General features: G+C 73.7%; 47 protein-coding genes (2 of these 47 running past the window's edge). 31 read left to right on the top strand and 16 right to left on the bottom strand.

Translation table 11 applies throughout. From position 1 onward, the window contains the following. The 4 genes from NX801_RS17210 to NX801_RS17190 all read left to right on the top strand — a co-directional run. Positions 1 to 2,674 carry the 3' portion of a DEAD/DEAH box helicase gene (locus NX801_RS17210; RefSeq protein WP_258788616.1) on the top strand. Its footprint begins 275 nt before the window's first position, so 2,674 of the gene's 2,949 nt are visible here — the last part of the coding sequence; its start codon lies off the left edge, out of view; its stop codon occupies positions 2,672 to 2,674. A gap of 622 nt (positions 2,675 to 3,296) precedes the next feature. After that, a complete protein-coding gene (locus NX801_RS17205) occupies positions 3,297 to 4,619 on the top strand; it encodes an SWIM zinc finger family protein (protein WP_258788615.1) in 1,323 nt (440 codons plus the stop codon). Between the two features lie 228 nt (positions 4,620 to 4,847). Next, positions 4,848 to 5,600 carry a chaplin gene (locus NX801_RS30785; RefSeq protein ID WP_309505853.1) on the top strand — a complete coding sequence of 251 codons (753 nt, stop codon included), beginning with the start codon at positions 4,848 to 4,850 and terminating at the stop codon, positions 5,598 to 5,600. Positions 5,601 to 5,730: 130 nt separating this feature from the next. Beyond that, the gene (locus tag NX801_RS17190; RefSeq protein WP_258788614.1) at positions 5,731 to 6,363 is read left to right on the top strand and encodes a nucleoside/nucleotide kinase family protein; all 633 of its coding nucleotides are present in this window, start codon (positions 5,731 to 5,733) and stop codon (positions 6,361 to 6,363) included. A gap of 437 nt (positions 6,364 to 6,800) precedes the next feature. On the opposite strand, the gene NX801_RS17185 is transcribed toward NX801_RS17190, so the two are convergent. Then, positions 6,801 to 7,691 (bottom strand): carbohydrate kinase family protein, encoded by an 891-nt coding sequence (locus NX801_RS17185; protein WP_258788613.1) that lies wholly within the window; start codon positions 7,689 to 7,691, stop codon positions 6,801 to 6,803. Further along, complete coding sequence (locus NX801_RS17180) at positions 7,688 to 8,596, bottom strand: pseudouridine-5'-phosphate glycosidase (RefSeq protein ID WP_258788612.1); 909 nt, start codon at positions 8,594 to 8,596, stop codon at positions 7,688 to 7,690. The genes NX801_RS17185 and NX801_RS17180 overlap by 4 nt, the downstream gene beginning before the upstream one ends. A 63-nt stretch (positions 8,597 to 8,659) precedes the next feature. Between NX801_RS17180 and NX801_RS17175 the strand changes: the two genes are divergently transcribed. Next, the gene (locus tag NX801_RS17175; protein ID WP_258788611.1) at positions 8,660 to 9,016 is read left to right on the top strand and encodes a cupin domain-containing protein; all 357 of its coding nucleotides are present in this window, start codon (positions 8,660 to 8,662) and stop codon (positions 9,014 to 9,016) included. A 66-nt stretch (positions 9,017 to 9,082) separates the two neighbouring features. Here NX801_RS17175 and NX801_RS17170 read toward each other — a convergent pair whose 3' ends face one another. Then, the gene (locus NX801_RS17170) at positions 9,083 to 9,625 is read right to left on the bottom strand and encodes a methylated-DNA--[protein]-cysteine S-methyltransferase (RefSeq protein ID WP_258788610.1); all 543 of its coding nucleotides are present in this window, start codon (positions 9,623 to 9,625) and stop codon (positions 9,083 to 9,085) included. A gap of 409 nt (positions 9,626 to 10,034) precedes the next feature. On the opposite strand from NX801_RS17170, the gene NX801_RS17165 reads away from it, so the two are divergent. From NX801_RS17165 to NX801_RS17145, 5 genes are all read left to right on the top strand, one after another. Beyond that, the gene (locus NX801_RS17165; RefSeq protein ID WP_258788609.1) at positions 10,035 to 10,853 is read left to right on the top strand and encodes an MHYT domain-containing protein; all 819 of its coding nucleotides are present in this window, start codon (positions 10,035 to 10,037) and stop codon (positions 10,851 to 10,853) included. A 99-nt stretch (positions 10,854 to 10,952) separates the two neighbouring features. Further along, positions 10,953 to 13,115, top strand: coding sequence for an excinuclease ABC subunit UvrB (uvrB, locus tag NX801_RS17160; protein WP_258788608.1), 2,163 nt, complete (start codon positions 10,953 to 10,955; stop codon positions 13,113 to 13,115). Between the two features lie 159 nt (positions 13,116 to 13,274). Beyond that, a complete protein-coding gene (locus NX801_RS17155) occupies positions 13,275 to 13,853 on the top strand; it encodes a TerD family protein (protein WP_258788607.1) in 579 nt (192 codons plus the stop codon). Between the two features lie 381 nt (positions 13,854 to 14,234). Further along, complete coding sequence (locus NX801_RS17150) at positions 14,235 to 16,214, top strand: TerD family protein (RefSeq protein ID WP_258788606.1); 1,980 nt, start codon at positions 14,235 to 14,237, stop codon at positions 16,212 to 16,214. Positions 16,215 to 16,460: 246 nt separating this feature from the next. Then, complete coding sequence (locus tag NX801_RS17145) at positions 16,461 to 17,498, top strand: TerC family protein (protein WP_258788605.1); 1,038 nt, start codon at positions 16,461 to 16,463, stop codon at positions 17,496 to 17,498. A gap of 197 nt (positions 17,499 to 17,695) precedes the next feature. Here the strand turns inward: NX801_RS17145 and NX801_RS17140 are convergent, their stop codons facing one another. Together NX801_RS17140 and NX801_RS17135 are read right to left on the bottom strand one after the other, a co-directional pair. Then, positions 17,696 to 18,352 (bottom strand): MBL fold metallo-hydrolase, encoded by a 657-nt coding sequence (locus NX801_RS17140; protein WP_258788604.1) that lies wholly within the window; start codon positions 18,350 to 18,352, stop codon positions 17,696 to 17,698. Between the two features lie 9 nt (positions 18,353 to 18,361). Further along, positions 18,362 to 19,060: a maleylpyruvate isomerase family mycothiol-dependent enzyme gene (locus tag NX801_RS17135; RefSeq protein WP_258788603.1), complete on the bottom strand. Its 699-nt coding sequence runs from the start codon at positions 19,058 to 19,060 to the stop codon at positions 18,362 to 18,364. A 321-nt stretch (positions 19,061 to 19,381) separates the two neighbouring features. On the opposite strand from NX801_RS17135, the gene uvrA reads away from it, so the two are divergent. Then, complete coding sequence (uvrA, locus tag NX801_RS17130; protein ID WP_258788602.1) at positions 19,382 to 22,384, top strand: excinuclease ABC subunit UvrA; 3,003 nt, start codon at positions 19,382 to 19,384, stop codon at positions 22,382 to 22,384. 301 nt (positions 22,385 to 22,685) lie between these two features. Beyond that, on the top strand, positions 22,686 to 23,114 hold the full coding sequence (locus NX801_RS17125) for a Rieske (2Fe-2S) protein (protein ID WP_258788601.1): 429 nt from the start codon (positions 22,686 to 22,688) through the stop codon (positions 23,112 to 23,114). Positions 23,115 to 23,276: 162 nt separating this feature from the next. On the opposite strand, the gene NX801_RS17120 is transcribed toward NX801_RS17125, so the two are convergent. After that, positions 23,277 to 24,302 (bottom strand): hypothetical protein, encoded by a 1,026-nt coding sequence (locus NX801_RS17120; RefSeq protein ID WP_258788600.1) that lies wholly within the window; start codon positions 24,300 to 24,302, stop codon positions 23,277 to 23,279. Between the two features lie 225 nt (positions 24,303 to 24,527). Here NX801_RS17120 and NX801_RS17115 point away from each other — a divergent pair, with 225 nt between their 5' ends. From NX801_RS17115 to NX801_RS17050, 14 genes are all read left to right on the top strand, one after another. Then, positions 24,528 to 25,208, top strand: coding sequence for a papain-like cysteine protease family protein (locus NX801_RS17115; protein ID WP_258788599.1), 681 nt, complete (start codon positions 24,528 to 24,530; stop codon positions 25,206 to 25,208). Then, positions 25,205 to 26,092 (top strand): hypothetical protein, encoded by an 888-nt coding sequence (locus NX801_RS17110; protein ID WP_258788598.1) that lies wholly within the window; start codon positions 25,205 to 25,207, stop codon positions 26,090 to 26,092. The genes NX801_RS17115 and NX801_RS17110 overlap by 4 nt, the downstream gene beginning before the upstream one ends. A 261-nt stretch (positions 26,093 to 26,353) precedes the next feature. Continuing rightward, positions 26,354 to 28,537: an excinuclease ABC subunit UvrC gene (uvrC, locus tag NX801_RS17105; protein WP_258788597.1), complete on the top strand. Its 2,184-nt coding sequence runs from the start codon at positions 26,354 to 26,356 to the stop codon at positions 28,535 to 28,537. A 99-nt stretch (positions 28,538 to 28,636) separates the two neighbouring features. Beyond that, positions 28,637 to 29,767, top strand: a complete 1,131-nt coding sequence (gene rapZ / locus NX801_RS17100) for an RNase adapter RapZ (RefSeq protein ID WP_258788596.1) — start codon at positions 28,637 to 28,639, stop codon at positions 29,765 to 29,767. Then, positions 29,764 to 30,786, top strand: a complete 1,023-nt coding sequence (locus NX801_RS17095; RefSeq protein ID WP_258788595.1) for a gluconeogenesis factor YvcK family protein — start codon at positions 29,764 to 29,766, stop codon at positions 30,784 to 30,786. The genes rapZ and NX801_RS17095 overlap by 4 nt, the downstream gene beginning before the upstream one ends. Next, a complete protein-coding gene (whiA, locus tag NX801_RS17090; RefSeq protein WP_031130047.1) occupies positions 30,777 to 31,766 on the top strand; it encodes a DNA-binding protein WhiA in 990 nt (329 codons plus the stop codon). Before NX801_RS17095 ends, whiA begins: the two co-directional genes overlap by 10 nt. Positions 31,767 to 32,982: 1,216 nt before the next feature. Then, positions 32,983 to 33,987 (top strand): type I glyceraldehyde-3-phosphate dehydrogenase, encoded by a 1,005-nt coding sequence (gene gap / locus NX801_RS17085; RefSeq protein WP_258788594.1) that lies wholly within the window; start codon positions 32,983 to 32,985, stop codon positions 33,985 to 33,987. Positions 33,988 to 34,112: 125 nt separating this feature from the next. Further along, the gene (locus NX801_RS17080) at positions 34,113 to 35,324 is read left to right on the top strand and encodes a phosphoglycerate kinase (RefSeq protein WP_258788593.1); all 1,212 of its coding nucleotides are present in this window, start codon (positions 34,113 to 34,115) and stop codon (positions 35,322 to 35,324) included. Positions 35,325 to 35,330: 6 nt separating this feature from the next. Further along, positions 35,331 to 36,107, top strand: a complete 777-nt coding sequence (tpiA, locus tag NX801_RS17075; protein ID WP_258788592.1) for a triose-phosphate isomerase — start codon at positions 35,331 to 35,333, stop codon at positions 36,105 to 36,107. Positions 36,108 to 36,381: 274 nt separating this feature from the next. Further along, positions 36,382 to 36,612, top strand: coding sequence for a preprotein translocase subunit SecG (gene secG, locus NX801_RS17070; RefSeq protein WP_258788650.1), 231 nt, complete (start codon positions 36,382 to 36,384; stop codon positions 36,610 to 36,612). A 110-nt stretch (positions 36,613 to 36,722) separates the two neighbouring features. Further along, a complete protein-coding gene (locus tag NX801_RS17065; RefSeq protein ID WP_010352468.1) occupies positions 36,723 to 37,058 on the top strand; it encodes an RNA polymerase-binding protein RbpA in 336 nt (111 codons plus the stop codon). Between the two features lie 514 nt (positions 37,059 to 37,572). Then, positions 37,573 to 39,237 (top strand): glucose-6-phosphate isomerase, encoded by a 1,665-nt coding sequence (pgi, locus tag NX801_RS17060; RefSeq protein WP_258788649.1) that lies wholly within the window; start codon positions 37,573 to 37,575, stop codon positions 39,235 to 39,237. 3 nt (positions 39,238 to 39,240) lie between these two features. Further along, the gene (locus tag NX801_RS17055; RefSeq protein WP_258788591.1) at positions 39,241 to 39,747 is read left to right on the top strand and encodes a PH domain-containing protein; all 507 of its coding nucleotides are present in this window, start codon (positions 39,241 to 39,243) and stop codon (positions 39,745 to 39,747) included. A gap of 128 nt (positions 39,748 to 39,875) precedes the next feature. Further along, positions 39,876 to 41,444, top strand: coding sequence for a PH domain-containing protein (locus NX801_RS17050; RefSeq protein WP_428986165.1), 1,569 nt, complete (start codon positions 39,876 to 39,878; stop codon positions 41,442 to 41,444). Positions 41,445 to 41,453: 9 nt separating this feature from the next. Here NX801_RS17050 and NX801_RS17045 read toward each other — a convergent pair whose 3' ends face one another. From NX801_RS17045 to tkt, 6 genes are all read right to left on the bottom strand, one after another. Further along, the gene (locus tag NX801_RS17045) at positions 41,454 to 41,816 is read right to left on the bottom strand and encodes a hypothetical protein (protein WP_258788590.1); all 363 of its coding nucleotides are present in this window, start codon (positions 41,814 to 41,816) and stop codon (positions 41,454 to 41,456) included. Positions 41,817 to 42,082: 266 nt separating this feature from the next. Continuing rightward, on the bottom strand, positions 42,083 to 42,889 hold the full coding sequence (gene pgl, locus NX801_RS17040; protein ID WP_258788589.1) for a 6-phosphogluconolactonase: 807 nt from the start codon (positions 42,887 to 42,889) through the stop codon (positions 42,083 to 42,085). Beyond that, on the bottom strand, positions 42,886 to 44,097 hold the full coding sequence (gene opcA / locus NX801_RS17035; RefSeq protein ID WP_258788588.1) for a glucose-6-phosphate dehydrogenase assembly protein OpcA: 1,212 nt from the start codon (positions 44,095 to 44,097) through the stop codon (positions 42,886 to 42,888). The genes pgl and opcA overlap by 4 nt, the downstream gene beginning before the upstream one ends. Continuing rightward, positions 44,094 to 45,626 carry a glucose-6-phosphate dehydrogenase gene (zwf, locus tag NX801_RS17030; RefSeq protein WP_258788587.1) on the bottom strand — a complete coding sequence of 511 codons (1,533 nt, stop codon included), beginning with the start codon at positions 45,624 to 45,626 and terminating at the stop codon, positions 44,094 to 44,096. The genes opcA and zwf overlap by 4 nt, the downstream gene beginning before the upstream one ends. 4 nt (positions 45,627 to 45,630) lie before the next feature. Then, on the bottom strand, positions 45,631 to 46,749 hold the full coding sequence (tal, locus tag NX801_RS17025) for a transaldolase (RefSeq protein ID WP_258788586.1): 1,119 nt from the start codon (positions 46,747 to 46,749) through the stop codon (positions 45,631 to 45,633). Between the two features lie 37 nt (positions 46,750 to 46,786). After that, complete coding sequence (tkt, locus tag NX801_RS17020; RefSeq protein WP_258788584.1) at positions 46,787 to 48,874, bottom strand: transketolase; 2,088 nt, start codon at positions 48,872 to 48,874, stop codon at positions 46,787 to 46,789. 354 nt (positions 48,875 to 49,228) lie between these two features. Between tkt and NX801_RS17015 the strand changes: the two genes are divergently transcribed. The 3 genes from NX801_RS17015 (at position 49,229) to NX801_RS17005 (ending at position 51,966) form a co-directional block, all read left to right on the top strand. Continuing rightward, positions 49,229 to 50,170, top strand: a complete 942-nt coding sequence (locus NX801_RS17015) for a heme o synthase (RefSeq protein ID WP_258788583.1) — start codon at positions 49,229 to 49,231, stop codon at positions 50,168 to 50,170. Between the two features lie 134 nt (positions 50,171 to 50,304). Then, positions 50,305 to 50,634 carry a hypothetical protein gene (locus NX801_RS17010; RefSeq protein WP_258788582.1) on the top strand — a complete coding sequence of 110 codons (330 nt, stop codon included), beginning with the start codon at positions 50,305 to 50,307 and terminating at the stop codon, positions 50,632 to 50,634. A gap of 150 nt (positions 50,635 to 50,784) precedes the next feature. After that, entirely contained in the window at positions 50,785 to 51,966 is a 1,182-nt protein-coding gene (locus NX801_RS17005) for an amidohydrolase (RefSeq protein ID WP_258788581.1), read from the top strand. A 64-nt stretch (positions 51,967 to 52,030) separates the two neighbouring features. Here the strand turns inward: NX801_RS17005 and NX801_RS17000 are convergent, their stop codons facing one another. From NX801_RS17000 to NX801_RS16985, 4 genes are all read right to left on the bottom strand, one after another. Then, a complete protein-coding gene (locus NX801_RS17000; RefSeq protein WP_258788580.1) occupies positions 52,031 to 53,002 on the bottom strand; it encodes a COX15/CtaA family protein in 972 nt (323 codons plus the stop codon). Positions 53,003 to 53,290: 288 nt separating this feature from the next. After that, positions 53,291 to 53,851 carry a cysteine hydrolase family protein gene (locus NX801_RS16995; protein WP_258788647.1) on the bottom strand — a complete coding sequence of 187 codons (561 nt, stop codon included), beginning with the start codon at positions 53,849 to 53,851 and terminating at the stop codon, positions 53,291 to 53,293. A gap of 64 nt (positions 53,852 to 53,915) precedes the next feature. Continuing rightward, a complete protein-coding gene (locus NX801_RS16990; protein WP_258788579.1) occupies positions 53,916 to 54,683 on the bottom strand; it encodes an ABC transporter permease in 768 nt (255 codons plus the stop codon). Continuing rightward, positions 54,680 to 55,606 (bottom strand): ABC transporter ATP-binding protein, encoded by a 927-nt coding sequence (locus NX801_RS16985; RefSeq protein WP_258788578.1) that lies wholly within the window; start codon positions 55,604 to 55,606, stop codon positions 54,680 to 54,682. The genes NX801_RS16990 and NX801_RS16985 overlap by 4 nt, the downstream gene beginning before the upstream one ends. A gap of 460 nt (positions 55,607 to 56,066) precedes the next feature. Between NX801_RS16985 and NX801_RS16975 the strand changes: the two genes are divergently transcribed. Further along, a complete protein-coding gene (locus NX801_RS16975; RefSeq protein ID WP_309505852.1) occupies positions 56,067 to 56,852 on the top strand; it encodes a helix-turn-helix transcriptional regulator in 786 nt (261 codons plus the stop codon). Then, positions 56,849 to 57,671, top strand: the 5' portion of a protein-coding gene (gene sufB, locus NX801_RS16970) for a Fe-S cluster assembly protein SufB (RefSeq protein WP_258788645.1). Its footprint extends 593 nt past the window's final position; the window shows 823 of its 1,416 coding nt (coding positions 1-823); the start codon lies at positions 56,849 to 56,851; the stop codon falls past the right edge of the window. The genes NX801_RS16975 and sufB overlap by 4 nt, the downstream gene beginning before the upstream one ends.

Raw genomic sequence — 57,671 nt, 5'->3', positions numbered from 1 at the left:
GGCCGTCTGCTGGGGCGCCGCCGCCCTGCACGCCCTGCACCTCGTGGCGCGCGGCCGGCTGCTGCCCGGGCTCACCCCGGACGACCTGGACGCCTGGCGGGCGGGCCCGCTGGACGCCGAGGACATCGCCCATCTGCGGGCCGTCGCCGCCGCCCTGCCGTACGAGGGCCGTCCGGTGCCGGTGCCGGGGAGCCGACCGCTCCGGTTGCCCGAGCCGGAGGCGCTGGTCCGGGCGTTCCTGGACGCGGTGGCCGACTCGCTGCCGCGCACACCCGCCGCGCCCTTCGCGGCCGGGGCGCCGTTCGCCGCGGCCGGGCCGCAGCGGCTGCCGGGGGCGCGGGCCTGGGCCGCCGAGGCCGCCGTCGGGATGGACGCGGGCGTCCGGATCTCGCTCCGGCTGGACCTCTCCGCGTACCAGCTCTTCGACACGGCCGCCGGCGCCGGTGATCCCACCGGCCCGAGCGGCCCCGACGGCCCCGGCGAGCCCGCAGGCCCGGGCTCCGACGTCGACCCCGGCCCGGAATCGGAACCGGATCCGGAGGCGGCCGGGCGGCGGGCCGGGACCGCGCTGGTGCAGGTGCACAGCCTCGCCGATCCGACCCTGGTCGTGGACGCGGACCGGCTCTGGGCGGGGGAGGGGGACGACCACTTCGGGCCGCGTGCCCGGATTGACGCCCTGCTCGCGCTGCGCCGGGCCGCCCGGGTCTGGGCCCCGCTCGCCCGGCTGCTGGACCGGCCGGTGCCGGACGCCCTCGCCCTCTCCGAGGAGGAGCTGTACGAGCTGCTGGGCCCGGCCGCCGGGAAGCTCGGCGCGGCCGGGGTCGCCGTCCACTGGCCCAGGGAGCTGGCCCGCTCGCTGACCGCCGCCGCCGTCGTCCGGCCCGCTCCCGGCTCGGCCACCGACGGCACGGCCTTCTTCGACGGCGCCGAGCTGCTCCGCTTCGACTGGCAGCTGGCGCTCGACGGCGACCCGCTGACCGAGGGCGAGATGGACGCCCTCGCGGAGGCGCACCGCCCGGTGGTCCGGCTCCGCGACCAGTGGGTGGTGGTCGACCCCGATCTCGTACGCAAGGCCCGCAAGCGCCAGCTCGGCCTGCTGGAGCCGGTCGACGCGCTGGCCGCAGCCCTCACCGGCACCGCCGAGGTGGACGGCGAGACGGTCGAGGCGGTCCCGGTCGGCGCGCTCGCCGCACTGCGGGACCGGCTGGTCGGCGGGCCCGGCGAGGTGCTCCCGCCGCCCGGGCTGGACGCCACCCTCCGCGACTACCAGCTGCGCGGCCTCGCCTGGCTCGATCTGATGACCTCGCTCGGCCTGGGCGGCTGCCTGGCGGACGACATGGGCCTCGGAAAGACCGTCACGCTCATCGCCCTCCATCTGCGGCGCGCCCGCCCGGCGCCCACCCTGGTGGTCTGCCCCGCCTCGCTGCTGGGCAACTGGCAGCGGGAGATCCAGCGGTTCGCCCCCGGCGTCCCGGTGCGCCGCTACCACGGCCCCGGCCGCACCCTGGAAGGGCCGCACGGGCCGCACGGGAAGCAGGGGCCGGGCGGCTTCGTCCTCACCACGTACGGCACCCTGCGCACCAGCGCCGAGCGGCTGGCCGCCCAGGAGTGGGGCATGGTCGTCGCCGACGAGGCCCAGCACGTCAAGAACCCGTTCTCGGCGACGGCGAAGGCGCTGCGCGCCGTCCCCGCCCCGGCCAGGGTCGCCCTCACCGGCACCCCGGTGGAGAACAACCTCTCCGAGCTGTGGGCCCTGCTCGACTGGACCACCCCGGGGCTGCTCGGCCCGCTGAAGGCGTTCCGCTCCCGGCACGCCCGGGCGGTGGAGAACAGCGAGGAGGTGACCAACGACGAGGCGGTGGAGCGGCTGGCCCGGCTGGTGCGGCCGTTTCTGCTGCGCCGCCGCAAGTCGGACCCCGGGATCGTCCCCGAGCTGCCGCCCAAGACCGAGTCCGACCATCCGGTGCCGCTCACCCGGGAGCAGGTGTCCCTCTACGAGGCGGTGGTCCGGGAGACCATGGCCCGGATCGAGGAGTCCCAGGGCATGGCCCGGCGCGGGCTGATCATGGCCCTGCTCACCTCGCTCAAGCAGATCTGCAACCACCCCGCCCAGTACCTGCGGGAGCGGCCCGGCAGGCTGGCCGGCCGCTCCGGCAAGCTGGCACTCCTCGACGAGCTGCTCGACACCATCCTGGCCGAGGACGGCTCGGTGCTGGTCTTCACCCAGTACGTCACCATGGCCCGGCTGCTCACCGCCCATCTGGCGGCCCGCTCGGTCCCCGCCCAGCTGCTGCACGGCGCCACCCCGATCCCCGAGCGGGAGCGGATGGTGGACCGCTTCCAGTCCGGCGAGGTCCCGGTCTTCGTGCTGTCCCTGAAGGCCGCCGGGACCGGCCTCAATCTCACCCGCGCTGCCCATGTGGTGCACTACGACCGCTGGTGGAACCCGGCGGTGGAGGAGCAGGCCACCGACCGGGCGTACCGCATCGGCCAGACCCAGCCGGTCCAGGTGCACCGGCTGATCGCGGAGGGCACCGTCGAGGACCGGATCGCGGAGCTGCTGCGCGCCAAGCGGGCCTTGGCCGATGCCGTCCTGGGCTCCGGCGAGGCCGCCCTGACCGAGCTCACCGACCGGGAGCTGGCCGATCTGGTCTCGCTGAGGAGGCAGGCATGACCCCGCACCGCGTTCCGCCTTTCCGAGGCCCCTGTCGTCCGCCGGGCAGCCGCCGGGGCCGAGCGGGGCGGCCGGGTGCGCCGGGATCCCGCGTTGTCCTGTCCGGGCGGCTGGATGCGCCGGTTTCCGGCGTCCTCCCGTCCGGGCGGCCGTGCCCGCCGGTTCGCTGCGGTGTCTCCCCGGTGAGCCCGTGCCCGCCGGTCTGCCGCGCTGTTCCGCCGGGAAGCCCTTGTCCGCCGGCCTCGCGTGGTGTGCCGTTCGGTTGGCCGGGTGGGCTGGTGTCCCGTGGTGTGCCGTCCGGGCGGCGGGGTGTGCTGGTGCCCCGTGGCGTTCCGTTCGGGCGACCGGGTGTGCTGGTTTCCCGCGGTGTCCCGTTCGGGCGACCGGGTGTGCTGGTTTCCCGTCTTGCCTCGTTCGGGCGGCCGTGCCCGCCGGTTCGTCGCGGCGTTCCGCCGGGGCGCCCGAGCCCGCCGCCTTGCCGCTGCGCTCCGTCGGGGCGCTCGTGCCCGCCGCTCACCCGCGGCGTCCCGCCCTGGCGGCCGGATACGCCGGTTTTCCGGGGTGTTCCGTTCGGGTCCCCGGGTGCGCCGGGATTCCGCGCCGTCCCGTCCGGGAGGCAGGCATGAGCCCGCACCGCGCGCCGGGTCGGCGCGTCCCGCTCCACGACGACCACCGGCGCGCCTTCCCCCGGCTCGCCCCGGTGGCGGGCCCCGACGGCACCTTCGCCGCCAGCTGGTGGGGCAACGCCTGGGTGGCCGCCCTGGAGGACACCGCCCTGGACCCGGCACGGCTGGCCCGGGGCCGGGCCTACGCGGCCGGCGGCCGGGTGGACGCCATCACCGTCACGCCCGGCCGGGTGGTCGCGTATGTACACGGCAGCCGGGCCCGCCCGTATCGCGCGGAGATCCGGCTGCGAGTCCTGGACGACGAGGGCTGGGAGCGGTTCCTGGACGCCGCGGCGGCCCGCCCGGACCATATCGCCGCCCTGCTCGACAAGGACGTGCCGGAGGCCCTCGCCGCCGCCACCGAACTGCTGCCCGGCCCCGACGACCTGGTGCCCGACTGCACCTGCCCGGACGACGGCTACCCCTGCAAACACGCGGCGGCCCTCTGCTACCAGGCGGCCCGGCTGCTGGACGAGGACCCGTTCACGCTGTTCCTGATGCGCGGCCGGGGCGAGCAGGAGCTGCTCGGGGCGCTCGGCCACCGGAACGCCGCCCGGTTCGCCGCCGAAACCGCTGCCGGAGCGGCCGGGGCTGCCGGAGCGGCCGGCGGGAGCCCCGGGGACGGGACCGGCACCGGCGCCGTGCCGCCGCTGCCCACGCTGCCGGCCCGGGCGGCCCTCGCCGCGCCCCCGCCCGGCGGGCCGCCGCCCCCGCTCGCCGTGCCCGCCCGGCCCGGCCGGCCGCCGACCTGCCCGGAGGATCCGGCCGCGCCCGATCCGCTCGCCCTGGAACTGCTGGCCACCGAGGCCGCCGTCCGGGCCCATGCCCTTCTCCTGACCGGCCGGGATCCGGTGGCCGCGCTCACCCCCTGGCAGGACGCCGTCCGGCTGGCCGCCGCCCACCCGGGCTCCGGGCTCACCGCCGCCACCCGCGCCCTCTACCGGGACCTGGCCGACGCCCTGCACCGCACCCCCGTCGACCTGGCCCGCGCGGTGGCCGCCTGGCGTCAGGGCGGAGCGGCCGGGCTCACCGTGCTGGAGGAGCCCTGGGACCCGCCCGCCGGCCCCTTCGACCGGGCGCGCCCGGCCCTGCTCGCCGCCGGACTGCCGGCCTTCCGGCCCTGGCGCAACCACCTCTCCACCCGCTCGCTGCAACTCCGTTACGGCCGGGACGGCCTCTGGTACGGCTACGAGTCCGACGCCGACCGGGAGGACTGGTGGCCGCGCGGCACCCCGGACGCCGACCCGGTGGGCGCCCTCACCACCCTGCTCGACGTCTGAGGCCCGGTGCGGAGGCAGGGGCTCGGTCACCCCGCAGACCTCACACGTACGAGTGAGAGTGCCGGTCAGGGCGACCGCACACGGAACCACTCATCCAGGTGATTGGCGGCCGCGTCATAACCCGTACGGGTTCCGGGGCGTTAACTCCCAGACGGGCAGAGGCCCGTGAAAGTCTCCGGAAGGCAGGAAGCCATGCGGCACACTCGCCGAAATGGTCTGGTCACCCTCATGGCCACAGGTGGCGCGCTCGCGCTGGCGGCGGGCTACGCGCACGCCGACTCGAACGCGGAGGGCGCGGCGGTCGGATCGCCCGGCGTGATCTCCGGCAACACCGTGCAGCTGCCGGTGAACGTCCCGCTCAATGTCTGCGGCAACACCGTCAATGTCGTCGGCCTCCTCAACCCCGCCTCGGGCAACAAGTGCGCCAACAAGGGCGGCGAGGACCACCACGGCGGCAAGGGCGGGGCCTCCGGCCAGGGCAACCAGCACAAGGACCTGCCCGGCACGGCGCACGGCAACCACCAGGGCTCGGAGGGCGGCGCCTCGGCCGAGGCCGCCACCAAGGGATCCCCCGGCGTCATCTCCGGCAACGGGGTGCAGCTCCCTGTCGACCTGCCGGTCAATGTCAGCGGCAACTCGGTCAGCCTGGTCGGCGTGCTCAACCCGACCTTCGGCAACTCGTCCACCAACGGGGAGGTCGAGCGGCCGGTGAAGCCGGTCACCCCGCCGGAGACGGCGGAGCCCGGGGAGCCGGTCACCCCGCCCGAGAAGGACGAGCCCACGGCGCCGCGCCCGGCCGGTGAGAAGCCCGCCCCGGCCCCCGAGCCGGAGACCGCCCCCGAGCCGCAGGGGCACTCCGCGGTGCTGGCGATGACCGGTTCGGGCGACGGCCTGGTGGGCGTCGGCGTGCCCGCCGCGCTGGGCCTGATGCTCGGCGGCGGGCTGCTCTACCGCCGCTTCCGCCGGGCGCCCCAGGGCTGACACCCCCGTCGGCCGGCCGGCCACACGGTGGGCCCGGGCGCGGTCCTCCCGCCCGGGCCCGTCACCGTCCCGGAGCCTCCCCGGCCCGGGCCCTCCGTGCCTGTCGGAGGCACCGGGCAGCATGGGGAGGATGAGACTCGAACCGATCACCTGGGAGCGGCTGGCCGGTGCCCTGGCCGGGCACCTCGACGGACTGGCGCCCGGCGACGGCGGGCCCTGGCTGAAGGTCGCGGTCGACGGGCCGCCCGCCGCCGCTCCGGAGGGCCCGGCCGGACTGCTGGCCGAGGCACTCCGGCTGCGCGGGCGCGCGGTGCTGACCGTCGCCACCGGGGGCTTCCTCCGCCCGGCCTCGCTGCGGTTCGAGTACGGCAAGGAGGACCCCGACACGTACTTCAGCGGCTGGTTCGACACCGGGGCCCTCTGGCGGGAGGTGTTCGGGCCGCTGGAGCCGGGCGGCAGCGGCCGGGTGCTGCCCGACCTCTGGGACCCGGCCGCCGACCGCGCGACCCGCAGCCCCTACCGGGAACTGGCCCCGGGCGGGGTACTGGTGTTGCACGGGCCGTTTCTGCTCGGGCACTGGTTCCCCTTCGACCTCGCGGTCCATCTGGCCCTCTCCCCGGGCGCGCTGGCCCGGCGCACCGAGGCCGCCTGGACGCTGCCGGCCTTCGAGCGGTACGAGCAGGAGGTCGGCCCGGCCGGCGCGGCGGACGTGGTGGTGCGCGCCGACGACCCCCGCCACCCCGCCTGGACCGGCCTCCCCTAGCGCCCGGCCGGCACGTGCTCCGAGCCGCCCTCGTTCCGGCCCGCCCGCTGCCGCGCCCGAGCGCGATGCCTGCCCGGCCTGCACCTGGACCGGCCCGTCTGCTGCCGTGCCCGAGCGCGATGCCCGGCCCGCACCTGGTCCGGCCCGCCCACCGTCGTGCCCGGCCCGCGCCTGGCCCGGCCCGCCCGCTGCCGTGCCCGAGCCGGCGTCGCCCACCGCACCCGGCCCGGGCCGCAGCTGGCACGGGCCGCCCGCTGTCGTGCCCGAGCGGATGCCCGCTCGCACCTGGACCGGCGTCCCGCACCGCCCGGCGCGCCCGGCCCGTCCGTGGTGGCCGTCTCGCCCAGGGCGGGCGCCCCAGCGGGCGCCCGACCGCAGCCGGCGCCACCCATCGCACCTGGCCCGGCCCACCCGTGGCCGACGCGGCCCGCCCGGGGTCAGCGTGGCGGCCGGCCGCCCACCACGGCCACGGCCTCCGCCCCCGCCGCGCAGCCGGCCTCGGCCGCCTCGGCGGGCCCCGCCCCGGCGAGCCGGGCGGCCAGGAAGCCGCCGGTGAACGCGTCGCCCGCGCCCGTCGAGTCGACCGGCCGCACCGCCGGCGCGGGCACCCGGGCGATCAGCCGGCCATCCGCCGCGATCAGCGCCCCCTCCGCGCCCAGGGTCAGCACCACCAGCGGGACCCGGCGGCTCAGCGCCACGGCCGCTGCGCCCGGGTCGGCCAGCCCGGTGAGCAGCGCGGCCTCGTCGCCATTGGGCAGCAGCAGGTCCACCCCCGCGAGATCCGCCAGGAAGCGGTCCGTCCCGTGCCGCTCGATGAACCCCGCCGACGCCGGGTCCACACTGACCGGCACACCCCGGTCCGCCGCGGCCGACACCGCCGCGAGCGCCGCCGGCCGGCTGACCTCGCCGAAGAAGAGATAACCGGACAGATGGAGATGACCGACCCCCTCCCACGGCTGCGTCGCCACGTCCTCGGCGGTCAGCCGGAGCGAGGCTCCGCTGTCTGTGAGAAAGGTGCGCTCGGCGGCCGCGTCCACCAGCGCCACCACCGTCGCGGTCGGCGCCTCCGGGTCCCGCACCAGCACCGGCCGCACCCCGGAGGCGCGCAGCCGCTCCTCGTGCCAGCCCGCCCGGTCGGCGCCCACCCGGGCGAGCAACCGCACCTCCCGGCACCCCCGGTGCGCCGCCCAGCAGGCCACGTTGGCCGCGGCACCGCCCGGCACGATACGGATCCGGGCGGGGGTGTCGGTGGCGTGGGCGAACGGTGCCGTGTGCCGGACCACCACATCGGTGACGACATCCCCGATGACCAGCAGCCCGGCGCTCACAGCGCGCCCGCGATCCGGGCCGCCAGCTGGACGTTCCCGCGCACCGCCGCGAGATTGGCCTCCAGGGAGGCGCCCCCGGTGCCCCGCATCAGCCGCTCCAGCAGAAAGGGCGTCACCCCCTGGCCGGTCATGCCGCGTTCCCGGCACTCGTGCAGCGCCTCGTCGAGCACCCGGTCGTGCAGCTCCGGGTCCAGCTGCTCGGCCTCCGGCACCGGACGGGCGACGATCAGCGCCGTGTCCGGTCCGGCCAGGGCGTCCTGGGCGCGTATCACCGCGGCGACCTCCTCGGGGGTCCGTACGGTCCAGTCGACCGGCTCGCCCGAGGAGGTCAGATAGAAGCCGGGAAAGCGATCGGTGCCGTATCCGACGACCGGTACCCCCAGGGTCTCCAGCCGCTGGAGCGTGGCCGGCACGTCCAGGACGGACTTCACGCCCGCGCAGACCACCGCGATCCGGGTGGTGGCCAGCAGCCGCAGATCCGCCGACTCGTCCTGGTCGGCGGTCCAGCCCCGGTGGACCCCGCCGAGGCCGCCGGTCGCGAAGACCCGGATCCCGGCCAGGGCCGCGAGAAAGGCCGTGGCCGAGACCGTGGTCGCCCCGCTGGCGCCGGTGGCGAGCGCCGGGGCGAGGTCGCGGTGCCCCAGCTTCCGTACCGCCGGATCGCCGGCCACCCGCTCCAGTTGCTTCTCGTCGAGGCCCAGCCGGGCCACCCCGTCCAGTACCGCGACCGTCGCGGGCACGGCGCCGGCGGCCCGTACCAGCGCCTCCAACTCCACGGCCACGGACAGATTGCGCGGTCTGGGCAGACCGTGCGCGATGATCGTCGACTCCAGCGCGACGACGGGCCGGCCGGCCGCCATCGCCTCCCGTACCTCGGCTGAGGGCGTCACTGTGGTCTCAGGCATGCCCCATCCCTGGCGCGGGGGCGCCCGCCGCAAACCTCCGGCGGCCCGCTACAGTCACCGGCCATGACGACGCTGAACCGCCCCTCGTTCGCCGTGCACATCCCCGACGCCGAGCTGGAGCCCGAGCCGCTCGATCCGGAGCAGATCGTCTCCGGCGAACCGGTGGTGACCGGCAAGGTGCTGTGGGAGTCCGCCGACGGCAAGCAGATCCGGGGCATCTGGCAGATCACGCCCGGCGTGGTCACCGACACCGAGGCCAATGAGCTGTTCGTGGTCGTCAGCGGGCGCGCCACCGTGTCCGTCGAGGATGGGGAGACCCTGGAGATCGGCCCCGGCGACGCTTGTGTGCTCCGCGAGGGCGACCGGACCACCTGGACCGTCCACGAGACCCTGCGGAAGGCGTACCACATCAGCCTCTGACCCCGGAGCGCCCGGCTCCGGCAACCGGGCCCGGCCCGCACGACCTCCCGCACGGCTGGGCCGGTGTCAGAAGAGCGGCTCCGGCAGCACCCCCTCCAGGGCCAGCAGCCGGCGCTTGGTCTCCCGCCCGCCGCCGAAGCCGCCCAGACCGCCCTGGCTCTCCACCACCCGGTGGCACGGCACCACCAACGGCAGCGGATTGGCGCCCATCGCCGCGCCGACGGCCTGCGCGGCGCCCGGCTGCCCCACCCGCTCCGCCAGCTCCCCGTAGTTGACCACCGTCCCGTACGGCACGCCCGAGGCCAGCTCGCGGAGCACCTGGCGGTTGAAGCCGGACGTCAGCGACCAGTCCAGCGGCAGCCGGAACTCCCGCGCCCGGCCCGCGAAGTAGGCGTCGAACGCCCGTATGGGCTCGGCCAGGAGCCCCGACGGATTCTCCACCGGCGGCGCGCCGAGCCGGTCCGCCAGCCGGGCCAGCGCCTGGTCGCGCACCCGCTCCCCGGCGTGGAAGGCCACATTCACCAGCCCCACGCCGGTCGCGACGAGCAGCAGCGGACCGATGTCGCTGCCGACCACCGCCCACTCCGGAACCTGCCCCTTGCTCTCCATACCGACCACCGTAGGGGCAGCCACTGACAACGGCCCCGTCCCCGGACGGCCGGCCGGGGACGGTCACGGTCCGGGCGCCCCGGTGACCGGCCGACGAGCAGCGGCCCGGGCGGTCCGGCGGCCGGGGGACGGGCAAGGGCCCGGGCGGTCCGGCGGCCGGGGGCGAGTGACAGTCCGGGCAACGGTCCGAGCGAGCCGGACGACCACAATCCGAACGGATTCACCCGGACCGTGACACTCCCCGGCCGTTCACCGGGAAATCTCCACATGCCCGTCTGTACGGGCGCCCGTCCGGCATGGTCATCGGCCGCTGCCCACGGGTACACATGGCAACCGGGGGCGGTGGCAGGACGAGGGCGCGCCGGACCGCCGTGCGGCGGGGCGCCGAAGTGGCGAAAGGCATGGGGGCATGCGGGGCGCAGTCGGCACAGTTGAGGGGTTCGATTACGGCCTGGTCACACCCGTGGCGGCGCAGCTGATCGCCTGGTTCGGCGGCGCGCTGGGGCTGCGGTGCACCACCCGGGCTCTGCGCACGGAGGGCCCGGCCCGGCTCGGCCGGCTGGCGCTCGCCGCGGTGGCCCTGGGATCGGGCGTCTGGGCGGTGTATGTCGTCGCCATGATGGGTTTCAGCGTCGCCGAGACCCCGGTGGGCTACGACCGCCGGCTCGCGGTGGCCGGTTGCGCCGTCGCCGTCGCGATGGCCGGTCTGGGCGTCTTCGTCGTGGGCCACCGGGGCGCGACCGCGCTGGCCCTGGTCACCGGCGGCACCCTCACCGGACTCGGCATCGCCACCGTCCACTATCTCGGCATGGCGGGCGTCCGGCTGCAGGGGCGGCTGGAGTACCAGACCTCCACGGTCGTCCTCTCCGTCCTGGTGGCGGTGGTCGCCGCCACCGGGGCCCTCTGGCTGGCGGTCGCCGCCCGGGGCTTCTGGCCCGGACTCGGGGCCGGGCTGATCATGGGGGTGGCGATCACCGGGATGCACTACACCGGCATGGCCGCGCTCCGGGTCCGGCTCTCCGCCGCCGATCCGGTGGCGGATCCGGGCGGCCTTCCCGCCGTCTGCTCCCTCGCCCCGCTGCTGACCGGGCCGGTCGTGCTGCTGCTCGCCGCCGGGGCTGCCGTACTCTTCGATCCCCGCCCGGCCCCGGACGACCGCGCATCGCCGCCGTCACCGTCGCCGCCCCGTGCCCGCCGGTCGCCCAGCGTTCCCGCCCGCGACCGCTGAGGCCGCCGGGAACCCTTTCCGCGCCGCTGAGCTGCGGCGACGGCACCAGGTCGGGCGAACGGCGACCGGTTGTCAGTGGGGGGTCGTACCGTTGGGTTCATGCGGCCCGTTTCACAGATCGAACGCTCGGTGGCGCCCTTCGAGGTCGTCAGTCCCTACCAGCCCAGCGGCGACCAGCCCGCGGCCATCGCGGAGCTGGACAAGCGCGTGCGCGCCGGCGAGAAGGACGTCGTGCTGCTCGGCGCCACCGGAACCGGCAAGTCCGCCACCACCGCGTGGATGATCGAGAAGCTCCAGCGGCCCACCCTGGTGATGGCGCCCAACAAGACGCTCGCCGCCCAGCTGGCCAACGAGTTCCGCGAGCTGCTGCCGAACAACGCGGTCGAGTACTTCGTCTCGTACTACGACTACTACCAGCCCGAGGCGTACGTCCCCCAGTCGGACACCTATATCGAGAAGGACTCCTCGATCAACGAGGAGGTCGAGCGGCTGCGGCACTCCGCGACCAACTCGCTGCTCACCCGGCGGGACGTCGTGGTGGTCGCCTCGGTCTCCTGCATCTACGGCCTGGGTACGCCCCAGGAGTACGTGGACCGGATGGTCCCGCTCAAGGTCGGGGACGAGTTCGACCGCGACGAGCTGCTGCGCCGCTTCGTGGACATCCAGTACACCCGCAACGACCTGGCCTTTAGCCGGGGCACCTTCCGGGTGCGCGGGGACACCATCGAGATCTTCCCGGTCTACGAGGAGCTGGCCGTCCGGATCGAGATGTTCGGCGACGAGATCGAGGCGCTCTCCACCCTTCACCCGCTCACCGGCGAGGTCATCAGCGACGACCGGTCGCTCTACGTCTTCCCGGCCAGCCACTACGTGGCGGGGCCCGAGCGGATGGAGCGGGCGGTCAACGGCATCGAGCGGGAGCTGGAGGTGCGCCTCGCGGAGCTGGAGAAGCAGGGCAAGCTGCTGGAGGCCCAGCGGCTGCGCATGCGCACCACCTACGACATCGAGATGATGCGCCAGATCGGCTCGTGCTCCGGCATCGAGAACTACTCGATGCACTTCGACCAGCGGGAGCCCGGTTCCGCGCCGAACACCCTGCTCGACTACTTCCCGGAGGACTTCCTCCTGGTCATCGACGAGTCGCATGTCACCGTTCCCCAGATCGGCGCGATGTACGAGGGTGACGCCTCCCGCAAGCGGACCCTGGTGGACCACGGCTTCCGGCTGCCGTCGGCGCTGGACAACCGGCCGCTGAAGTGGGAGGAGTTCCAGCAGCGGATCGGCCAGACCGTCTATCTGTCGGCCACCCCCGGGCAGTACGAGCTGTCCCGCTCCGACGGCTTCGTGGAGCAGATCATCCGGCCCACCGGGCTGGTCGACCCCGAGGTGGTCGTGAAGTCCACCGAGGGCCAGATCGACGACCTGGTGCACGAGATCCGGCTGCGCACCGAGCGGGACGAGCGGGTCCTCGTCACCACGCTCACCAAGAAGATGGCCGAGGACCTCACGGACTACTTCGTGGAGCTGGGCATCCAGGTCCGCTATCTGCACAGTGACGTGGACACCCTGCGCCGGATCGAGCTGCTGCGCGAGCTGCGGGCCGGCGAGTACGACGTGCTGGTCGGCATCAACCTGCTCCGCGAGGGGCTCGACCTCCCCGAGGTGTCCCTGGTGGCCATCCTCGACGCCGACAAGCAGGGCTTCCTGCGGTCGGGCACCTCACTGATCCAGACCATCGGCCGCGCCGCGCGGAACGTCTCGGGCCAGGTCCACATGTACGCGGACACGATCACCCCGGCCATGGCGCAGGCCATCGAGGAGACCAACCGCCGCCGCGAGAAGCAGATCGCCTACAACCAGGCCAACGGCATCGATCCGCAGCCGCTCCGCAAGAAGATCAACGACATCGTGGCCACCATCGCCCGCGAGGAGGTCGACACCGAGCAACTGCTCGGCACCGGCTACCGGCAGACGAAGAGCGGCAAGGACGGCAAGCCGGCGAAGACCCCGGTGCCCACGCTCGCCGCCCACACCCCGGCGGCGGCCGCCAAGAGCGGCAAGAACGGCAAGAAGGCCGCCGGCCGGGGCGCCGTGACCAGCGACCGCCCGGCCGCCGAACTGGCCGGGATCATCGAGGAGATGACCGACCGGATGCGGGCCGCCGCGGCCGAGCTGCAGTTCGAGGTGGCCGCGCGGCTCCGTGACGAGGTGGGCGAACTCAAGAAGGAGCTGCGGCAGATGAAGGAAGCGGGCATCGCCTGACCGTTCGTCGTCCCGGGCACGACCCGACTCGGCCCGGTGTGTTGCAACAACGACACAAAAGGACACCGGGCCTGCTCGGGCTCCGGCGCCCCTGCGTAGGGTGACGGGAACCGCGCTCGCGGACGGTCGCGGGGGGAAACGCAAGGAGAGGGGTAGCGGGTGTCGGTCAACCTGAGCAAGGGCCAGGCCATCAGCCTGGAGAAGCAGGGCGGGGGCGCGCTGTCGGCGGTGCGGATGGGCCTGGGCTGGCAGGCGGCCAAGCGCCGGGGCCTGTTCGGTTCGCGCACCCGGGAGATCGACCTCGACGCCTCGGCCGTGCTCTTCGCCGAGAAGCAGCCGGTGGACGTGGTGTTCTTCCGGCACCTGGTGAGCGACGACGGCTCGGTCCGGCACACCGGCGACAACCTGGTGGGCGGCGCCGGGCAGGGCGGCGACGACGAGGCGATCCTGGTCGACCTCCAGCGCGTCCCGGTCCACGTCGACCAGATCGTGTTCACGGTGAACTCCTTCACCGGCCAGACCTTCCAGGAAGTGCAGAACGCCTTCTGCCGGCTGGTGGACGAGACCAATGGCCAGGAGCTCGCCCGCTACACGCTGGACGGCGGCGGGCAGTACACCGCGCAGATCATGGCGAAGGTGCACCGCTCGGGCGCGGGCTGGCAGATGACCGCCCTCGGCAACCCGGCCAACGGCCGGACGTTCCAGGACCTGATGCCGGCGATCCTGCCGCATCTGTGACACCGGCCGCGCCGGGTGCGCCAGGGGCGGCCCGGCCGGTCGTACGACATGTCCGGCAGCTCACCGCGCGAGAGGTCCGCACGACGTCCGCGCGATGGTTCGGCGGGCGACGCGCGCAGGACGCGTGGTGAGGCGACACGAGAACCGTACGGCACGCCCGGGCGGCTCACGGGGTGACGGGCCACCACCGGTGGGCGTCACCCGGCCGGCGGACCACCGGAAGCCGCCGCCCGCCGGGCCGCACGGCGGAGCCGCGCGCGGCACCGATGTCGCAGGCGGTGCCGCTGCCGACGCCACGGGGATGCCACGGGCGGCGCCGACGCCACGGGCGGTTCGAAACGGTGCGACGCGGTGCGACGCGGTGCGACACAGGGGGCGGGAATGACGGTCGAGCTGGTCCGGGGACAGAACCTCGCGCTGCCGCACAGCCGGCTGGCGGTCGGCCTGACGGCGGCGGCGCCGGTGGTGGCCGTGGCCACGCTGGGCGACGAGCGGGGCGCCGTCGGGGACGCCGCGTCGGTGCTCCACCCCGGCGCGCCTGCGCTGCCCGGCGTGGAGCTCTCCGGCCCGTCCGCCGCCGCTCCCGGCCCCCGGTTCGCCGTGGACCTGGCAGTGCTCCCGGAGACGGTGCACCGGGTCGCGGTGGTGCTCGCCCTGCTCCCCGGCGGCCCGGCCGGGTTCGGGGCCGTGCGGGCCTCCTCCGCCGCCGTCACCGGTCCGGACGGCGCTCTCGTCGCCCGGTACGCCCTCGCCGGTCTCGGCGCCGAGTCGGCCGTCGTGGCGCTGGAGTTCTACCGGCGCCAGGGCGGCTGGAAGCTCCGTGCCGTCGGCCAGGGGTACGCCGGCGGCCTGCCCGCGCTCTTCGCCGACCAGGGGCTCACCGGAGCCGCCGCCCTGGCCTTCGCCGTCCTGGCCGCCGCGCCCCTCGTCCCGCCGGCCGGGGGTCCCGCCGTGAGCGTGGGCGCCGCTGCCGGGGCGGCGACCGGCACGGACGGCCGGAGCCCGGCCGGCCCCGGTGCCGAGGCCGCGCCGCCCGTCCCATCCGGCCACCCGGCCGGCCCGGGTCCCGGTGCGCCCCTCCAGGAGGACCCCGCCGGGCCCCCGGCCCCCGTCGGGCGGGTCGACTACACCCACCCCGGCCGCCGTGGTGCCGTACCCGCCGCGCCGGCACCCGGGCCGGTGCCGTCCGGGGACGCCGGGGGCCCCGCCGCGCCGGTCGCCGGGGACGCCACCGGCTGGACCCTGGAGGAGCGCCTCCACAACCAGGTCTGGGGGATGTTCGAGGACCTGGCCAGGAGCACCGCCGCGTACCGGAGCGCCGTCGAGTTCGCGGAGTCCCGGCGGGAACAGGAGCTGGACCGGGTGCTCTCCGATCCGCGCGGACGCACCGGGCCCGCCGCCGACGCCGCCCGCGCGGCGGCCCGGGACCGCCATGACGAGCTGACCGGCCGGGCGCGCGAGGCGTACGACCGGGACGTGGCCCAGCTGCTGGCCGAGGCGGCGGTGGTCGAACCCGCCCTGCCCGCCGCGCTCGCCGCCTGGGAGAGCCCGGTCTGGGACGGCCACCGGCTGCCCGGGCAGGCCCCGCTCGCGGTGCGGCTGGGGGACCTGCATCTGCCGGAGCGGCCCGACCTGCGGATCCCGATGCTGGTCCGGCTGCCGCTGGAACGCGGCCTCTGGGTGGACGCGGGTCGTTCCGCCTCCGGCATCGCCGCCCTGCTGGACGCCGACCAGACGCGGCGGGCCGCCCTGGACACCGCGGTGGCCGTCGCCGCGCGGCTGCTCGCCACGCATCCGGCGGGCACCTTCACCGTGCACGCCGTCGACGCGGCCGGGGCCGGTGCGGCCGCCCTCGCCCCGCTGACCGGGGCCGGTGTCCTCGCCGGGCCGCCGGGGGCCGGTGCCGGGGGAGTGGCGGCGGTGCTGGGCCGGCTGGTCCGGCGGGTCGAGCTGGTGCGGATGGCGGTGTCGGGCGGCGCGACCGACGCGCTGCCGCCGGATCTGGACACCGCCGAACAACTGCTGATCGTCCATGACTTCCCGCACGGCTTCGACGACCGTGCCGTCACCTGGCTCCGGTATCTGGCCGAGGAGGGCCCGGAGGCCGGGGTGTATCTGGTGCTGGTGGCCGACCGGGCCGACGCCCGGGGGTACGGCCCGGTGCTTGACCCGCTGTGGCGCTCGCTGCTGCGGATCACCCCGGCCCCCGACGACCATCTCGCCGACCCCTGGGTGCAGCACGCCTGGACGTTCCAGCCGGCCCTGCCGCCGGCCGGCGGCGCGGTGCTCCGCCGGGCACTCGCCCTGGCGGCCGCCGGCCGGCGCCGGCCCTTCCCGGCTCCCCCCGCGGAACCGGCCTGAACTGCACTCTTGGTACTCCCTTTACTTTTCTCTTTACCTTCTCTTGGTCTTCCGGTACGGTTGCTCGCAGCGGAGGGGAGTACTCCCGCCTGCGGCGTTCCCGTCAGTACGGACGGTCGGACCGAGACCAGTTCCGGGGCGCCGGCCCATGAGCCGAACCGGCGCCCGGCGCCGCCATGTTCACGGGTGGAGGAGACCTCCGGCAGCGACGACGCTGATCAGTAGCCGTACGACGCCGGAGGCGCAGTGGACGTATCGATGAACCTCTGGGCGGTGACCATCCTCGGTCTCTCCGCCCTGATCGCGGTCGACTTCTTCATCGGGCGCAAGCCCCATGACGTGTCGGTCAAGGAAGCCGGAATCTGGACCGTCGTCTGGATCGCCCTCGCCGGGGCCTTCGGGCTCGGCCTGCTCTCCTTCGGCGAGAGCCAGGCGTCCGGCGAGTTCTTCGCCGGATTCATCACCGAGAAGTCGCTCAGCGTCGACAATCTCTTCGTCTTCGTCCTGATCATGGCGAAGTTCTCGGTGCCCTCCCACCTCCAGCAGCGGGTGCTGCTCGTCGGTGTGCTGATCGCCCTGGTGCTGCGCGCGATATTCATCGCCGCCGGTGCCACGATCATCGCCAGCTTCTCCTGGGTGTTCTACCTCTTCGGCGCCTTCCTGATCTACACCGCCTGGAAGCTCGTCCAGGAGGCCCGCTCCGGCGAGGAGGACGAGGAGTTCGAGGAGAACCGGCTCCTGAAGTCCGTCGAGCGGCGCTTCGGGGTCGCGGACAAGTACCACGGCACCAAGCTCTTCATCCGGAACAACGGCAAGCGGGTGCTGACGCCGCTGATGGTCGTCATGCTCGCCATCGGCACCACCGACGTGCTCTTCGCGCTGGACTCGATTCCCGCCATCTTCGGGCTGACCCAGGACCCGTACATCGTGTTCACGGCCAACGCCTTCGCGCTGATGGGCCTGCGGCAGCTGTACTTCCTGATCGGCGGGCTGCTGAAGAAACTGGTGCACCTCAGCTACGGGCTGTCGGTGATCCTGGGCTTCATCGGGGTAAAGCTGGTGCTGCACGCCCTGCACGAGTCCGGGGTGCATGTCCCCGAGATCACGATCCCGTTCTCCTTGTCGGTCATCTGCGGTGTGCTGGTCGTCACCACGATCACCAGTCTGATGGCCTCCCGGAGGCAGGCCCGGCGCGAGGCCGCCGGGGGCGTACCGGGGGCGGCGGAGCGGGACCGCGAGGGCGAGACCGGCAGGGACGCCGGCAAGGACAGCGTGAGCGCCTGACCGCCCACCCACCGGCCCCGGCTCCCCACCGGCCCCGGCTCCCCACCGGCCCCGGCTCCCCACCGGCCCCGGCTCCCCGCCGGAGCCGGTCGGCCTCCGGGGCCGGTACGCCTCCGGGCCGGACTCATCCCTGCGGAGAGCCGGAGAGCCGGAGAGCCGGGGGCCGGAGGTGCCGCCGGGGCCGGGCGCGGGTGCGGCTACCAGCCGCGCTCGCGCCACTCCGCGAGGTGCGGCCGCTCCTGCCCGAGCGTGGTGTCCTTGCCGTGGCCGGGGTAGACCCAGGTCTCGTCCGGGAGCGCGTCGAAGAGCTTGGTCTCGACGTCCCCGATCAGGCTGGCGAAGGCCGCGGCGTCCTTCCAGGTGTTGCCGACCCCGCCCGGGAAGAGGCAGTCGCCGGTGAAGACATGGGGGTGGCCGTGCGGGTCGTCGTAGATCAGCGCGATCGAACCGGGCGTGTGGCCGACCAGCCGGCGGGCGGTCAGGGCGACCCGGCCGACCCGGACGGTGTCCCCGTCCGCGACCGGCACGTCCGTGGGGACGTCGATGCCCTCGGCGTCGTACTGCCCGGCATACGTCCGGGCGCCCGTCGCCGCCACCACCTCGGCCAGGGCCTGCCAGTGGTCGCCGTGGCGGTGAGTGGTGACGACGGAGGCGATCCCGTCGTCACCGATGAGGCGCAGCAGGGTGTCCGGCTCGTTCGCCGCGTCGATCAGCAGCTGCTCACCGGTGGTCCGGCAGCGGAGCAGATAGGCGTTGTTGTCCATCGGTCCCACCGAGACCTTGGAGATCATCAGCTCGCTCAGCTCGTGCACATCCGCCGGTCCCCCGGCCCTCACCACTCCGCTGTAGGTCATACGGCCAGCCTATAGCGGGGGCAGGGAGGGGAGCGGGCCGCCCGTCACCTCCAGCCCCGACCCGTCGCGGCGCCCCGCCAGCCAGCCGACGAGCTCCGCGGCCGGGCCCGAGACCGTCACCGGGGCGCCCTGGTCGCCGCCGGTCCGCCACTCCCCGGCGCCGCCTCCGCCGCCGGTCGCGAGCAGCCGGGCGGGCGCGACCGCGGGGTTGCCCGAGAAGCGGTCCGCGAGGAAGGAGATCTCCCGCTCGGTGAAGGCGGCGGGCAGGTCCTCCAGCTCGTAGCCGACGTCCAGATCGACATGGTGGATCTCGACCTCGACCAGGCGGCGGAAGGGCAGCCGGGCGGCCCGGTCGGTGACCCCGTTGCGGAGCTCCACCGTGCGCTCCCAGTCCGCCGGGGCCTCGCCCGCCCGCCGGACCCGGTCGGCGCTCTCCCGGAGGTCGGCCAGCTGCTCGTCGAGCGGGCGCCGGGCGTCGCGCTCGATGTCGGCGTCCCGGGCCTCCGCGCTGATGTACATGGGCCGGCCCGCCAGGACGTTCACCAGCGCGTCGGCGTTGCGGGCGACATGGGCGAGGAGATGACCGCGGGTCCAGCCGGGCAGCCGTGACGGCCGGCCCAGCGCGGCGTCGTCGAGTCGGGCGACTGCGCTGAGCAGTCGCTCCGTCGCCTCCTGTACGGAGGCCAGGTCACGCTCGTGATCGATCATGCGGTGACCCTAGCGCCGCCACTCGATCGGGTGAAGGTGGCCGGAGAGTGCCGTAAATCGAATGCACGTGCTATAGGCTCGGGCGAGGCATAGTGGGTAGTCAGACATCCATCGCGCCGGCGGCCCTCCCGGAGCTGTCCGGTCCGGACCCGCGCGGCCCGGAGCGGGGCGGCGCCCCGGCTCCTCTTCGGAGACCCGCGCTCCGACCGCTCGCCCCGACGCTCCTCCAGACCCGCTTTCCCCCAGACCAGCTCTTCAGGACCAGCTCTCTCCAGACCAGCTTTCTCAGGACCAGCTTTCTCAAGAAAGGTGCGGACCGGCGTGGCCGACCGTCTCATCGTCCGTGGCGCGCGCGAGCACAACCTCAAGAACGTCTCGCTCGACCTCCCGCGTGACTCGCTCATCGTCTTCACCGGGCTCTCGGGGTCGGGCAAGTCGTCCCTCGCGTTCGACACGATCTTCGCCGAGGGGCAGCGCCGCTACGTCGAGTCGCTCTCCTCCTACGCCCGGCAGTTCCTCGGCCAGATGGACAAGCCGGACGTGGACTTCATCGAGGGCCTCTCCCCGGCCGTCTCCATCGACCAGAAGTCCACCTCGCGCAACCCGCGCTCCACCGTCGGCACCATCACCGAGGTCTACGACTACCTGCGGCTGCTTTTCGCCCGGATCGGCAAGCCGCACTGCCCCGAGTGCTCCCGGCCCATCTCCCGGCAGTCTCCGCAGGCCATCGTGGACAAGGTGCTGGAGCTGCCCGAGGGCAGCCGGTTCCAGGTGCTCTCGCCGCTGGTGCGGGAGCGCAAGGGCGAGTTCGTCGATCTCTTCGCCGACCTCCAGACCAAGGGCTACAGCCGTGCCCGGGTGGACGGCAGTACCGTCCAGCTCACCGAGCCGCCCACGCTCAAGAAGCAGGAGAAGCACACCATCGAGGTGGTCGTGGACCGCCTCACGGTCAAGGACAGCGCCAAGCGCCGGCTGACCGACTCGGTGGAGACCGCGCTCGGGCTCTCCGGCGGCATGGTGGTGCTCGACTTCGTGGACCTCCCGGAGGACGACCCGGAGCGCGAGCGGATGTACTCGGAGCACCTGTACTGCCCGTACGACGATCTGTCGTTCGAGGAGCTGGAGCCCCGCTCGTTCTCGTTCAACTCGCCCTTCGGCGCCTGCCCGGACTGCACCGGCATCGGCACCCGGATGGAGGTCGACCCCGAACTGGTCGTCCCCGACGAGGAGCGCTCGCTCGACGAGGGCGCCATCCACCCCTGGTCGCACGGCCACACCAAGGAGTACTTCGGCCGGCTCATCGGGGGCCTCTCCGACGCCCTCGGCTTCCGTACCGACATCCCCTGGGCCGGACTGCCGCAGCGGGCCAGGAAGGCCCTGCTGTACGGGCACAAGACCCAGGTCGAGGTCCGCTACCGCAACCGGTACGGCCGGGAGCGCGCGTACACCACGCCCGCCTTCGAGGGCGCCGTCCAGTTCGTCAAGCGGCGGCACAGCGAGGCGGAGAGCGACTCCAGCCGGGAGCGCTTCGAGGGCTATATGCGCGAGGTGCCCTGCCCGACCTGTGAGGGCACCCGCCTCAAGCCGATCGTCCTCGCGGTCACGGTGATGGGGAAGTCCATCGCCGAGGTCGCCGCGCTGTCGATCAGCGACTGCGCCGACTTCCTGGGCGAGCTGCGGCTCAGCGCCCGGGACAAGAAGATCGCCGAGCGGGTGCTCAAGGAGGTCAACGAGCGGCTCCGCTTCCTGGTCGACGTGGGCCTGGACTACCTCTCGCTCAACCGCGCGGCCGGCACCCTCTCCGGCGGCGAGGCCCAGCGCATCCGGCTCGCCACCCAGATCGGCTCCGGTCTGGTCGGCGTGCTCTACGTGCTGGACGAGCCGTCCATCGGCCTCCACCAGCGGGACAACCACCGGCTCATCGAGACGCTGGTCCGCCTCCGCGACATGGGCAACACCCTGATCGTGGTGGAGCACGACGAGGACACCATCAAGGTGGCTGACTGGGTGGTGGACATCGGCCCCGGCGCGGGCGAGCACGGCGGCAAGGTCGTCCACTCCGGTCCGTTGAAGGAGCTGCTGGCCAACAAGGAGTCGATGACCGGGCTCTACCTCGCGGGCAAGCGGGCCATCCCGGTCCCGGACGCCCGTCGCCCGATGGACCCGGCCCGGCAGCTCACCGTCCACGGCGCCCGGGAGAACAACCTGCGGGACATCGACGTCTCCTTCCCGCTCGGGCTGTTCACCGCCGTCACCGGGGTCTCCGGCTCCGGCAAGTCCACCCTGGTCAACGACATCCTCTACACCCACCTGGCCCGCGAGCTGAACGGCGCCAAGTCGGTGCCCGGGCGCCACACCCGGGTGGACGGGGACGACCTGGTCGACAAGGTCGTGCACGTCGACCAGTCGCCCATCGGCCGGACGCCCCGCTCCAACCCGGCGACGTACACCGGCGTCTTCGACCATGTCCGCCGGCTCTTCGCGGAGACCACCGAGGCGAAGGTCCGGGGCTATCTGCCGGGCCGTTTCTCCTTCAACGTCAAGGGCGGCCGCTGCGAGAACTGCTCGGGCGACGGCACCATCAAGATCGAGATGAACTTCCTGCCGGACGTCTACGTCCCGTGCGAGGTCTGCCACGGTGCCCGCTACAACCGGGAGACCCTGGACGTCCACTACAAGGGCAAGTCCATCGCCGAGGTGCTGGACATGCCGATCGAGGAGGCGCTGGACTTCTTCGAGGCGGTGCCCACCATCTCCCGGCACCTCAAGACGCTCAACGAGGTGGGCCTCGGCTATGTCCGCCTCGGGCAGCCCGCGCCGACGCTCTCCGGCGGTGAGGCGCAGCGGGTGAAGCTCGCGGCCGAGCTCCAGAAGCGCTCGACCGGCCGCACGGTCTACGTCCTGGACGAGCCCACGACCGGTCTCCACTTCGAGGACATCGCCAAGCTGATCAAGGTGCTGTCCAACCTGGTGGACAAGGGCAACTCGGTGATCGTCATCGAGCACAACCTCGATGTCATCAAGACCGCCGACTGGGTCGTGGACATGGGCCCCGAGGGCGGCAGCGGCGGTGGCCTGGTGGTCGCCGAGGGCACCCCCGAGGAGGTGGCCGGCGTCCCGGCCAGTCACACCGGCAAGTTCCTGCGGGACATCCTGGGCGCCGACCGGGTCAGCGACGCCGCCGTGCCCGCGGCCCGCAAGCGCCCGGCCCGCAAGACGGCCGCGACCAAGGCGACCACCACCAAGACGGCCGCCAAGGCCGTCACGGCCAAGGCGGCGGCCAAGAAGCCGGCCAAGGCGGCCGCCCGGGCTCGCAAGGCCTGACCCCGCCCGCCCGGCCCGGAGCCGGGTGGGCGACCACGGCCGCCCGGGCCCGCGGGGCCTGACCGGCTCCGGCTTCGCGGGCCCGTCCGCCGGCCCCGGCCGCCGTCCGCTCCCGAGGGGACGGCGGCCGGGGCGCCGCCGGATACCCATCGGCTCCGGCGGCCCCGGGTCGGCCGGGCGGCGGAGCCCAGGGGGAGACCCGGCGCGGGGCCGCCGGTCCGGCTCGGTATCGTCGGCACGGACGGCACCGGCGGTATCGGCGGTTCCGTCACCGATGTCCGTGCTGCTCCATGGAGTCCTCATGTCCGGCCAGTCCGCCGCCCGCCGTACCGTGCTGAAAGGCGCCGCCCTCGCCGGGGCCGCCGGAGCCGGCGCCGCCGCCTGCTCCACCGAGTCCAAGCTCGGCCACGCCAGGCAGCCCACGCCGACCGCGCCCGTGGACCTCGGCGCGGCGGACGCGGTGCCGGTCGGCGGCGCCAAGCTCTACCGGGAGCAGCGCCTGGTGGTCAGCCGCCCGGCCGAGGGGCAGTACCGGGCGTTCAGCGCCCAGTGCACCCACGCGGGCTGTGTGCTGGCCAAGGTCGACGGGACGGAGGGCGACTGCGCCTGCCACGGCAGCCGTTTCGACGTGACGACGGGCCTGGTGCTCCAGGGCCCGGCGAGCGTGCCGCTGCCCAAGGTCCCGGTGAAGGTGGTCGCCGGCAAGCTGGTCGCGGGCCCGGACAAGTAGCCCCGGAGCGGTCCCGTACCGCGGCTGTGGCCCCGGAGCGGTCCCGTCCGGCCGGACTGCCGGTTGCCGCCGGAGCGGCCCCGTAGGGCGGCCGTGGCCCCGGATGCCCCGTACCGCGCCGCCGCCCCGGAGCGGTCCTGTGTGGCGGCCGTCGCCCCGGTCTCACTCCCAGTCCCAGTCGATGCCCAGCAGTCCCGGCCGCACCCCCTGCTCCACGACATGCACCGTGCGGTGCTGGCCGCTGAGCGTGAGCTCCGTCCGGCCGGTCCGGGGCGCGCCCGCCGTGGTCTGGGCGAACCGCCGGCACCGTACCGGCAGGGCCGCCGGATCGAACCGGACCTGAAGCACGTACTGCCCGCCCGCGAACCGGAACCCCCGGGCGTACTCGCCGCTCGGGCCGCCGGTCCCGTCCGTGAAGCCGTAACCGAAGAAGCAGGTCTCGCCCGCCCGCAGCCGGGCGTCGAAGAGCAGCTCGGCGACGACCACCCCGGTGGCGCCGTGCCGCCGGACCCGCCCCACCCGGCAGTTCTCGCCCGCCCACACCTCCACCCGCGCCGCCTCGCACCCCGGGTCCCCGTGGTGGACGGCGAGATAGCGGTCCACGCCGTCCCGGTGCGCGCGCACCAGGTGCTGCGAGTCCCGGCCCACCAGCTCCCGGCCGGGACCGATCCGCACCCGCTCGTGGTGGCCGACCGTGTGCACTCCGCCGTCGGCCGGCGACTCCAGCGAGGCGATCAGTTCCTCCACCGCGCCCGAGGGCTCCAGCAGCGCCCGGTACGGCCGGGAGGCGAACCGCTCGCCCACCACCTCCCCGGAACCCCCGCCCCCGGGCCCGCCCCGCCCGGGCGCACCGCGCCCCGCACCGCCCCGCCCGTCGGCGGCCCGGCCCGTATCGCCGCGCCCGCCGGAGGCGTCCGGCCCGGTGAGCAGCCGCAGCAGCGAGCCGTCCGGCACCCGGAGCAGCTCTTCCAGGGCCCGTACCGCCCGGAGGGACTCCGGCCGCTGCGGGCGCCGCAGGCCCTGCTGCCAGTAGGACAGGCTGGTCACCCCCACCTGGATGCCCCGGTGCGCCAGATGGTGCCGGACCCGCTGGAGCGGCAGTCCGCGTACTTCCAGGGCGGCCCGCAGTGCCAGATGGAAGGGGCCGGTGTGCAGGATCTGGGCCAGATCGGCCTCGGTGTGTCCCATGGGGGTTCCTCGGTGAACGTTCACGACGGGGTGGGGCCGGCCCGCGCGTCCGGGTGGGACGGAGCTGATGGGGCGGCCCGGGGCGTTCACAGGGCGGTCGGCGCGTTCACACCCCGGTGTCACCCCGCATTCAACCCTTGTTGACCTGTTCCCGACAACGGCCGATGCTCCGATCAGCGTCCGGACGTGATCCTCCCTCCCCACATCCCCAGCCGGAGGAACACGATGCGCAACCGAAGCAAGCCCCCGCACCTCCCCGCCGCCGCAGCCCCGGGCGGCACCCCCAGTCCCGCCCCCACCGGCCTCCGGCGTTCCCCGCGCCGGGTCCGCCGGTCCCTCGCCCTGATCGCGCTGCTCGCCGCGACGCTGGTGACGGCGCCGACCGCCGCCGTCGCCGCGTCCGCCCCCGGCGCCCGCGCCGCGCTCGCCCAGAAGCGGCTGGACATCACCATGCAGTCCCAGCAGAAGAACAACTGGTGCTGGGCGGCCGGCGGCAACACCATCGCCACCTGGTTCGGCCGGAACTACTCGCAGAACCAGTTCTGCAACGCCGCCTTCAACCGCCAGCAGGGCACCGAGTGCCCCAACGACCAGGCCACCCTCGGCAATGTCCAGAACGGCCTGCGCTGGGCCGGGATCAACAGCGGCTCCTATGTGACCGGCTGGCTGCGGTACGCCACCGTGCAGAGCGAGATCAACGCGGGCCGGCCCGTCGAGACCCGTATCCAGTGGTCGAGCGGCGGCGGCCACATGCACGTGATCTACGGCTACGACGACGCCAACAGCCTCGTGTACTGGGGTGACCCCTGGCCCTCCAGCGACCGCTACAACTGGGCGTCCCACGACTGGTACGTCGGCAACAACTCCTTCTCCTGGACCCACTCCCTCTACCGGATCGGGGCATGAGCGCGATGACCGTACGACGCCTCGCGGCCACCGCCGCGCTCACCACCGCCCTGCTCACCGGGGCCGCCCCCACCGCCCTCGCCGCCGGTGCCCCCGGGCCCGCCGCGACCACCCCGGACCGGGCCGCCTCGGCGCCCGGCACCCTGGACACCCTCGCCCGCTTCTTCGCCCAGGCGGGCCGGTCCGGAACGCCGTCCGGGGCTCCGTCCGGAGCGAAGGCCGCCGCGCCGGCCGGGGCGGTCGCCGCGCCCCGGATCGAGGGGACCGCCGTACCGGTGTACGTGCTGTCGCCCGACTTCGTGGCCGGCCGGGCGGACGCCCCGGTGGCCCGGGTCGAGTTCCACGCCGCCACCGCCGTCGCCGGGGACGGCCGGAAGGCGTCCGTGTGGACCGTGCGCCAGGGCACCTCCTGGCGGGTGGTGAACATCGCCACCGGCGACGACGAGACCCGGTACGCCCGCCAGGGCGCCCGCGCGCTGCCCGGTGGCACCGTCTTCCGGGAGCCGCAGATCGACGCCTGGTACGTCCAGAAGGGGACCAGGGTCCTGCCGCTGGACGAGGACGCGGCCCGGGCGGTCGGCGCCCGGGGTACCAGCCTCGCCGCCTACCGGGACCGGGTGCGGAGCGCGTACGGGGACAAGGCTCCCGGCTCGGCCTACGCGAAGCGGGGCCTGGCCGGCGGCTACGGCGCCCCGGCGGCCGGCACCGTCCCGGCCCCTGCCCCGGCGGACCGGACCGCGCCGGCGGCGCGGGCGGCGGACGCGGCCGGCTCCTCCCCGGCCGGCACTCCGGCCGGTACGCCGCTCGCGGTCGGCGGCGCGCTCGCCCTCGCGGCCGGCGCCCTGGCCGGCACCCGCGCCCTGCGCCGCCGCCGGACCGGCTGACCGGCACCCGGGCCGTGGGCACCCGGCCCGCCACCGGGCGGTGCGCGTCCGCCCGGCGTCCGGGCCGTGGGTGCCCGGCCGATCCCGCCGGGCCGTGAACGCCCGGACCCGGTGAACACCCTCGTGGAGCACCCCCGCCCCGGCGGAGGTGCTCCACCGCCGTTCCCGGCGCCCCCCGGAGCCGGCGACCGCCCGGGACCGGCGGGCGGCCGGGACCGGCGGGCGGCCGGGGTGTCGGTGGCCGCCAGTAGGGTGTGAGGCATGGCAGACCCCTCCAGCTACCGCCCCAAGCCGGGACAGATCCCCGACTCGCCGGGGGTCTACCGGTTCCGTGACGAGCACCGCCGGGTGATCTACGTGGGGAAGGCGAAGTCGCTGCGTCAGCGGCTCGCCAACTACTTCCAGGATCTCGCCGGACTCCACCCGCGCACCCGCACCATGGTCACCACGGCCGCCTCGGTCGAGTGGACCGTGGTCTCCACCGAGGTCGAGGCGCTCCAGCTGGAGTACTCCTGGATCAAGGAGTACGACCCCCGGTTCAACGTCAAGTACCGGGACGACAAGAGCTACCCGTATCTCGCCGTCACCCTCGACGAGGAGTTCCCCCGGGTCCAGGTGCTGCGCGGCCAGAAGAAGAAGGGCGTGCGGTACTTCGGCCCGTACAGCCACGCCTGGGCCATCCGGGAGACGGTCGATCTGCTGCTCCGGGTCTTCCCGGTGCGCACCTGCTCGGCCGGGGTTTTCAAGAACGCCGAGCGCACCGGCCGTCCCTGTCTGCTCGGGTACATCGGCAAGTGCTCGGCGCCCTGCGTGGGCCGGGTGAGCCCCGGGGAGCACCGGGAACTGGCCGAGGAGTTCTGCGACTTCATGACCGGCCGCACCGGCACCTACATCCGCCGCCTGGAGAAGGACATGATGGTGGCGGCCGAGGACCTGGAGTACGAGAAGGCGGGCCGGCTCCGGGACGACATAGGCGCCCTCAAGCGCGCCATGGAGAAGAGCGCCGTCGTGCTCGCCGACGCCACCGACGCCGACCTGATCGCCGTCGCGGAGGACGAGCTGGAGGCCGCCGTCCAGATCTTCCACGTCCGGGGCGGCCGGGTGCGCGGCCAGCGCGGCTGGGTCACCGACAAGGTGGAGGCCGTGGACACGGCGGGCCTGGTCGAGCACGCGCTCCAGCAGCTGTACGGCGAGGAGTCCGGCGACGCGGTGCCCAAGGAGGTCCTGGTCCCGGCGCTCCCGGAGGACCAGGAGGCCGTCAGCCAGTGGCTCAGCGGCCGGCGCGGCTCCCAGGTGTCCCTGCGCGTTCCGCAGCGCGGCGACAAGAAGGACCTGATGACCACCGTGGGCCGCAACGCCCAGCAGGCCCTGGTGCTGCACAAGACCAAGCGGGCCAGCGACCTCACCACCCGGTCCCGCGCCCTGGAGGAGATCGCGGAGGCGCTCGGCCTGGACGCGGCCCCGCTGCGCATCGAGTGCTTCGACATCTCCCACCTCCAGGGCGAGGACGTGGTCGCCTCCATGGTGGTCTTCGAGGACGGGCTGCCCCGGAAGAGCGAGTACCGCCGGTTCCAGATCAGGGGCTTCGAGGGCCAGGACGACGTCCGCTCGATGCATGAGGTGATCAGCCGGCGCTTCAAGCGGTATCTCGCCGAGAAGGAGCGGACCGGCGAGTGGACCGCCGAGCCGGCGGACGGCGTCCCGGCGCCGGACGGCGGGTCCGTACCGGCCGGCGCCCCGGCCCCGGACGAGGCCCGGGACGGCGGGTCCGTACCGGCCGGCTCGCCGGCACCGGACGTGCCCGGTCCCGGCGGCACCGGCGCGGCGGCCGGCGGACCGGTGGCGGAGGACGCGGCGGACGGTGACGCGGCGCCGGTGACCCTCACCGAGGACGACGGCCGGCCCAGGAAGTTCGCCTATCCGCCGCAGCTGGTGGTGGTCGACGGCGGACAGCCCCAGGTGGCGGCGGCCCGGCGCGCCCTGGACGAGCTGGGCATCGACGACATCGCCGTCTGCGGCCTCGCCAAGCGGCTGGAGGAGGTCTGGCTGCCGGACGACGACGACCCGGTCGTCCTGCCCCGTTCCAGCGAGGGCCTGTATCTGCTCCAGCGGGTCCGGGACACCGCGCACGACTTCGCCATCCGCTACCAGCGGAGCAAACGGAGCAAGCGCGTCCGGACCAGTCCGCTGGACGATGTACGCGGCCTCGGGGACGCCCGTAAGCAGGCGCTCATCAAGCATTTCGGCTCGGTCAAGCGGCTCCGGCAGGCGACGATCGAGCAGATCTGCGAGGTGCCGGGCATGGGCCGGAAGACCGCCGAGGCGGTGGCGGCGGCCCTGCTCGCGGCCGCTCCGGCCGCCCCCGCGGTGAACACCGCGACCGGAGAGATCATTGAGTACGAAGACGGCGGGGACACCGGAACCGGCGGGGAGACCCGCGGCTGACCCGGCGGGCGGACTCACCGCCGGCTCGGCGGGAGGAGTCGCGTCCGACGGGGAACGGCTACCTGCGACGGGAAAACCGCACATGACGGGGGCACACCCATGACAGGACACGAACGGCTGCCGGAATCGCCGGACGCACCGGACGCGCCGCGCACACCGGATCCGGCCACAGCGCGAACACCGAAGAACCCGCAAACGGCGTGGACACCGCAAACGGCGTGGACACCGCAAACGGCGCGGACGCCGCAAGAACGGAAGACGGCGCAGACACCGCCCGGCCGGGCGGAACGACACCGAGAAGACCGAGAAGACGGAGCAGCACACGTGAGTACGGGCACGACGATCGAGGCCGGCGAACCGGCGGGGGCGGCCATTCCGGAGCTGGTGATCATCTCCGGCATGTCCGGCGCCGGCCGCAGCACCGCCGCCAAGTGTCTGGAGGACCTCGGCTGGTTCGTCGTGGACAACCTGCCGCCCGCGCTGATCCCCACCATGGTGGAGCTGGGCGCCCGCTCGCAGGGCAATGTGGCCCGGATCGCCGTCGTGGTCGACGTGCGCGGCCGCCAGTTCTTCGACAACCTCCGTGAGTCGCTCGCGGACCTGGAGGCCCGCAAGGTCACCCGGCGGATCGTTTTCCTGGAGTCCTCGGACGACGCCCTGGTCCGCCGGTTCGAATCGGTGCGCCGCCCGCACCCCCTCCAGGGCGACGGCCGGATCACCGACGGCATCGCGGCCGAGCGCGACCTGCTGCGCGAGCTGCGCGGCGACGCCGACCTGGTGATCGACACCTCCAGCCTCAACGTCCACGAGCTGCGCGCCAAGATGGACGCCCAGTTCGCCGGCGACGCCGAGCCCGAGCTGCGCGCCACGGTCATGTCGTTCGGCTACAAGTACGGCCTGCCGGTCGACTCCGACCTGGTGGTCGACTGCCGGTTCCTGCCCAACCCGCACTGGGTGCCGGAGCTGCGCCCGTTCACCGGGCTCAACGAGGAGGTCTCCGGCTATGTCTTCAACCAGCCGGGTGCCAAGGAGTTCCTCGACCGGTACACCGAGCTGCTCCAGCTGATCGCCGCCGGCTACCGCCGCGAGGGCAAGCGGTACGTCACCATCGCGGTCGGCTGCACCGGCGGCAAGCACCGCTCCGTCGCCATGTCCGAGAAGCTGGCCGCCCGGCTCGCCTCCGAGGGAGTCGAGACCGTCGTCGTCCACCGGGACATGGGGCGCGAGTGAGGCCCTACCGCCGCCGGACGGGCACCCTCGCGGTCCGGACGCTCCGCCGGCGCGGCACCCAGCCCAAGGTGGTCGCGCTCGGCGGCGGCATGGGCCTCTCCGCCTCGCTGGCGGCCCTGCGCCGGATCACCGGCGACCTGACGGCCGTGGTGACGGTCGCCGACGACGGCGGCTCCAGCGGGCGGCTCCGCGAGGAACTGGGCGTGTTGCCGCCCGGCGATCTCCGCAAGGCGCTGGCCGCGCTCTGCGGCGACGACGACTGGGGGCAGACCTGGGCCCGGGTCATCCAGCACCGCTTCCAGTCCCGGGGCGAGCTGCACGAGCACGCGGTCGGCAATCTGCTGATCGTCGCGCTCTGGGAGCAGCTCGGCGACCATGTGCAGGCGCTGGACCTGGTGGGGAAGCTGCTGGGCGCGCACGGCCGGGTGCTGCCCATGTCCGCCGTGCCGCTGGAGCTCCAGGCGCTGGTCCGGGGGCACGACCCGGCCCGCCCGGGTGACGTGGACACCGTCCGGGGGCAGGCGACCGTGGCGCTCACCCCGGGCGAGGTGCAGTCGGTGCACCTGGTGCCGAACGACCCGCCCGCCGTGCCCGAGGCGGTGGCGGCGGTGCTGGACGCCGACTGGGTGGTGCTGGGGCCGGGGTCCTGGTTCTCCTCGGTGATCCCGCACCTGCTGGTGCCGGAACTGCTGGACGCGCTGGTGGAGACCAGGGCGCGCCGGGTGCTCTCGCTCAACCTCGCGCCCCAGCCCGGCGAAACCCCGGGCTTCTCTCCGCAGCGTCATGTGGAGGTTTTGGGACGACACGCCCCTAAACTCGCCCTGGACGTGGTGCTGGCCGATGAGGCCGCCGTGCCCGACCGCGAGTCGCTCGCCGACGCCGCCAAGCGGCTCGGAGCCGCGGTCGAGCTGGCCCCCGTGGCGAGGAAGGACGGCTCGCCCAGGCACGACCCGGAGCTGCTGGCCGCCGCGTACGACCGTATTTTTCGGATGCATGGAAGGATCGGCCCATGGCGATGACGGCAGCGGTGAAGGACGAGATCTCCCGGCTTCCCGTCACCCGGACCTGCTGCAGAAAGGCCGAGGTCTCGTCGATCCTGCGGTTCGCCGGCGGTCTGCACCTGGTGAGCGGCCGGATCGTGATCGAGGCGGAGCTGGACACGGCGATGGCCGCCCGGCGGCTGAAGCGGGACATCGCGGAGATCTTCGGCCACGCCTCGGAGCTGATCGTGATGGCCCCCGGCGGGCTGCGCCGGGGCTCGCGCTTCGTGGTCCGGGTGGTGGCCGGCGGTGACCAGCTCGCCCGCCAGACCGGCCTGGTCGACGGCCGGGGCCGGCCCATCCGCGGGCTGCCGCCGCAGGTCGTCTCGGGGGCGACCTGCGATGCCGAGGCCGCCTGGCGCGGCGCGTTCCTGGCGCACGGCTCGCTGACCGAGCCCGGCCGTTCCTCCTCGCTGGAGGTGACCTGCCCCGGCCCGGAGGCGGCGCTCGCCCTGGTGGGCGCCGCCCGCCGGCTCTCCATCGCCGCCAAGGCCCGTGAGGTACGGGGCGTGGACCGGGTGGTGGTACGGGACGGGGACGCGATCGGCGCCCTGCTGACCCGGCTCGGGGCGCACGAGTCGGTGCTCGCCTGGGAGGAGCGCCGGATGCGCCGCGAGGTCCGGGCCACCGCCAACCGGCTGGCCAACTTCGACGACGCCAACCTCCGCCGCTCGGCCCGGGCCGCGGTCGCCGCGGGCGCCCGGGTGCAGCGCGCCCTGGAGATCCTGGGCGAGGAGGTGCCCGAGCACCTCGCGGCGGCCGGCCGGCTGCGCATGGAGCACAAGCAGGCGTCCCTGGAGGAGCTGGGTGCCCTCGCGGACCCGCCGCTCACCAAGGACGCGGTGGCCGGCCGTATCCGCCGTCTCCTCGCCATGGCCGACAAGCGGGCCCAGGACCTGGGCATCCCGGGCACCGAGTCCAACCTCACCGAGGAAATGGCCGACGGCCTGGTCGGCTGACCCGAGCCCCGCCGGACCCGGCCCCCCACCGGACCTCGCCCCCGGCCGGGCCCGGGCCCCCGCCGGGTCCCAGACCCTTACCCGGTCCATGGCCCCGGGCCCCCGCCGGCCCCACGGCCCCGGGCCCCGGCTCCTCGCCGGGCCCGCTACCGCGTCGTCCTGGTTCCCGGTCCCGGCCCTCACCCTTCGTCGGTCCCGGTTCCAGGCTCCCTCGGCTCTGGTCCCCGGCCGGGTACCGGCGCCTGGTCCCTGGTCCCTGGTCCCGGGCCCCGGCTTCCCGACGGCCCCGGCCCCTCGCCGTTCCCGGTACCGGCTCCCCGCCGACTCCGGCTCGTGGTCCCGGCTCCGGCTTCCCGTCGGTCCCGGTTTGCGACCAGGGCCCGGCCCCTCGTCGGCTCTGGTCCCCGGCCGACACCCGGGCCCGGGCCCCCGCCGGGCCTACTCCCGGCCGACCCCGGCCCCCCGTCGTCCCAGCTTCTGGTCCCGGGCCCCGGCCCCGTAGCCCCTGGTCCCGGCGCCTCGTCGTCCTGGTCCCGGGCCCCGGCTCCCTCCTCGGTCCCGGCTCATGACCTTGCCCCCCGCCGGGGCCCGGCGCCTCGTCGCGGGCCTCCGGCGTGTCCCGCCCCGGCCCGTGGCCCCGGGGCGCCGGTCGGACGGCGGCCGGGATGCGGGGCGGGCGTCCGCTCCGCCGCCGCGCGCCCCGTTCGCCTTCGCGCGCCGGGGGATTCGCCTCCGTGCGCCGGGGCATCGACGCGGCCGGGCGACCCGGGCCCGGCGCCGTGCGGCAGCCCCGGGGATCCCGCCAACCACCCCTGCCCGCACGGGTTCCGGAGAGCGGAACCCCGGGGTCGCGCGCGGTGGGCCCCGGGCGCGACCGACGGGTACCGGCCGACCGCGCCGGGGGTGACGGACGGTATCCGCCGCAAGGGACTGCGGGGGCGGTGGCCGGGGTAGGGACGGGGATGTGATCCCGCCGCCTCCCGGCAGCCCCCCGCTCCCGCCCGGGCGGTCCTCCGGTACCGCTCCGCCGGGCCCGGCGCGACCGCCGGACGGGTGCCCGGCCCATACCCGCTGGTAGTCACGGAGCGCAAGGTCGTGCGGATGCGCTCGATGTCACTCGCGCCCCGCCGGGGAGGTAGGGTCGTAAGCGGTCGGGGACATCCCTAATACAGCTCGCCGGCACCTTGGGCCGGCGTACCAACGAGGAGATCGGTTCGTGACGATCCGCGTAGGAATCAACGGCTTCGGCCGCATCGGTCGCAACTACTTCCGCGCACTGCTGGAGCAGGGCGCGGACATCGAGATCGTGGCTGTCAACGACCTGGGTGACACCGCCACCACGGCGCACCTGCTGAAGTACGACACGATCCTGGGCCGCCTCAAGGCCGAGGTGACCCACACCGAAGACACCATCACCGTCGACGGTCACACCATCAAGGTGCTCTCCGAGCGCGACCCGGCCGACATCCCGTGGGGTGAGCTGGGCGTCGACATCGTCATCGAGTCGACCGGCATCTTCACCAAGAAGGCCGACGCCGAGAAGCACATCGCCGGTGGCGCGAAGAAGGTCCTCATCTCGGCCCCGGCCAAGGACGAGGACATCACCATCGTGATGGGCGTCAACCAGGAGAAGTACGACGCCGACCAGCACCACGTCATCTCCAACGCCTCCTGCACCACCAACTGCGTGGCGCCGATGGCCAAGGTGCTCGACGAGAACTTCGGCATCGTCAAGGGCCTGATGACGACGGTGCACGCGTACACCAACGACCAGCGCATCCTGGACTTCCCGCACAAGGACCTGCGCCGCGCCCGTGCCGCCGCGGAGAACATCATCCCGACCTCGACCGGTGCCGCCAAGGCCACCGCCCTGGTCCTCCCGCAGCTCAAGGGCAAGCTGGACGGCATCGCCATGCGCGTCCCGGTCCCGACCGGCTCGGTCACCGACCTCGTCGTCGAGCTCGACCGCGAGGTCACCCGCGACGAGATCAACACCGCCTTCCAGAAGGCCGCCGAGGGCCAGCTGAAGGGCATCCTCGACTACACCGAGGACCCGCTCGTCTCCTCGGACATCGTCAACTGGCCGGCCTCCTGCACCTTCGACTCCTCCCTGACCATGGCCCAGGGCAAGCAGGTGAAGATCGTCGGCTGGTACGACAACGAGTGGGGCTACTCCAACCGCCTCGTGGACCTCACCGTCTTCGTCGGCGGCCGGCTCTGATCACCAGGGCAGGCACCTCGATGTGAGCACAGGGCTCGGGCCGCGCGACGCGACGCGCGGCCCGAGCCCTGTCGCCTGCCTCGGCCTCCCACGCTTCCCCAAGGTCCCCAAGGAGTCTCACACTGATGAAGACGATCGACGAACTGCTCGCCCAAGGCGTGGAGGACAAGCGGGTATTCGTCCGCGCCGACCTCAACGTGCCCATGGAGAACGGCGCCATCACCGACGACGGCCGCATCCGTGCCGTCCTGCCGACCGTGAAGGCACTGATCGAGGCCGGCGCCAAGGTCGTGGTGGCCTCGCACCTGGGCCGCCCCAAGGGTGCCCCGGACCCGGCGTTCACCCTCCGGTTCGCCGCCTCCCGCCTCGGTGAACTGCTCGGTGCCCCGGTCTCCTTCGCCGGGGACACCATCGGTTCCGAGGCGCACGCCGCCGTGGCCGGTCTCGGGCGCGGCCAGGTCGCCGTGCTGGAGAACCTCCGCTTCAACCCCGGCGAGACCTCCAAGGACGACGCCGAGCGCGCCGAGTTCGCCGCCCGGCTCGCCGCCCTCGCGGACGTGTACGTCGGTGACGGCTTCGGCGCCGTGCACCGGGCGCACGCCTCGGTCCACGACCTGCCGCGGCTGCTGCCGAGCTACGCCGGCTACCTGATCACCACCGAGGTCGGCGTCCTCAAGCGCCTCACCGAGGACGTCAAGCGGCCGTACGCCGTGGTGCTCGGCGGCGCCAAGGTCTCCGACAAGCTGGGCGTCATCGACCAGCTCCTGGACAGGGCCGACCGCATCCTGGTGGGCGGCGGCATGGCGTACACCTTCCTCAAGGCCCAGGGCCACGAGGTCGGCATCTCCCTCCTCCAGGAGGACCAGATCCCGACCGTGCTGGAGTACCTGGAGCGCGCCAAGGAGCGCGGCGTGGAGTTCCTGCTCCCCGTCGACGTGCTGGTCTCGGCCGACTTCCCGGACCTGAAGACCAAGGCCCCGGCCAACCCCACGACGGTCGCCGCCGACGCCATCCCGGCCGACCAGGAGGGCCTGGACATCGGTCCGGAGACCCGCAAGCTGTACGCCTCGAAGCTCGCCGACGCGGCCACCGTCTTCTGGAACGGTCCGATGGGCGTCTTCGAGCACCCCGACTACGCCGAGGGCACCAAGGCCGTCGCCCAGGCGCTCACCGACTCCTCCGCCTTCTCGGTGGTCGGCGGCGGCGACTCCGCCGCGGCCGTCCGGACCCTGGGCTTCGACGAGTCGGCTTTCGGCCACATCTCGACCGGCGGCGGCGCGAGCCTCGAATACCTCGAGGGCAAGACGCTTCCGGGCCTCGCCGCACTGGAGGACTGAACACCTGTGAGTACGCGTACCCCGCTGATGGCGGGCAACTGGAAGATGAACCTCAACCACCTGGAGGCCATCGCCCACGTCCAGAAGCTCACCTTCGCGCTGACCGACAAGGACTACGAGGCCGTCGAGGTCGCGGTCCTCGCCCCGTTCACCGATCTGCGCTCCGTGCAGACCGTGGTGGAGGGCGACAAGCTCAAGATCAAGTACGGCGCCCAGGACCTGTCGGCGCACGACTCCGGTGCGTACACCGGTGAGATCTCCGGCGCCATGCTCGCCAAGCTGAAGTGCGCCTACGTGGCCGTGGGGCACTCCGAGCGCCGCCAGTACCACGGCGAGACGGACGAGATCTGCAACGCCAAGGTGAAGGCCGCCTACCAGCACGGCCTGACCCCGATCCTCTGCGTCGGCGAGGGTCTGGACGTCCGCAAGGCGGGCAACCAGGTCGCGCACACCCTGGCGCAGCTCGACGGCGGACTGAAGGACGTCCCCGCCGAGCAGGCCGAGTCGGTCGTGATCGCGTACGAGCCGGTCTGGGCGATCGGCACCGGCGAGGTGGCGACCCCGGAGGACGCCCAGGAGGTCTGCGGGGCCATCCGCGGCCGGCTGGCCGAGCTGTACTCCCCGGAGCTGGCCGGCAAGGTCCGCATCCAGTACGGCGGTTCGGTGAAGTCCGGGAACGTCGCCGCGATCATGGCGCAGCCGGACGTGGACGGCGCGCTGGTGGGCGGCGCGGCGCTGGACGCCGACGAGTTCGTCAAGATCGTCCGCTTCCGCGACCAGTGAGTATGCGGTAGGGCGGATCCGTCGTACCCTTGCGGGGGCCGGGGCTCAACCGTGCCGGCGGGCGGCAGCGCCGCCCGGCCGGGAGCCCGGGCCCCCGTCGTCCGTACGGGCCGGGGCCGGGTCGTCCGCGACCGGTCGGTCCCGCCGTCCGCGGCGGGGCGGTTCCGCAGCCCGTATGTTCCGCAGTCCGTGTCAAATGGTTCCTCGTCGTCCGAGCGTCACCCGAGCGCCGTCCGAGCCGAGAATGTCCAGGAAGTAGGGTCCAGCCGTGGTTATGGGGTTCTCGATCGCCCTGATCGTCTTCAGCCTGCTGCTGATGCTGCTGGTGCTGATGCACAAGGGGAAGGGCGGCGGCCTCTCCGACATGTTCGGTGGCGGCATGCAGTCCTCCGTGGGCGGCTCCTCGGTCGCCGAGCGGAACCTCGACCGCATCACCGTCGTGATCGGCGTGCTCTGGCTCGCCTGCATCATCGTGCTCGCGCTGCTGATGAAGCTGGACGGCTGAACCGTCCGCTCCGCGTCCCGTGGCCGGGTGTAACTCCATGTACTGGACGCGCGTTGGGCCGTACGTAGACTGGGGCATCCGCGAGCACCATCACGCAGGGAGTTACGACCGTGGCAAGTGGCAACGCGATCCGGGGAAGCCGGGTCGGGGCGGGGCCGATGGGCGAGGCGGAGCGGGGCGAGTCCGCGCCGCGTCTCCGCATCTCCTTCTGGTGCTCCAACGGGCACGAGACGCAGCCGAGCTTCGCCAGTGACGCGCAGGTCCCGGACACCTGGGACTGCCCCCGGTGCGGCTTCCCGGCCGGCCAGGACCGCGACAACCCGCCGGCTCCGCCGCGCACGGAGCCGTACAAGACCCATCTCGCCTACGTCCGCGAGCGGCGCAGCGACGCCGACGGCGAGGCGATCCTGGCGGAGGCGCTCGCCAAGCTGCGCGGCGAGATCTGAGCGCGGCGCACTCGTTTTCGTGAAGGGCGGGCTCCGCCGGTGGTGACCTCCACCGGCAGAGCCCGCCAATTCGCGTTCCCGCGCCCCGTGTCGTCGCGTGCGCTCCCCGGGCCCGCCGCATCGTGGCCTCCCCTGCTGTTGCGGGTCCGTCGGACCGCGTCGCCCGATGCCGTTCCGGGGCCGTCGAACCGTGCCGTCCCGTGCGTTTCCCGGCCCGGCGAACCGTGTGTTCCCGCCCGGGGCCGGGCCCCTCACCCGTCCGCGCGGCGATTGTCAGTGGTGCCGCCTACGGTCGTCGGTGGGTGCTTCCCGTGCCCCTGTGTGCCCCGGTGCGGCGCTGCGGGCCGCTCTTCCGTACGGGCGGGCGCTCATCGGTTCGGGTGCGGGGGTGGGGAGTTCGCGCCGGGCTCAACCCCGGCAGGTGCCGTCGCGTCCTCGTGGGGGCAGATCATTTAGGTTGGAGAGGCAGCGGGGCAAGCAGGCAGTTCCGAGGAGAAAAGGACTGATGTCCGAGATGAACGCAGACGGCCGTACCAGGCTGAACCAGCGGCCCGAGTGGGTAGCGCTCGCCGAGCACCGCGAGCGGCTCGGGAGCACTCATCTGCGGGAGCTGTTCGCCGGGGACCCGGCGCGCGGCACCACGTACACCCTGCGGGTCGGTGACCTGTACCTGGACTACTCCAAGCAGCTGGTCACCGACGAGACGCTGGCCCTGCTGCGCGAGCTCGCGGCCGCCACCGACGTGGCCGGGCTGCGGGACGCGATGTTCCGCGGCGAGAAGATCAACACCACCGAGGACCGGGCGGTGCTGCACACCGCGCTCCGCGCCCCGCGCGACGCGGTGATCGAGGTCGACGGGGAGAACGTCGTGCCCCAGGTGCACGCGGTGCTCGACAAGATGGCCGCCTTCTCCGAGCGGGTCCGCTCCGGCGAGTGGACCGGCCACACCGGCAAGCCCATCCGCAACATCGTCAACATCGGTATCGGCGGCTCCGATCTGGGGCCGGCGATGGCGTACGAGGCGCTGCGCGCCTACACCCGGCGCGATCTGACCGTCCGCTTCGTCTCCAATGTGGACGGCGCCGATCTGCACGAGGCGGTCCGCGACCTGGACGCCGCCGAGACGCTCTTCGTCGTCGCCTCCAAGACCTTCACCACCATCGAGACCATCACCAACGCCACCAGCGCCCGGGAGTGGCTGCTCGGTGAGCTGAAGGCCGGTCAGGAGGCCGTCGCCCAGCACTTCGTGGCCCTCTCCACCAACGCGGAGAAGGTCAAGGACTTCGGCATCGACACGGCCAACATGTTCGAGTTCTGGGACTGGGTCGGTGGCCGGTATTCCTACGACTCCGCCATCGGTCTCTCCCTGATGATCGCCATCGGCCCGGACCGCTTCCGGGAGATGCTCGACGGCTTCCACCTGGTCGACGAGCACTTCCGCACCGCCCCGCCGGAGGAGAACGCACCGCTGCTGCTCGGTCTGCTGGGCATCTGGTACGGCTCCTTCTTCGGCGCCCAGTCGCACGCGGTGCTGCCGTACTCCCACTATCTGAGCCGCTTCACGGCGTACCTCCAGCAGCTGGACATGGAGTCCAACGGCAAGTCGGTCGACCGTGACGGCGAGCCGGTCGACTGGCAGACCGGGCCGGTGGTCTGGGGCACCCCGGGCACCAATGGGCAGCACGCCTACTACCAGTTGATCCACCAGGGCACCAAGGTCATCCCGGCCGACTTCATCGGCTTCGCCAAGCCGGTGGCCGATCTGGCGCCCGGCCTGGTCGCCCAGCACGACCTGCTGATGGCGAACTTCTTCGCCCAGACCCAGGCGCTGGCCTTCGGCAAGACGCCCGACGAGGTGCGCGCCGAGGGGGTGGCCGAGGAGCTGGTGCCGCACAAGACCTTCCAGGGCAACCACCCCACCACCACCGTCCTGGCCGACGAGCTGACCCCCTCCGTGCTGGGCCAGCTGATCGCGCTCTACGAGCACAAGGTCTTCGTCCAGGGCGCGGTCTGGAACATCGACTCCTTCGACCAGTGGGGCGTCGAGCTGGGCAAGGTCCTCGCCAAGCGGATCGAGCCGGTCCTGACCGAGGGCGAGGGCGCGGCCGGCGAGGGGGAGCGGCTGGACAGCTCGACCGCCGCCCTGGCCCGTGCCTACCGGACGCTGCGGGGGCGCTGAGCGATGACCACCACGGGGGGAGACGCGGTGCGGCTGCGACCGCCGAACAACCGGCTGGACGGCCGGGCGGTGCGCTGGTGGCGCACCCAGTGGCTGCTGGTGTTCCTGGGGCCGGTGGCGGTCCTGGCCGTGCTGGGCGCGCTGATCGCGCCCGCCCGGTCCTGGCTGCTGCCGCCGGCCGGAGCGCTGGCCGTGCTGGGTGCGGCCGGCACAGTGCTCTTCCCCCGCTGGTGGTACGGGTTCCACCGCTGGGAGGTCACCGAGGACGCCGTGTACGTCCGGACCGGATGGCTCTGGCAGGAATGGCGGATCGCCCCGATGTCCCGGATCCAGACCGTGGACACCGTACGCGGCCCGCTCCAGCAGGCGTTCGGGCTGGCCACCGTCACGGTGACCACCGCCTCCGCGCGGGGCGCGGTGCGCATCGCCGGCCTCGACCACGGGCTCGCCGCCGACCTGGCCGAGCGGCTGACCCGGATCACCCGGGACACCCCGGGGGACGCCACGTGACCGCGCCGCACCCCGGGGACGGACTCGGGGACACTCCCCGCCTCGACACCGGCCCTCCGGGCGCCCCCGCCGGCGGGACCGGCCCGGCGCCGCGCCCCGGTGCCGGTGGCGGTGACCTGACTGTGCCCGTGTCCGAGCCCGGGCCGGTGGCCGGGGCGGAGCCCGGACCGGACGGCTGGCTGCGGCTCCATCCGCGCGCCGTCCTGCTCGCCACCCTGGTGACGGCCGGGGTCGCGGCCGGCGCGGGCTTCCCGGTGCTGCTGGGCCTGGCCGGCGCCGGCTGGGCGGGACACGGGAGCGGTCGACTCCTCGGCCTCGCCCTGCTGCCGGCCGGTTTCGCGCTGGCGGTGGCGAGCGGGGCCGTCGCCGGCCGGGTCCGGTGGAACCGCACCCGCTACCGGATCGGGCCCGAGCGGGCCGAGCTGCACAGCGGGATCCTCCTGGTCAAGCGGCGCTCGCTGGCCCGGGAGCGCATCCGTACCGTCGATCTGGTCGCCCCGCCGCTGCTGCGGGTGCTCGGTCTGGTCAAGGTGCGGATAGGCACCGGCGAGCACACCGGAGGCGGCGAGTCCACCCTGGAGCTGATGCCGGTCGGCCGGGCCGAGGGCGAACGGCTCCGCGCCCTGCTGCTCGACCGCGACCGGGGGCCGGCGCCTGCCGGGCACCCGGACGGCACGCTGGCGGCCCTGGACCCGCGCTGGATCCGGTACGCGCCGGTCTCCTTCCTCGCCCCGGTCCTCGGCGGCGCGGCGGCCGGCGGAGTGATGCAGGTCAGCGAGTGGTTCGGAGCGCAGAGCGAGGTCATCGACTGGGTGGGGGAGCGGTTCCGGGACACCCCGGTGCTCTGGATGGTCCTGGCCCTGGCGGCGATCGCCCTGCTGACCGGTGTCGTCGGGGCGCTGGGCCTCTGGGTCGAGATGTGGTGGAACTACCGGCTGGACCGGGAGCCCGGCGGCACCCTGCGGGTGCGGCGCGGGCTGTTCACCGCCCGCTCGCTCTCGCTGGAGGAGCGCCGGCTGCGCGGGGTGGAGCTGGTGGAGCCGCTCGGCGCCCGGCTCTGCGGGGCGGCCCGGGTGGACGCCGTGGCCACCGGCATAGCCGAGGACGACGAGGACAAGCACGCCGACCACAAGACGCTGCTGCCCGTCGCGCCCCGGGCGGTGGCCGACCAGGTGGCCGCCCGGGTGCTGCGGGAGGCCGTACCGCCGACCGGGGCGCTGCTGACCGCCCATCCGCCCGCCGCCCGGGCCCGCCGGGTGCGCTGGGCACTGGGCGCGGCGCTGATACCCGTCGCCGTCCTGGCCCTGCTCGGCGCGCTCCTCACCGATGTGCTGCTGTATGTGGCGGGCGGCTGCGCGGTGGTGCTGGTGCCCGTGGCGCTGCTGCTTGCCCGGGACGGCTACCGGAGCCTGGGCCACGGCCTGACCGGTGACTACCTGGTCGTCCGGCACGGCTCCGTCCGCCGCAGCACCGTGGCGCTGCGGCGGGAGGGGGTGATCGGCTGGGTGGTCAAGCAGTCCTGGTTCCAGCGCCGGGCCGGCCTGGTCACCCTGACCGCCACCACGGCGGCCGGCTCGGGGGCGTACCACGCCTTCGACGCCGGCACCGGTGAGGGACTGGAGTTCGCCGCCGGGGCCGTCCCGGGGCTGCTCGAACCGTTTCTGGAGCCCGGCCCCGGGGCGGGGACGAGCGGGTAGCCGGACCGGTCAGCAGAACCAGCCGTTCTGGACATAGCCCCGGGCGTTCACATTGCCGTAGGCGAAGCCGTACACCCACTCGCTGCCGAACTCGCCGTCGACGCCCTCCACGGTGAACGTCTGGCCGGAGTGCAGCTGATTGAAGCCGGCGCCACCCCGGGAGTGCCGTACGTCCAGGTCCTGGGCGCAGATGGTGAGCCGGGAGCCGATGTGCTGGGCCATGGCGTAGGTGTAGGGGCCGGCGGCGTGCGCGGGGGAGACCGGTGCCAGCAGCAGTGCGGCGACCGAGGCCACCAGACCTGCGAGTACACCGGGCCGGGCCCGGAACCTCCGGCGTACCGGTATGACGTCCTGCGTGGCGTGCGTCGCCATGACGGCTCCTCTCGGAAGGGGTGCGTCCGGTGCCTCGCCGGACGGCGACCACTCTGGCACAGTGCCGCCAACCGGTCAGCGGAATCCGGGTGTTGAAGCAGGGAGGGACATCACAGCCTCGCCAGGAGCCGCCCCCGACATGACTCGGGCACCCGGCTCCGCGCGGAGAGCGGACCCCGCCCCCGCCAGGAGCCGCCCCCGACACGGCTCGGGCCCGGCCCGCCGGGGTGGCGGACCGGGCCCGAGCCCGGGGTGTGCGGCTTGCCTCAGCCGGAGGAGGCCGCCGGGCGGTACAGCGACTCCGGCAGCTCGGCGGCGGCCGCCGCGTCCAGCAGCCAGAGCGTGCGCTCCCGGCCCCGGGCCCCGGCCGCCGGAGCGGACGCCGGGTCCCCGTCGGAGCCGTCCTCGGTGGCCGCCAGCACGGTCGCCGCGGCCTTCGCCTTGTCCTCGCCCGCCGCCAGCAGCCACACCTCACGGGCCGTCCGGATCGCCGGAAGGGTCAGCGAGACCCGGGTGGGCGGCGGCTTCGGCGCCTCGCGCACCGCCACCACCGGGCGCTCGGTCTCCCGCACCCCCGGCAGTCCCGGGAAGAGCGAGGCGACATGGGTGTCCGGCCCGACGCCCAGCAGCAGCACGTCGAAGACGGGCACCGCCCTGCCACCGGACCGGCCCGCCGCGGCGGCCAGTTCCTCGGCGTAGGCGGCGGCGGCCGCGTCCGCGTCGGAGCCGTACGCCCCGCCGGCCACCGGCATCGGGTGCACCCGGGCCGGGTCCAGCGGCACCGCGTCGAGCAGCGCCTCCCGGGCCTGGGTGTCGTTCCGGTCCGGGTCGCCCTCCGGCAGGAAGCGTTCGTCGCCCCACCAGAGGTCGAGCCGGGACCAGTCGATCGCGTCCCGGGCGGGCGAGGCGCCCAGCGCGGCGAGCAGCCCGTTGCCGTTGCGCCCGCCGGTGAGCACCACGGACGCCGAGCCGCGCGCGGCCTGGGCGTCCACCACGGCGGTGATCAGCCGGGCGGCGGCCGCCCGGGCCATCAGCTCCTTGTCGCGGTGGACGACCAGCCGGGGTGCGCTCACTTGGCCGCCGCCCGCTTGACCGGGGCCTTCTTGGCGGGTCCGCGCTCGGCCGGCTTGGCCCCGCCCTTGGCGCCCCCGGCACCCTTGCCGGACGCGGAGTCGGACCCGGAGCCGGTGTCGGAGTCCGACGCGGACCCGGCGTCGGACGCGGAGCCGGACGCGGCGCCCGCCTCCCCGCCCTGGCCGGCACCGGAGCCCGGGGCGCCGGTGGCGGTCGGCTCGCCCTGCGGCGAGGCCACGCCCTCGGCGGCCGGAGCGGCCTCCGTTCCGGACTCCGCCTCGGCGGCGCGCAGCTTCTCCACGCCGTACCGCAGTGCCGAGGCATAGGTGTCGTCCGGGTCCAGCCGCCGCAGCTCCTCGGCGATCAGCTCGGCCGTGTCGCGGCGCTTGAGCGCCACCGCCCGGTCCGGCTGCCCCTGCATGGAGAGCGTGGCGAGCAGGGCGTCCGGGCGGTGCAGGGCGATCGGCCCGCAGCTGGTCTCCAGCCGTACCGCGGTGAGCCCGGGCCCGGCCGAGGAGGAACGGCGGACCGTCACCTTCAGCCGGTCGGCCAGCCACATGGCCAGCAGCTCCACGCTCGGGTTGTACTCCTCGCCCTCCACCTCGGCCGAGGTGACCTCGCACTCGACCTGGTCCAGGGCGGCGGCCAGCATGGAGCGCCAGGGGGTGATCCGGGTCCAGGACAGATCCGTGTCGCCCGGGGTGTAGGCGTGGGCGCGGGCGATCAGGTCCTCGACCGGCTGCTCGGCCGCGTAGGTGTCGGTCACCCGGCGCTGGCCGAGCGCCCCCAGCGGGTCGTTGGCCGGGTCGGTGGGGCCGGCGACCGGCCACCAGACGACGACCGGCGCGTCCGGCAGCAGCAGCGGGAGCACCACGGACTGGGCGTGGTCGGTGACCTCGCCGTACAGCCGCAGCACCACCGTCTCGCCGGCGCCGGCGTCCGCGCCGACCCGCACCTCGGCGTCCAGCCGGGCGGAGGCACGGGCGCGCGGGGAGCGGGAGACCCGCTTGATGACGACCAGGGTGCGGGAGGGGTGTTCGCGGGACGCCTCGTTGGAGGCCTTGAGCGCGTCGTACGCGTTCTCCTCGTCGGTGACGATGACCAGCGTGAGCACCATGCCGACGGCGGGGGTACCGAGGGCCCGCCGGCCCTGCACCAGAGCCTTGTTGATCTTGCTGGACGTGGTGTCCGTGAGGTCGATCTTCATGGCCGGCGCCAGCTCCGTCCGTCTCGTGCGAGCATTTCGTCCGCCTCGGCCGGGCCCCAGGTGCCCGCCGTGTACTGCGCGGGCTTGCCGTGCTGGTCCCAGTACTCCTCGATCGGGTCGAGGATCTCCCAGGAGCGCTCGACCTCCTCCGTGCGCGGGAAGAGGTTGGAGTCGCCCAGCAGCACATCGAGGATGAGCCGCTCGTACGCCTCGGGGCTGGACTCGGTGAAGGACTCGCCGTACGCGAAGTCCATCGAGACGTCCCGGACCTCCATCGAGGTGCCGGGCACCTTGGAACCGAACCGCATGGTCACGCCCTCGTCCGGCTGCACCCGGATGACCAGGGCGTTCTGCCCCAGCTCCTCGGTGGCGGTGTGGTCGAAGGGCGAGTGCGGGGCGCGCTGGAAGACCACCGCGATCTCGGTGACCCGGCGGCCCAGCCGCTTGCCGGTGCGCAGATAGAAGGGGACGCCCGCCCAGCGGCGGTTGTCGATCTCCAGCTTGACCGCGGCGTAGGTGTCGGTCTTGGAGGCCGGGTCGATGCCCTCCTCCTCCAGGTAGCCGACGGCCCGCTCGCCGCCCTGCCAGCCGGCCGCGTACTGCGCGCGCACGGTGTCCCGGCCCAGGTCCTTCGGGAGCTTGACCGCGCCCAGCACCTTGGTCTTCTCGGAGGCCAGCGCGTCCGCGTCGAAGGAGGCGGGTTCCTCCATGGCGGTGAGCGCCAGCAGCTGGAGCAGGTGGTTCTGGATGACGTCCCGGGCGGCGCCGATGCCGTCGTAGTACCCGGCCCGGCCGCCGATGCCGATGTCCTCGGCCATGGTGATCTGGACGTGGTCGACATAGGACCGGTTCCAGATCGGCTCGAAGAGGGTGTTGGCGAAGCGGAGCGCCAGGATGTTCTGGACGGTCTCCTTGCCGAGGTAGTGGTCGATCCGGAAGACCTGGTCCGAGGCGAAGACCTCGTGCACGATCTCGTTGAGCTCCTTGGCGGAGGTCAGATCGTGGCCGAACGGCTTCTCGATGACCGCGCGCCGCCAGGAGCCGTCCTTCTGGTCGGCCAGCCCGTGCTTCTTGAGCTGCTGGACGACGAGCGGGAAGAACTTGGGCGGCACCGAGAGGTAGAAGGCGAAATTGCCGCCCGTCCCCTGCGCCTTGTCCAGCTCCTCCATCGTCTTCTTCAGGGTCTCGAACGCGTCGTGGTCGTCGAAGTCGCCCTGGACGAAGCGCATTCCCTGGCTGAGCTGCTGCCAGACCTCCTCGCGGAACGGCGTCCGCGCGTGCTGCTTGACCGCCTGGTAGACCTCTTCGGCGAAGTCCTCGTCCTCCCACTGCCGGCGGGCGAAGCCGATCAGCGAGAAGCCCGGCGGAAGCAGACCCCGGTTGGCGAGGTCGTAGACGGCGGGCATCAGCTTCTTGCGCGACAAATCGCCCGTGACGCCGAAAATCACCAGGCCCGACGGCCCCGCGATGCGCGGGAGCCGTCGGTCCTGGGCGTCACGGAGCGGATTGGCTCCGTGTACTCCGGACAAGTCCTCAGCCCTCCGAGGGAGCGAGGCGCTTGAGCTCCGCCTCGGTCGACTTGAGCAGGTCGTTCCAGGACGCCTCGAACTTGTCGACGCCCTCGTCCTCCAGCAGCCGCACGACCTCGTCGTACGAGATGCCCAGCTTCTCGATGGCGTCGAGGTCGGCGCGGGCCTGCTCGTAGGTGCCGGCGATCGTGTTGCCGGTGATCGAGCCGTGGTCGCCGGCCGCCTCCAGGGTGGCCTCCGGCATGGTGTTGACGGTGCCCGGGGCGACGAGCTCGTCCACGTACAGGGTGTCCTTGTACGCCGGGTCCTTGACGCCGGTCGAGGCCCAGAGCGGGCGCTGCTTGTTGGCCTGCGCCTTGTCCAGCGCCGCCCAGCGGTCGGAGGAGAAGACCTCCTCGTACGCCTGGAAGGCGAGCCGCGCGTTGGCCAGCGCCGCCTTGCCCTTGAGGGCCTTGGCCTCGTCGGTGCCGATGCCGTCGAGCCGCTTGTCGATCTCGGTGTCCACCCGGGAGACGAAGAAGGACGCCACCGAGTGGATCTTCGACAGGTCCAGACCGCGCTCCTTGGCCTTCTCCAGGCCGGAGAGGTAGGCGTCCATGACCTTGCGGTAGCGGTCCAGCGAGAAGACCAGCGTGACATTGACGCTGATGCCGAGGCCGATGGTCTCGGTGATCGCCGGCAGACCCGCCTCGGTGGCCGGGATCTTGATCAGGGTGTTGGGCCGGTCCACCAGCCACGCGAGCTGCTTGGCCTCGGCGGCCGTCGCCTTGGTGTTGTGCGCCAGGCGCGGGTCGACCTCGATGGAGACCCGGCCGTCCTGGCCCTGGGTGCGGTCGAAGACCGGCCGCAGGATGTCGGCGGCGTCCCGGACGTCCGCCGTGGTGATCATGCGAATGGCTTCCTCGACCGTCACCTCACGGGCGGCCAGGTCGGACAGCTGCTGGTCGTAGCCGTCACCCTGGGAGATCGCCTTCTGGAAGATCGAGGGGTTGGTGGTGACGCCCACGACGTGCCGCTCGTCGATCAGCTCGGCCAGGTTGCCGGAGGTGATCCGCTTGCGGGACAGGTCGTCGAGCCAGATCGCGACGCCTTCGTCGGAGAGGCGCTTGAGTGCGTCTGTCATGAGGGTTGCATCTCCTAGGGAAACTCGTATATGGGCGTCAGCGCGCGGCGGCGTCGAGGGATTCCCGGGCGGCGGCGGCGACCGCGTCGGCGGTGAAGCCGAACTCGCGGAAGAGGACCTTGGCGTCGGCCGAGGCACCGAAGTGCTCCAGCGAGACGATCCGGCCCGCGTCACCCACGTAGCGGTGCCAGGTCAGGCCGATCCCGGCCTCGACGGCGACCCGCGCCTTCACGGACGGCGGCAGCACGGACTCCCGGTACCCCTGGTCCTGCTCCTCGAACCACTCCACGCACGGCATCGAGACGACCCGGGTCGGCACCCCGGCGGCCTGGAGCTGCTCGCGCGCCTCCACCGCCAGCTGCACCTCGGAACCGGTGCCGATCAGGATCGCCTGCGGCTCGCCGCCCTCGGCCTCGGCCAGGACGTAGCCACCGCGCACGGTGTCCTCGTTGGGCTCGTAGGTCGGCACACCCTGGCGGGTGAGCGCCAGACCGTGCGGGGCGCCCACGCCGAACTCCTTGGTCCAGCGGCGCAGGATCTCGCGCCAGGCGATCGCCGTCTCATTGGCGTCGGCCGGGCGGACCACGTTCAGGCCCGGGATGGCGCGCAGCGAGGCCAGGTGCTCCACCGGCTGGTGGGTCGGGCCGTCCTCGCCGAGGCCGATCGAGTCATGGGTCCACACGTAGGTCACCGGCAGGTGCATCAGCGCGGAGAGCCGGACGGCGTTGCGCATGTAGTCGGAGAACACCAGGAAGGTGCCGCCGTAGACGCGGGTGTTGCCGTGCAGCGCGATGCCGTTCATCTCCGCGGCCATGGAGTGCTCGCGGATGCCGAAGTGGATGGTGCGGCCGTACGGGTCGGCCTCCGGCAGCGCGTTGCCGGCCGGCAGGAACGACGACGTCTTGTCGATGGTCGTGTTGTTGGAGCCGGCCAGGTCGGCGGAGCCGCCCCACAGCTCGGGGATGATCCCGCCCAGCGCCTGGAGGACCTTGCCGGAGGCGGCGCGGGTGGCGACGGCCTTGCCGGTCTCGAAGACCGGGAGCTTCTGCTCCCAGCCGGCCGGCAGCTCGCCCTTGGCGATCCGGTCGAACTCGGCGGCCCGCTCCGGGTTGGCGCTCCGCCAGGCGTCGAAGGACTCCTCCCAGGCGGCACGGGCCTCCCGGCCCCGGTCCAGGGCGCCGCGGGTGTGCGCCAGCACCTCGTCGGAGACCTCGAAGGTCTTCTCCGGGTCGAAGCCGAGCACCCGCTTGGTGGCCGCGACCTCCTCGTCGCCCAGCGCCGAGCCGTGCGCGGCCTCGGTGTTCTGGGCGTTGGGCGCGGGCCAGGCGATGATCGAGCGCATCGCGATGAACGACGGGCGGTCCGTCACGGCCTTGGCCGCCTCGATCGCCGCGTACAGCGCCGCCGGGTCCAGGTCGCCGTTCTCCTGCGGCTCCACCCGCTGCACGTGCCAGCCGTACGCCTCGTACCGCTGGACGGTGTCCTCGGAGACGGCGGTCTCGGTGTCGCCCTCGATCGAGATGTGGTTGTCGTCCCACAGCATGATCAGGTTGCCGAGCTTCTGGTGCCCGGCCATCGAGGACGCCTCGGCCGAGATGCCCTCCTGGAGGCAGCCGTCACCGGCGATCACGAAGACGTGGTGGTCGAACGGGGAGGTGCCGGGGGCCGCCTCCGGGTCGAACAGACCGCGCTCGTAGCGGGCGGCCATCGCCATGCCCACGGCGTTGGCGACACCCTGGCCGAGCGGTCCGGTGGTCGTCTCGACGCCGACCGTGTGGCCGTACTCCGGGTGGCCCGGGGTCTTCGAGCCCCAGGTGCGGAACGCCTTCAGGTCGTCCAGCTCAAGGCCGAAACCGGCCAGGTACAGCTGGGTGTAGAGCGTCAGGGACGAGTGGCCCGCGGACAGCACGAAGCGGTCGCGCCCGGTCCAGTCGGCGTCCGCCGGGTCGTGTCGCATCACCTTCTGGAAGAGGGTGTACGCGGCCGGGGCCAGGCTCATGGCCGTACCCGGATGGCCGTTGCCGACCTTCTGTACGGCGTCCGCTGCCAGGACGCGGGCGGTGTCCACGGCCCGCTGGTCCTCTTCGGTCCACTCAAGGTCTGTGGTGGTCGGCTTGGTACTCACCCTGGGTCAGGGCTCCTCTCCACATGTCGAATGCCGGTGACGGAGATCCCACCGGCCGTTGTCGAGCCTACCCCCGTGAACACGTGCGTTTTCGCGCGTCATTCCACCCTGCGGTCATTGCTTGGATCCCGCCTCCCGACTGGGCTGTCGGGTATTCGGCACATGAATGCGAGGGCGCTCAATCGGGCGCTCGTCCGAGCGCTCTTTCTCCCCTTTGCTGCACCCGGCCCAACACGACCCACCCCCGCGAAGGACGATGTGAGGGCTCCGTCTAGAGTGGCGTGGTACGCGCGAGCCCCACCGGCGATCACGACTCCCGGGCGGGCTCGCTGGGAGTCTCTGTCAGGGGTGTGCGTGACGGCCGTCGAATCCCGTCCGGCGGGTGTGCTCGGAACGAGCACCGGCAAGCGGCCATGGGGGGCCCGCGTCAAGGCGTTCGTGGCGCTGACCAAGCCGCGGATCATCGAACTGCTGCTGATCACCACCGTGCCGGTGATGTTCCTGGCCCAGCAGGGTGTCCCCGATCTGAAGCTGGTGCTCGCCACCTGCCTCGGCGGCTATCTCTCGGCGGGCGGCGCCAACGCGCTCAACATGTACATCGACCGCGACATCGACGCCCTGATGGACCGCACCTCGCAGCGGCCGCTGGTCACCGGAATGGTGTCGCCGCGCGAGGGGCTGGTCTTCGGACTCATCCTCGCGGTGGTCTCCACCCTCTGGTTCGGCCTGCTGGTCAACTGGCTCTCCGCCTGGCTGTCGCTCGGCGCGCTCCTCTTCTACGTCGTCGTCTACACGATGATCCTGAAGCGCCGCACCGCGCAGAACATCGTCTGGGGCGGCATCGCCGGCTGCATGCCGGTCCTGATCGGCTGGTCCGCCGTCACCGACTCCGTCTCCTGGGCCGCCCTCATCCTCTTCCTGGTCATCTTCTTCTGGACGCCGCCGCACTACTGGCCGCTGTCGATGAAGGTCAAGGACGACTACGCCCGGGTCGGCGTGCCGATGCTCCCGGTGATCGCCGGCAACAAGGTGGTCGCCCGCCAGATCGTCCTCTACAGCTGGGTGATGGTCGGCGTGTCGCTGCTGCTCCAGCCGCTCGGCTACACCGGCTGGTTCTACACGGCCGTGGCGCTCGCCACCGGCGGCTGGTGGCTCTGGGAGGCGCACGCCCTCCAGGCCCGCGCCCGTGCCGGGGAGACCGGCGGCCGGCTCAAGGAGATGCGCCTCTTCCACTGGTCCATCACCTATGTGTCGCTGCTCTTCGTGGCGGTCGCGGTGGATCCCTTCCTCCGGTAGATCCCGGGTTCCTCCGGTAGATCCCGGGCCGGCGCCCCGAGGTGCCGATGTGCTCGCCGACGGGCGGGCCGCGTGGCCAAAACCACGCGGTCCGCCCGTCGCCAGTTGATCTACCCGCGAGTAGCATCCAGAGCATGGCAGACACCAAGCAGGCCAAGCAGACCGAACGGAAGGCGGCGCGGCTCGCCAAGCAGATCAAGGCGTTCTCCGCCCGGCACGGCGGCGCCGAGGGTCAGCTCGCGCACCTGGGACAGCGCGGCACCCGGATCGTGCTCGTCGGTGAGGACGGCGGCTGGGGCGACCTGGTGGCACCCACTCACGACATGGCGCTGTCCGCCGCCGAGCGAGCCGGGCTCACCCTGCACGAGAACTTCGACGGCGAGCTCGCCGCCAAGGTGCGCACCGGCCCCTACGAGTGGAGCCGGATGGCCGGCATCCAGGTCGGCGGCCCCTCCAACGGCTGAGGCGGGCCCCGTGACCGGCGAGCACCCGCCAGCACCGGCGAAGACCCTTTTATCGCACCGCACCGCCGGGGAGCCGCACGGCTTGCCGGGCCGCCGGGGAGCCCTGCCCCACCGCCGGAGAGCCTTACCCCACCGCCGGGGAGCCTCCCGGTGATCGAGATCCCGCCCCTGGTGGACCAGTGCGGCCACGGCATGGACCGCGCCGACCTGGGCCTGGGCACCTTCGAGACCCTGCTGGGCGCCACCGCCGGCCCGCCCGCCCCCGGCACCACCCGCTTCGACTCCCCGGCCGGGACGGCGCTGCGCCGCTGGTGCCCGCCGCTGCTGGACCTGGAGCCGCACTGCGCGCCCGCCCGCTATCTGGCCCGCCGCCGGGAGCTGGGCGCCCTGGAGACCGAGCGCCGGCTGCTGGCGGCGGCGGGCACCGGGGAGTGGCTGGTCGACCCGGCCCCCGAGGCCGCCGGTGGCCCCGGCGACTCCGGCACCGACCCCGCCGCTGGTCCCGCGCTCTCCGGTGGCGGCCCGGTCCACGAGGTGGTCCGGCTGGAGCGGCTGGCCGCGCAGATCGCGGACACCTCGGGCACCGTCGACGGGCTGCTGGTCAACCTGGCGGAGGCGGTGCGCGGCACGGCCGGCACGGCGGTCGCCTTCAGCGCGGCGGCCTTCGGCACGGGTGCCGGCACGGGCGTGCCCGGCGCGGCCCCGGTGCCCGCCCCCGCCGCCGACGGGCCGCCGCCGCGCCACGCGGTACGGGCGGCGGCCGGGGCCTGGCTGGCTGGCCGCGACGCCGAGCGGTACGCGACCGGTACGGCTCCGGGGCCCGGCCGCCACGGATGGCCGACCGGGCCGGTGCTGCTGGCCCACCTCCACTGGCTGGCCGTCGCCGCCGGACGTCCGCTCCAGCTCCGGCTGGGCGGCACCGATCCGACGGCCCTCGCCCCCTTCGCGGCGGCCACCGCCGGGCTGGGCGCCGATCTGGTGCTGCTCGGCTGCTACCCGTACCACCGCCAGGCGGCCCTGCTCGCGGACCGGTTCCCGCAGGTGTACGCCGATGTGGGCACCGCCCCGGCCGGGCCCGCGCCCGGGGTGGCGGCGACGGTGCTGGCCGGGGTGCTGGAGACGGCGCCGTACGGCAAGGTGCTCTGGTCCAGCGGCGCCCGGGGCCTGCCCGAACTGCACCTGGTGGCGGCGCGGGCGTTCCGCGAGGCGCTGGGCCGGCTGCTGACCGACCGGGTGAGCGGCGGGGCCTGGCCGGCCGGGGACGCCCGGCGGGTGGCCGCCCTGGTGGCGGCGGGAAACGCCCGGCGCGTGTACCGGCTGCCGGCGCCCTGAGCCCGGCCGCCGCTCCGTACGGCAGCCGGGCGCGCGGGTGGTGCCGGTCAGACGGTGGTGCCGGTCAGGCGGTGGTGGTGAGTGCGGCCTCGGGCCGGGCCAGGACCTCCGGGCGGTCCGCCGGCCGCTCCCGGAAGGAGAGCGCCAGCCGCAGCACCGCGATCCACATCAGCGCGGAGCCGAGCATGTGCAGCCCCACCAGCACCTCGGGCACCCCGGTGAAGTACTGGACGTAGCCGATCGCCCCCTGCGCCAGCAGCACCAGGAGCAGGTCCCGGGCGCGCGCCCGGGTGTCGTCCGGGGCGTCCACCACGCGCAGCGCCACGAACACCGCGACGGCCAGCGCGCAGACCACCCAGGCGAAGATCGCGTGCACATGGGCGGCCGTCACGAAGTCGAACGGCATCCGGGGGACGTCGCTGCTGTCGCCCGCGTGCTTGCCCGAACCGGTCACGGTGGTCCCGGCGGCGACCAGCCCCCCGGCGACCACCACCAGCGCCCAGCCGAGCCTCCGCACCGGCTTGGGCACCCGGGGCCGGGGGGCGCCGTCGCCCTCGCCGGCCCGTACCCAGGTGAGGGTGGCGACGGTCAGCAGGGCGTTGGCGGCCAGGAAGTGGCCGGCCACCGTCCAGGGGTTGAGGCCCATCCAGACCGTGATGCCGCCGATCACGGCGTTGCTCATCACCAGCCAGAACTGCGTCCAGGCGAGCCGCGAGAGCTTCCGGCGCCGGGGCTTGGCGCACCGGGCGGCGACGATCGCCCAGCCGACAGCCGCCGACAGGACGTACGTCAGCATCCGGTTGCCGAACTCGATGGCCCCGTGCAGGCCCTGCTCGGGCGTGGCGAAGAGGCTGTCGTCCGTGCACTTGGGCCAGGTGTCGCAGCCGAGGCCGGAGCTGGTCAGCCGGACGGCGCCGCCGGTGACGATGATGACGACGCTCATCACCACGGCGGCGAGCGCGGCCCGCCGGACCGTCTTGGGCGAGGGCGTCCAGCGCTGGGCGAGGTAGGACAGGGGGGTCAGCACGGCACCCATGGTAGGACGCCGCTTGTGCACGGATTCACGAGGGGGTCGTCCTGGCTCATTTCGTACGCCGGGTGCGCCGGGCGTGCCGGATATGCCCGGTACGCCGGGTGCGCGACAGGGGCCGGTACGCCTCCGTACGCCGGTACGCTTCCGTACGCCTGCGCGTCTGTGCGCCTCGCACGCCGCCACGGCCGCCGGGCTTTCCGGGGCCGTACGGCTCCGGCCGCGGCCTTCCGGGCGCCCTGCCCACCCCGCCGACCGCGGCCTTCCGGGCGCCCTGCCCACCCCGCCGGCCCCCTACCCGGCGAGCGTCGCCAGCCAGTCGTCCACCGTCAGCACGTCCGCCCACTGCGGGAAGACCCGCTCGGTCAGCACCCGGTGGATCCCGGGGTCGGGGTCGAGACAGGCGTCCGCCAGCACGGTGAGGCCGAAGTCCAGGTCATTGGCCTGGCACAGGGTGTGCAGCACCACCCCGGAGGTGGCGATCCCGGCGAGCACCAGGCTCTCGACGCCACGGGTCCGGAGGACCAGATCGAGATCGCTGCCCGAGAACGCGCTCGCCCGCCGCTTGGTCACCACCGCCTCACCCGGCCGGGGCGCGACCGCCGGATGGATCTCCGTACCGGGAGCGTCCTCGGCGAACAGACCGGCCGCCGCGGCGGCGGTGAGCACCCGGTTGCGCGGACCGACGTCCGGCACCCCCGGCCGCAGCCCGACCCGTACATGGATCACCGGCACACCCGCCGCCCTGGCCCCCTCGACCGCCTCGCGCAGGCGCGGCAGACAGCCGGCACCGGCGCCGGTCAGCTCCACGATCTCGCGCTGGATGTCCATCACCAGCAGGGCGGTCCTCGCCATGGTCACCGTGCGCCCCTCGTCCCGTCCCTGTCCCGTCCTCATCCCACGCCCCCCGCTCGGGGCCTCACTCCCAGCGGAAGAACCGCGCCGCCGCGCCGAGCCCCAGCACCGCCCACACCGCGAGCACCCCGAGCTGGGCCACCGGCAGTCCGGCGCCGTCCCGCAGCACCTCGCGCAGGCCCTCGGAGAGCGCCGCGATCGGCAGCAGCTCCAGCGCCGCCCGCGCCCCCTCCGGGAACTTCTCCAGCGGCACGATCACCCCACCGCCCACCAGCAGGAGCAGGAACACCAGATTGGCGGCGGCCAGGGTGGCCTCGGCCCGCAGGGTGCCGGCCATCAGCAGTCCGAGCCCGGAGAACGCCGCCGTACCGGCCACCAGGAGCAGCAGCACGGCGAGCGGGTTGCCGTGCGGCGACCAGCCGAGGCCCAGCGCGATGGCGGCCAGCAGCAGCACCTGGAGCACCTCGGTGACCAGCACCGAGAGGGTCTTGGCGGTCATCAGCGCCCAGCGGGGGAGCGGGGAGGCGCCCAGCCGCTTGAGCACCCCGTACCGCCGCTCGAAGCCGGTGGCGATCGCCTGGCCGGTGAAGGCCGTGGACATCACCGCCAGCGCCAGCACGCCCGGCGCCAGGAAGTCCACGGCGGGCCCGGAGCCGGTGTCCACGATGTCGACCGAGGAGAACAGCACCAGCAGCAGCGAGGGGATGATCACGGTCAGCAGCAGCTGCTCGCCGTTGCGCAGCAGCATCCGGGTCTCCAGCACCGTCTGCGCCGCGATCATGCGGCCCACGGGCGCGGCCCCGGGCCGGGGGGTGTACGTACCGCCGCTCATCGGCGCAGCTCCTTGCCGGTCAGCTCCAGGAAGACGTCCTCCAGGGTGCGCCGCTCCACCGCGATGCCCTCCGCCAGCACTCCGTGCTGGGCGCACCAGGAGGTGACGGTGACCAGCAGCTCCGGGTCGACCGTGCCGGTGATCCGGTAGGAGCCGGGGGTCAGCTCGGCGGCGGCGGTGCCGTCGGGGAGCGCCTTGAGCAGCGCCCCCAGGTCGAGTCCGGGGCGCCCGGTGAACCGCAGGGTGTTCTCGGCGCCGCCCCGGCACAGCTCCTCGGGGGTGCCCTGGACGGCCACCCGGCCGCCGTCGATGATCGCCACCTCGTCCGCGAGCTGCTCGGCCTCGTCCATGAAGTGGGTGGTCAGTACGGTGCTGACGCCGTCGGCGCGCAGCTCCCGGATCAGCTCCCAGGTGGCGCGGCGGGCCTGCGGGTCGAGTCCGGCGGTCGGCTCGTCCAGGAAGAGCAGCTCGGGCCGGCCGACCACCGCCATGGCGAGCGAGAGCCGCTGCTGCTGGCCGCCGGAGAGCCGCCGGTAGCCGGTACGGCCGCAGGAGCCGAGGCCGAGCCGCTCGACCAGCGCGTCCACGTCCAGCGGATGGGCGTACAGCTTCGCCATGTGGCGCAGCATCTCGCCGGCCCGGGCACCGGAGTAGACGCCGCCGGACTGGAGCATCACCCCGATCCTGGGCCGCAGCCGGGCCGCGTCGGCGACCGGGTCGAGCCCCAGCACCCGGACGCTGCCGGCGTCGGGGCGGCGGTAGCCCTCGCAGGTCTCGACGGTGGTGGTCTTGCCGGCCCCGTTGGGCCCGAGGACGGCGGTGACCGTACCGGCCCGGACATCGAGATCGAGGCCGTCCACCGCGGTCTTCGACCCGTACCGCTTGACCAGGCCACGGACCTGGACGACGGACTCGTATCGCATGACGGGAAGTCTAGGCAGCCGTTCGGGTTCCGCCGTCCGGGGGATGCGCATCACCCGGCGCACGCCCGTGTCCCCAGTGCTTCGTGCTGTTCCGTACTGCTCCGTGGTGCCCGGCCGCGCCCGGCGCCCTGAGGGTGACGGCGGGCGGGGCGGCTGGTCACACGCCCGTTCGGGTGAGCCGTCCGGCGGGTCGCGGGGCGGAGCGCGTACGGCGTCGTGGCGGGGTCCCGACTCCTGCGGAGGGCGGCCCGCAGACGGCCCGGGAACGGACAAACCGCCGGTCAGGGCGGTCACGGAGGGTGGCGGGGCCGCGCGCGCGGCCCGCCGCCGGACCTGCGGAATTGATCCCATGAATGATCATTTCCGCAGGTCAGGTTAGGTTTCCCTAAGTGACGCACGGCACCGCGAGTGATCCCGACGCGGGTTGTCACCCCGCTTCGAATTACGCAACAATGGCGTTGTGAAAAACGTCGGCGAGGCCCACCAGGCTCCGGTGGAGGAGCTCGCGGCCGGGGCGCGATCGGATCGATCGACGCGCAACCGGGTCGCGCGGTCCATCCTGGACCACGGCCCCTCGACCGTCACCGAACTGGCCCGGCGGCTCGGCCTCACCCAGGCCGCCGTCCGCCGCCACCTCGACGCCCTGGTGGCCGACGACGTCGTGGCGCCGCACGCCCAGCGCGTCTACGGCGCCCGCACCCGGGGGCGTCCGGCGAAGGTCTTCGCGCTGACCGACTGCGGGCGGGACGCCTTCGACCAGTCGTACGACTCGCTCGCCGTCGACGCCCTGCGCTGGATCGAGCAGCACGCGGGCGGCGAGGCGGCCGTCGCGGCGTTCGCCCGGGACCGGATGGCGGCCCAGGCCGAGGGATACCGCGCCCAGGTCGAGGCCGCGCCCCCGGAGGACCGGGCCGAGGCGCTCGCCAGGGCGCTGAGCGCCGACGGGTACGCTGCCACGGCCCGTACCGCGCCGGTCGGGCGGCAGCTCTGCCAGCACCACTGCCCGGTCGCCCATGTGGCCGAGCGCTATCCACAGCTCTGCGAGGCGGAGACCGAGGTCTTCTCCCGCCTCCTCGGGACGCACGTCCAGCGGCTGGCGACCATCGCCCACGGCGACGGGGTCTGCACGACGTACATTCCGGACGGCGGCCCCCCGCCGCCCCAGACTTCACCGCAGTCCACCCCTGCGTCAGCTTCAGCACGTCCATCAGCATCCGCACGTACGGCCGGGAGGAACCCCGCATGACCACCGAGATCAGCCACCCCGAGCTTGAGGGCCTGGGTCGGTACGAGTACGGCTGGGCCGACTCGGACGCGGCCGGTGCCGCCGCCAAGCGCGGACTCTCCGAGGCTGTCGTCCGCGACATCTCGGAGAAGAAGAACGAGCCGGAGTGGATGCTCAAGCTGCGGCTGAAGGGTCTGCGCCTCTTCGACAAGAAGCCCATGCCGAACTGGGGCTCGGACCTGTCGGGCATCGACTTCGACAACATCAAGTACTTCGTCCGCTCCACCGAGAAGCAGGCCGCCAGCTGGGAGGACCTGCCCGAGGACATCAAGAACACCTACGACAAGCTGGGCATCCCCGAGGCGGAGAAGCAGCGGCTGGTCGCCGGTGTCGCGGCGCAGTACGAGTCCGAGGTCGTCTACCACCAGATCCGCGAGGACCTGGAGGCGCAGGGCGTCATCTTCCAGGACACCGACACCGCGCTGAAGGAGCACCCGGAGCTGTTCCAGGAGTACTTCGGCACCGTCATCCCGGTGGGTGACAACAAGTTCGCCTCGCTGAACACCGCGGTCTGGTCCGGCGGCTCGTTCATCTACGTGCCCAAGGGCGTCCACGTGGACATCCCGCTCCAGGCGTACTTCCGGATCAACACCGAGAACATGGGCCAGTTCGAGCGGACGCTGATCATCGTCGACGAGGACGCCTACGTCCACTACGTCGAGGGCTGCACCGCCCCGATCTACTCCTCGGACTCGCTGCACAGCGCCGTGGTGGAGATCATCGTCAAGAAGGGCGGCCGCTGCCGCTACACGACCATCCAGAACTGGTCGAACAACGTCT

The sequence above is a fragment of the Streptomyces pyxinae genome (assembly GCF_024756275.1).
In the GTDB taxonomy this organism is placed as follows: domain Bacteria; phylum Actinomycetota; class Actinomycetes; order Streptomycetales; family Streptomycetaceae; genus Streptomyces; species Streptomyces pyxinae.
Note: the sequence above shows the minus strand (reverse complement) of the source record. Positions and strands in the feature narration are given on the sequence as shown.

Excerpts from the sequence above, each read along its gene's own strand:
- NX801_RS17205 (WP_258788615.1), top strand. The coding sequence starts at position 3,297 with ATGAGCCCGCACCGCGCGCCGGGTCGGCGCGTCCCGCTCCACGACGAC.
- NX801_RS30785 (WP_309505853.1), top strand. The coding sequence starts at position 4,848 with ATGGCCACAGGTGGCGCGCTCGCGCTGGCGGCGGGCTACGCGCACGCC.
- NX801_RS17190 (WP_258788614.1), top strand. The coding sequence starts at position 5,731 with ATGAGACTCGAACCGATCACCTGGGAGCGGCTGGCCGGTGCCCTGGCC.
- NX801_RS17180 (WP_258788612.1), bottom strand. The coding sequence starts at position 8,596 with ATGCCTGAGACCACAGTGACGCCCTCAGCCGAGGTACGGGAGGCGATG.
- NX801_RS17175 (WP_258788611.1), top strand. The coding sequence starts at position 8,660 with ATGACGACGCTGAACCGCCCCTCGTTCGCCGTGCACATCCCCGACGCC.
- NX801_RS17170 (WP_258788610.1), bottom strand. The coding sequence starts at position 9,625 with ATGGAGAGCAAGGGGCAGGTTCCGGAGTGGGCGGTGGTCGGCAGCGAC.
- NX801_RS17165 (WP_258788609.1), top strand. The coding sequence starts at position 10,035 with ATGCGGGGCGCAGTCGGCACAGTTGAGGGGTTCGATTACGGCCTGGTC.
- uvrB (WP_258788608.1), top strand. The coding sequence starts at position 10,953 with ATGCGGCCCGTTTCACAGATCGAACGCTCGGTGGCGCCCTTCGAGGTC.
- NX801_RS17150 (WP_258788606.1), top strand. The coding sequence starts at position 14,235 with ATGACGGTCGAGCTGGTCCGGGGACAGAACCTCGCGCTGCCGCACAGC.
- NX801_RS17140 (WP_258788604.1), bottom strand. The coding sequence starts at position 18,352 with ATGACCTACAGCGGAGTGGTGAGGGCCGGGGGACCGGCGGATGTGCAC.
- NX801_RS17135 (WP_258788603.1), bottom strand. The coding sequence starts at position 19,060 with ATGATCGATCACGAGCGTGACCTGGCCTCCGTACAGGAGGCGACGGAG.
- NX801_RS17125 (WP_258788601.1), top strand. The coding sequence starts at position 22,686 with ATGTCCGGCCAGTCCGCCGCCCGCCGTACCGTGCTGAAAGGCGCCGCC.
- NX801_RS17120 (WP_258788600.1), bottom strand. The coding sequence starts at position 24,302 with ATGGGACACACCGAGGCCGATCTGGCCCAGATCCTGCACACCGGCCCC.
- NX801_RS17115 (WP_258788599.1), top strand. The coding sequence starts at position 24,528 with ATGCGCAACCGAAGCAAGCCCCCGCACCTCCCCGCCGCCGCAGCCCCG.
- NX801_RS17110 (WP_258788598.1), top strand. The coding sequence starts at position 25,205 with ATGAGCGCGATGACCGTACGACGCCTCGCGGCCACCGCCGCGCTCACC.
- uvrC (WP_258788597.1), top strand. The coding sequence starts at position 26,354 with ATGGCAGACCCCTCCAGCTACCGCCCCAAGCCGGGACAGATCCCCGAC.
- rapZ (WP_258788596.1), top strand. The coding sequence starts at position 28,637 with ATGACAGGACACGAACGGCTGCCGGAATCGCCGGACGCACCGGACGCG.
- whiA (WP_031130047.1), top strand. The coding sequence starts at position 30,777 with ATGGCGATGACGGCAGCGGTGAAGGACGAGATCTCCCGGCTTCCCGTC.
- NX801_RS17080 (WP_258788593.1), top strand. The coding sequence starts at position 34,113 with ATGAAGACGATCGACGAACTGCTCGCCCAAGGCGTGGAGGACAAGCGG.
- secG (WP_258788650.1), top strand. The coding sequence starts at position 36,382 with ATGGGGTTCTCGATCGCCCTGATCGTCTTCAGCCTGCTGCTGATGCTG.
- pgi (WP_258788649.1), top strand. The coding sequence starts at position 37,573 with ATGAACGCAGACGGCCGTACCAGGCTGAACCAGCGGCCCGAGTGGGTA.
- NX801_RS17055 (WP_258788591.1), top strand. The coding sequence starts at position 39,241 with ATGACCACCACGGGGGGAGACGCGGTGCGGCTGCGACCGCCGAACAAC.
- NX801_RS17045 (WP_258788590.1), bottom strand. The coding sequence starts at position 41,816 with ATGGCGACGCACGCCACGCAGGACGTCATACCGGTACGCCGGAGGTTC.
- opcA (WP_258788588.1), bottom strand. The coding sequence starts at position 44,097 with ATGAAGATCGACCTCACGGACACCACGTCCAGCAAGATCAACAAGGCT.
- tal (WP_258788586.1), bottom strand. The coding sequence starts at position 46,749 with ATGACAGACGCACTCAAGCGCCTCTCCGACGAAGGCGTCGCGATCTGG.
- NX801_RS17010 (WP_258788582.1), top strand. The coding sequence starts at position 50,305 with ATGGCAGACACCAAGCAGGCCAAGCAGACCGAACGGAAGGCGGCGCGG.
- NX801_RS17000 (WP_258788580.1), bottom strand. The coding sequence starts at position 53,002 with ATGGGTGCCGTGCTGACCCCCCTGTCCTACCTCGCCCAGCGCTGGACG.
- NX801_RS16995 (WP_258788647.1), bottom strand. The coding sequence starts at position 53,851 with ATGGCGAGGACCGCCCTGCTGGTGATGGACATCCAGCGCGAGATCGTG.
- NX801_RS16990 (WP_258788579.1), bottom strand. The coding sequence starts at position 54,683 with ATGAGCGGCGGTACGTACACCCCCCGGCCCGGGGCCGCGCCCGTGGGC.
- NX801_RS16985 (WP_258788578.1), bottom strand. The coding sequence starts at position 55,606 with ATGCGATACGAGTCCGTCGTCCAGGTCCGTGGCCTGGTCAAGCGGTAC.